This is a genomic window from Actinomadura rupiterrae (genome assembly GCF_024172125.1).
GTDB lineage: Bacteria > Actinomycetota > Actinomycetes > Streptosporangiales > Streptosporangiaceae > Spirillospora > Spirillospora rupiterrae.
This window is the reverse complement of sequence record NZ_JAMZEA010000006.1, coordinates 1-57,671: the sequence shown is the minus strand read 5'-3', so window position 1 is coordinate 57,671 and position 57,671 is coordinate 1. Positions and strand designations below refer to the sequence as shown.

Genomic DNA, 57,671 nt, shown 5'->3' with positions numbered 1-57,671 from the left:
CGACGATCCGATCGCGGAGCTCCTGGGACGTACGCGGGCGGCGGTCCTGGCCCTGGCCACCCAGCCCCGGACGACCGGCGACCTGGCACGGGAGCTGAAGATCAGCCCGGCGTCGGTGTCCGCGCACACCAAAACGCTGCGGGCGGCCGGGCTGCTCACCACCGAGCGGGCCGGAAAAGCGGTCCTGCACTCGGTCACCCCGCTGGGCTACCGGCTCCTGGCACGCCGCCGCACCTGAAGGAGCGAACGTTTCAGTCCTGGCTGAAAACATCGCAGTCCAGGAAACGGAGCGGCAATCTTCGGTGGCAACCACCAGCGAGGAGGTATGAAGCGTGAGATTCCGTTCCATCGCCGCTGTCACCATCGTGACCCTGGGTGCGGCCGTCGGGGTCGCGGGCACCGCCGACGCTCACCCGATCCCCTTCAAGCCCTTTCACACCAACGCGACGACGAGCGGGCACACGGTGAAGCGCGCGGCGACCGGCGGGGGTTTCAACGGCCCGGTCATCTCGCGCCCGGACTATCCGCCCGAGGACTACGCGGCCGGAGAGGTGTGCCCGTTCCCCGTCCATGTCGACGACCCGGTCAACAAGGTGACGATCGAGGAGTGGACGAACGACGCGGGCCAGCCGGTTTACGACGTCGGCTACGGGCCGCTGAACATCCGGGTGCGCAACAATTGGACGGGCAAGACCGTCGTCCGCTGGATCAGCGGTAACGCCAACTTCAGCTACCCGGACCCGACCTCGCCCATCCTGACCGGCAACGAGATCGCGGTGACCCTGCACAAGGGCGACAACCCGCCCAACCATCTCTACATCATCGGCAAACGCGACTACGCGGCCATCCGGGCGGTACACGCCGACGGGCACACCACCAAGACGCTCCTGTACCTCAGCGGGCATCCCGAGGATCTCTGCAAGACCCTCGCCCCTCGCTGAGTTCACCGTTTCCGGGACGAGGGGGCGGGGCGGCCTGGTGGCCGCCCCGCGGTGCGGCTACCGGTCGGTATTGGGGATCCAGGAGCCGTGGATGCCGCCGGTGACGCGGCGGGGCAGGTGGACCGCGGCGATCCGGTCGAGGCCGGTGGCGTCCAGGACGAGGAGCCGGGAGGCGTCCTGCTTGAGGTCGGAGATCACGGTGAGCAGGTATCCGTCGTCCTCGTAGGCGTTGGCGGCGTGCAGCATGTTGCCGGGTTCGATGACGTGCGTGCCGGCGGTGCTGGCGGTGAGGTCGACGCCGCGCTCGGTCATGTACGGGGCGCCGTCTAGGGCCGGGGTGCAGACCCACCGGTTGCGGCACCAGTCGGCGCGGCCGTCGCGCAGCCGGATGCCGTGGACCATGCCGCTGCCCTTGAACCAGTGGCTGGGGGTGACGCCCGGCTTGGGGGTGTGGGAACCCGAGCCCGGAACTCGCCGGGCGAATTGGCGAGATCTGCCTGAGCGGGCCGAGGATATTGGGCCAAACGCCACCTTGGTCAGGCGCGGATTCGGTGTTAACGCGCCAACGGGGTTTCCTTGCGAATCGGCTGCACCGGCATATGCGGGCGAAGGTTAACGTCCCGCCCCCGGAATTCAGGCGACGCGAGCCTGGCGCGCTCTATTTCGGCAGGTATGGAGCCCGCGTAACGGAGAGTCGCCGGCCTCGCGCGTTTACCTTCGGAAATTAAGGACACCCCCTTTAACCATCCCGCAATTTGCCGGGTTAATGATGTATTGCCCGGCCTGACATTGCTGGTTATGTTCCCTGATCAGCACCACGGATCGCGGTGCTGATCTCTGCCGAGAGGGAGCACGATGACCCCCCACCCTCGCCTGGCCGCGCTCACACGGAGAGCGGGCCTCACGGTAATGGCGGCGCTGGCACTCGCCGCCGGTTCACTCGCCTCGGCGGCCCCCGGCCAGGCCGCCGCCCCTGCCGCCGTCCACGCCTCCGCCGCGGGCACCGCTCGGGCACCCAGGTCCGTCGATTCGCACCTGGGAGCCGCCGTCCGGCGAGCCTGCGCGGTACCGACCCGCGCCGGCCGGATGGCCTGCCTGAGCCTGGTCCGCACGGACATTGCCTCCTACAAGGGCATCCGCGCGAACCTCGCACCCTCCGGGTACGGCCCGACCGACCTGCAGAGCGCCTACGCCCTCCCCTCGTCCCAGGGGTCGGGCCAGACGGTGGCGATCGTGGACGCCTACGACGACCCGAACGCCGAGTCCGACCTGGCCACCTACCGCAGCCAGTACGGCCTGCCTGCCTGCACCACCGCCAACGGCTGCTTCAAGAAGGTCAACCAGACCGGCGGCAGCACGCCCCCGTCCGCCGACTCGGGCTGGGCCGAGGAGATCTCCCTCGACCTCGACATGGTCTCGGCGGTCTGCCCCAACTGCCACATCCTGCTCGTCGAGGCGAGCCAGCCCAGCACCAGCGACCTCGGCACCGCGGTCAACACCGCCGTCAGCCTCGGCGCCAAGTACGTGTCCAACAGCTACGGCGGCAGCGAGGACTCCTCGGACCCGAGCAGCGACAGCTCCTACTTCAACCACCCCGGCGTGGCGATCACCGTGTCGTCCGGTGACAGCGGGTACGGCGTGGAGTACCCCGCCGCCTCCCAGTACGTCACGGCGGTGGGCGGCACCTCGCTGTCACGCAACAGCAGCACCCGCGGCTGGGGCGAGACCGTCTGGAACGGCGCGGGATCAGGCTGCTCGGCCTATGACAGCAAGCCCTCCTGGCAGAAAGACACCGGATGCTCCCGGCGCACCGTCGCCGACGTGTCCGCCGTCGCCGACCCCAACACGGGCGTCGCCGTCTACGACACCTACCAGGTCAGCGGCTGGCAGGTGTTCGGCGGCACCAGCGTCTCCGCCCCGGTCATCGCCGGCGTCTACGCCCTCGCCGGAGCACCGGCGTCCGGGACCTACCCCGCCTCCTACCCCTACGCCCACACCGGCTCGCTCAACGACGTCACCTCCGGCAGCAACGGCTCCTGCGGCGGGTCCTACCTGTGCACCGGCACGTCCGGCTATGACGGCCCGACCGGCCTGGGCACCCCCAACGGCACGACCGCCTTCGCCTCCGGCGGCAGCACGGGCAACACCGTCACCGTCACCAATCCCGGCAACCAGACCTCGACCGTCGGAACAGCGGTCAGCCTCCAGGTCCACGCGACCGACTCCGCTCCCGGCCAGACCCTGACCTACTCGGCCACCGGGCTGCCGGCCGGGCTGAGCATCAACTCCGGCACCGGCCTCATCTCCGGAACCCCCACCACGGCCGGAACCAGCAACGTGACCGTGACCGCCAAGGACACCACCAACGCCACCGGCTCGGCCACCTTCACCTGGACGGTCAACCCCGTCGGCGGCGGCTGCAGCTCACCCGGCAACAAGGTCGGCAACGGCGGCTTCGAGAGCGGCACCGCACCCTGGAGCGCCACCGCGGGTGTCATCTCCGCCAACGGATCGGGTGAAAGCGCCCACTCCGGCACCCATTTCGCCTGGCTCGACGGCTACGGCACAACGCACACCGACACCCTCACCCAGTCCGTGACCATCCCCGCCGGGTGCTCGGCCTCGCTCACCTTCTACCTGCACATCGACACCAACGAGACCACCACCGGCACCGCCTACGACAAGCTCACCGTCAAGGCCGGCGGCACCACCCTGGCCACCTACTCCAACCTCAATGCCAACTCCGGCTACGTCCTCAAGACCTTCAACGTCTCCTCGCTCGCCGGGCAGACCATCACCCTGTCCTTCTCCGGCACCGAGGACTCCAGCCTGCAGACCAGCTTCGTCGTCGACGACGTCGCCCTCAACGCCTCCTGACCGCCACACCCGACCTCCCCGGCCGGTGCCACCGGCCGGGGAGACCGGCTTCACCGATACATCTTCGGCACGCAGGGCGTCGGGTCGTCCCGGAGGACGGCGTCCTCCCGTACGACGAGGGCGTCTTCATCGGCCACCGCGCCCGGCAACGCCACGCCACAGCCCCCGCCTATCCGTTCGGTCGGGAGGGGGTTACCAGCCGCGTTGCCACCAGGTGGGGATGCTGGGGCGTTCCTTGCCTAGGGTGGTGTCGTTGCCGTGGCCTGGGTAGACCCAGGTTTCGTCGGGGAGGCGGTCGAAGACGCGCTCGGTGACGTCGGTCATGAGCTGCTTGAACCTGCCGGGGTCTCCCCAGGTGTTTCCGACTCCGCCTGGGAATACTGGGGGAATCTAGCGTACACTCTGAGGGTAAAAGCCCAGGTCAGCGGGCTATGGGACGCCCGCCTCGGCTGCGGGAGCCGACGATGCGTGCTGCGGTCTACGCCAGGATCAGCGAGGACGATCTCAAGCTGGAGAGGGGCGTCGCCCGCCAGTTGCGTGACGGACAGCAACTGGCTGCGCGTCTTGGTTGGAAGGTCGTACTCGAGCGCTCCGACAACGACGTCTCAGCATTGAAGGGCAAGCCTCGGCCGGGGTATGCCGACGTGCTGGCGGCGGTCGAGCACGACGAGGTCGACCAGATCATCTGCTACCACATGTCGCGGCTCTGGAGGAATCGCAAGGAGCGCGCGGAGGCGATCGAGGTGCTGCAGCGGCACCACGTGTCGGTCACGCCGGTGAAGGGGCCGGCGCTCGACATGTCGACCGCCTACGGGCGTGCCATGGCCGGGGTGCTGGGGGAGTTCGACACCCTGGAATCGGAGGTCAAGAGCGAACGTATCCAGCGTGCGGCCCTGGACCGGGCACAGGAGGGACGCGCCAACGGCGTTGTCGCCTATGGCTGGCGCAGGGTGTATCAGACGGGGCCGGACGGTGCCGTCCTCGGTTTCCGGGACGTTGAGTTCCCCGAGCAGGCCGCGGTGGTCCGCGAAATCGTGGATCGCTTGCTGGATGACGAATCATTGCGGTCGATTGCCAAGGACCTGACAGCGCGCGGGGTGCCCAGACCCAACGGAGCCGACCGCTGGCGACCCACCACTGTTCGCAAACTGGCCCTGCGCCCGGGGAATGTCGGCCTGCGGATTTACCACCGAGGACGTCCCGACGAGACCTATTATCCCGCCGCGTGGCCGGCCATCGTCGAACAGAGCAAGCACGAGCGAGTAGTCAAGATGCTGGGTGGGCCGGAACGACGTGTTGCCCGCACCAGTTCTCAGCGGCGGCACCTGTTGACCTTCGGTGTCGGTTGTTGCGGGGTGTGTGGCGGGATTCTTCGGGTGCAGAGCCGACGATCGTCCAAGATGTCGTTGTACGTCTGCCTTGATGGGGAGCACGTCGGCCGCAGTGTGAAGTACGTCGATGCCAAGGTGGAGGACGAGGCAGTTCGGTTGCTGGCCATGCCTGACCTTCTGGGCCTGGTGGCGAGAGCGGGTGCCGAGACCGCCGAGGCAGCCGAACAGGTCGCTGTGCTTCGGGCGCGGAAGGCTGACGCGGCAGATGCCTTTGCCTGCGGAGAGATCGATCGCGAGCAGCTGTGCCGCATCAACGACCGGATCGATTCTCGCCTGGTCAAGGCTGAACGGGAAGCGGCGACCATGCTCACCGAACCCGACCTGGCCGACCTTCGAGCCGTTGCCGGGCCTGCGGCGGCGGCCGTCTGGCGTGGGCTTTCGGTCGAGCGCCGGCACCGGCTCCTGGTGCTTCTACGGTTCAAGGTCACGATCCTGCGAACGGCCCGTGGCCCGGGTTTTCGCCCGGAGTCGGTATCTGTCGAACATGTCGGCACCCTTGCCAAGCTGTCGGACCGTGAGGGGCTGTCACAGCCCGGATGATGGAGGGACCTGCTCGGCTTCCTGGAGTTCAACTGATGGCCGTGCTCGAAGCTGGGCGACGAGGTCGGCCCAAGGCGGGATGTCTCCTGCCTCGATCGCCTCGCGAAAGAGTATGAGCAGTTGCGCACGTTCCCAGGGGGTCAGCGGGAGCTGCCGGAAGCCGTCTCGTTCTTCGCTGGGCATCAAGCTTCTCCTCGCCGGCTCGCAGTGGCCCGTCGCCGTCATGGCGCCGGGCCTTTGACGAGAAGTGCAGCAGCCGGTCCCAACTGTCACCCGACGCCGCTGTGCGCGGACTCTGCATTCCGCTCGTGGCCGGTGCGCTGGTTGGCCTCGCGGACGGCGTGATCGTAAATGCGCTGAAGTGCCCTGCGGTGACGGACGGCCTGTGGCCTGGTCGGTCAGGTGTGGTGGGGGGAGTGGGGCACCTGTTGGCTGGCTCCCGACCTGACGCTGGTATTCGACACGAAGATCCGGCCCACCGTTCCCGCGGCGGGCACAGTTCGAGTTCCGCTCACCCACCTGGACTTTCCACGCTCATGGGAACAGCATGGGGACTCCAGGTTTTCCGGGAGCCCTGGGGAGCGGCAAGCCACGACCGGGAAGGCAAGCTCGTGGCGAGCATCGAATGTCGCGCCAACCCCTCGGGCCAAGTCCTCTGGCGTATCGGCGGCCTCCGCATCGACAGCGAGACCCGCGAATCCGAGAAGTCCGCAGGAGATTTCGCCGCACTGGTGCAACTGGCCGACGAACGGCATCGGGTGGGCTACCTCAAGGGCTGCCGCGGCCCCTTGCTGCTACATTTTGCGCGCTCCCTCGCCCCGGAGCCGGAGCCGGAGCCGGGGCAGTTCAGCTGCGTCGCACGGATCAGCAGCGCCCGTCGGCAGACCGCCGATCCATCGATCTGCTGGGCCCGTCACCGGCCGGCGGTATCTCGCGCAACGCCACCTTCCATGAGTCGGTGTCCAAGCGGTTCGGCCGCACCGTCGCCGCCATCACCAGCGCCATCCGTTCTCGCCCCACCCCTGCCAGCGACTTCGGCTTGGCCACGTCCCTGCAGGGCCAGCTGCACTGGCCTGTGTGGCGCGCGTGCTGTGACCGATGCTCAGGACGAGCAGGATGCCTGGGCTGCATTCCATGAGATCAGGAGCGCCTCGTGAACCGCCCCGCCGAACTCACCGACGCGTGTCTGAAAGAAGAGGCGGTTACCCGCCGCGTGGTGACCGTCATCCTGGTGCTGATCGCCGGGCTCAGCTTCACCTTCAGCTTCGGCAACATCTGGGCGCTCGGCCGCAGGCTGGCCGTGCCGACCTGGATCGCCCCACTCGTCGGCCCCGCCGCCGACCTCTCGGTCGTCGGCCTGCTGGTCGGCATCCGCTACCTGATCATGCGAGGCGTGCGTCCGCGGCAGCTGAGGCCGGCACGTGGCCTCCTGGTCTTCTCCGGCGCGGCGACGCTCGGACTCAACATCTCCGGCCCGATCTCCCAGTCCGCCTACGGCCGCGCCGCCTTCGACGCGGTCGGACCGCTCCTGCTGATCGGCTGGTCCGAGGTCGGCCCCGGCCTCATGCACCTGATCCACGAAGTCAGACCAGAGGCTGCCCCCGAGCGCGCCGCAGTGGCACGTCCCGAGATCACCCAACCGAACGTGGCAAACCGGTGCGATGCCAGCGACGGCCCACCCGCGGCCAACGGCAACGAGCCATCGTCCACCAGTGCAGAAGCCGACTCAGGTCTGCTGGACCGTGCGTGGGCCATCGACCAGGACCACCGGATCCGGACCGGTCGACCCGTCTCGGCCGAGTCATTGCGCAGGGAACTGGGGATCAGTACCGCCCGTGCGCGAGATCTAGTCGTCAGGGTTCGCGGAGCCCAGGTTTCGCTCCTGGACGGGCGGGGCCCGCCCTGGCGCTGAGTCAAGGCTTACTCCGATGGCGAGGTCGCCCCCCGGGGGGATACGTGAGGCCGTACGCCGCCTCAGGAACCGCATGGGCGGGCTCCGCGAGGAGTCTGGGCGCAGTCCTAACAGACCTCACCCTCGGAGTGAACCGTCCGATGGGCCGCCTTATCGCTGATGTGAGGCGACGAGCGATGTTGTTGGAGGCCGAGGGCCGCACGAGCGGCCGCTGACTCCGGATTAGCGATCGCGCGGCTGCTGGCCCAGGGTGGGGCCCACAGGCCGGTCGAAGGGGTTCGTGGCTGTCAGGGGCTGGACGCGGGCCGGGGGCCTCCCTGGGAGTGGCGGAGCGCGGAAGGCCCCCGGCTCGGGGAGCAGCCGCAGTCGGTGCGTCCGGCCGTTGCCCAACGGCCGGATGAGACCGCGACCGGCCTCCGCCTCAATGACGCCATAGCGACCCAACACCCGCCCAACATGACCATGATCAAACTTCTAGGACGGATCGGGGGCCTGCGATGCACGTGCGTCGATCCTGAAGCACTCCGCGCAGCGCTCGGATGTTCGGTGACCGGGATCCAGCCGGGCGCGGAGATGGCCGCACTCGCTCGCTGGCGGCTCGCCCCTTCGGCAATGTCACCGTCGAGACCTCAAGGTTCGAGGAGTGGGACGACCGCCGTGTGCGCTTCGAAGTCCTGGTGGCCGCGTCGGTGTGGCACTGGGTGGATCCATCGATCGGCTGGCGGCGAGCGCACGAGGTGCTCCGTCCCGGAGGTTGGATGGCGCTGCTCGGCTACGTCGTTGTCCGCTGCCAGGAGGACATCGCCGTACCCAAGGCTCGACCGCGACGTTCGTGAGCTCCTGCTCGACGCTGTTGCCGAGCGCATTCGCATGCGGATGGGAGACCGAGCAGCGCGCCACTACCCGGGCGCCCTGCGTATCGAACAACGCGGCGGGCGGTGGTGACCGGTCGATGGGTTCATGGACGCGGTCGAGCGCTACCTGGACTGAGCTTGGGGGAGCGCGCTGCGTGGTCATCGGAGGGAGTGTCAGCCGCGCGAGCTTCGTTTGCCCAAGATCGCTTCCATCATCTGAAGCGTCCAGGTGAGCACGAGTCGGAGTGTCGCTCGCGCGGCTTCGCGCCGCTCACCGTCGGACGACCACACTGCCGGGAGCGCGATGCCCCACATGAGAGTGATGGCCACGACTGTGACGAGGATGAGTGCCCATGTTGGGCTTACTGAGGTGAGGTAGATAAGGCTGGCCGCGATTCCGCTGGCCAGCGTCGGCCTCACCGGTCGAACGAGGCTGCCACTTGCCCGTTTCCCTTTCGGTGCAGGACAACTCGGCGTGTCCGTTACCCCCTGGTCCACAGTCCAGGGCGTCATCCCGCCTGCGGGGATGGCTGGTTGACCCGCTTCATTGCTGGGCCCATGAAGCGCTTCGGTGCCCCGGAGTGGCTTCCGCAGCGACGATGCGCTGGGGTCGATCTGCACTTGCCGACGATGGCAGCGGTCGACCTTGAGGCCAGTGTCGGTCCGGGATCGAACAGGAGCAAGAGGACCTGCCTGATCGGGCATGAGTGATGGCCACATGCCGCCTGCGTTGACGAAGCATGCGCTGGCGATTCGCGGGTCAGGAGGATCTGAACGGATCGCCCCGAACTGCTGCGATGCCATGGAACTTTCTTCTGGCCGAACGTGTCGTAGAAGGACTTCAACGTCACGGAACCGAGACCGCGACATGTGGAATCTGGGTCGCCAGGACCTTTGCCCTTTGGGGGTGCTGGATGCGCCTGGAGGTGGATGGAGCACCCGGGGCGACGGTTCCTAGGGACTGGGAGAGCGGGGTTCGTTGCGAGACCCTTCAGCGAGCCACCGCCGCGGGGTGTGGTTGGCCACGGGGCGGCGGCCGGCCCGGCACTGTCGGGCGGAGATGCCGGAGCCCCGGCCCTTGCCGCTTCTGTTGCGAGATCCAGGCTGCGTGGAAGTGCGGTCCGGGTCAGGTGGAGTGTCCGTTTGGCCGATGGGGGATGCGGGTTGATCTGCGGACGTGGGGGCCGAGGGGGGCGGTGCGGATGGTGTTGAGGAGGGTGTGGGTGGTGTTGTCGGGTTCGGTGTCGAGGTCCAGGAGGTGGGTTTCGAGGGTGCGGTAGGTGTGGAGGGCGGCGTCGGGATGGCCGAGGTCGGCTTGCAGTTGCATGGTGCGGCGGTAGAGCTCTTCGGCGTAGGGGTCGTGGCGGAGGGCTTGCTGGAGCAGGGTGAGGGCGTGTTCGGGGTCGTCGGGCCGGTGGAGGTCGGCGAGGCGGGCGAGGGTGTCGGTGATGTCGCGGCGCAGGGTTTCGCGCCAGCGCTCGAGCCATTCGGCGGCGGGCCAGGTGTCGGTGGTGCCGCGGATTTCGGTGATGGCGCGGTGGTAGGCGGCGCGTTGGTCGCGGGGGTCGGCGGTGGTGTGGGCGGTGTGCAGGGCGGCGCGGAAGCGGCGGTAGTCGGTGTCGATGAGGGTGAAGTCCAGGATGTAGCGGTTGCCGTCGCGTTCGAGGAAGCGGGCTTCGGGGCGGCTGGTGGCGGTGCGCAGGGTGGTGCGGAGGTTGGCGGTGACGGTGTAGAGGCTTTTGGCGGCGTTGTCGGCCGGCGCGTCGGGCCAGAGGGCGTCGGTGAGGGTGTCGGTGGTGGCGCCGTCGGGATGCAGTGCGAGGTAGGTGAGCAGTTCCAGGCTTTTGCGGCGCAGGCCTTTGGTGACGGGGTGGCCGCCTGCGGTGAGGGTGAGCGGGCCGAGCAGTGACAGTTGGACCGGTGCCGGGGGTGAGGGTTCTGGCGGCTGGTGGGGGGTGTGTCCGTTGGGTGTGGGGTCGGGGTGGTCTGCGGCCGGTGCGGGCTGGTCGGGTGCTACTTCGGTGGGGTGGGCGTGTGGTTCGGGGTGGCCGTGGGCGGCGGCGAGGGTGGTGAGCATGTCGCGGGCGTCGGTGGTGGTGAGTTGGTAGGCGTGGGCGCCGATGAGGTGGTGGACGGCGGGGCCGTCGGCGGCGATGACCGGGCCGGTGGGGTCGATGGTGCAGGTGCCGCCGTGGGGCCAGCGGCCGAGCAAGACGGCGGTGATGGCCAGGGGGCGGCCGGCGGCCAGGATCGAGGCGGCGCGTTCGGCCTGGCCGGGGTCAGGTGTGGTGGTGACCAGCAGGACGGTGCCGAGCGGCTCGTCGGGGTGGTCGTGCCGGTAGGCGGCCAGGGGCGGGGTGTTGTCGGATTCGGCGGTGTCCAGGAGGCGGGTGCGGTGGAGGAGTTCGGCTTCGAGGTGGTCGAGCGCGGCTGCAGCGTGGTCGGTGATGGTGAGGCCGGGGACATCGAGGGTGTCGAGGCCGGGGCCGAACAGGTGGTCGGCGTCGGGGCGCGGCAGCACGAGCTGGGGCTGGTGGTGGGTGCGGTCGGCCAGCAGGCTGACGATGAGCGCGCGGGCGGTGGCCGCGGCGCCGTCGCCGACCAGGCCGACGCCGTCGGCGGCACCTAGCAGGACGGGGAGTTCGCGGTCACCGTCGGCGGCAATGTTGATCGCTTCGGGGCGGGGTTCGGACTCGGACTCTCCGGGTGGTGTGTCGCTTGCCGGTAGGGCGCGGAAGCGGGGGGCTACGCGCACGTCTGGGGCGCTGTCCGGTTCGTCGGCGTTCGGTTGGTCGGCGGTGGGGTCAGCGTGCCGCAGGTAGGTGTGGCGGACGCGGCGCAGCGGGGGCGGGAGGTCAGGCTCGGGCGATTGGGTGCCGGGGCGCGGCGCGGGGCGGCGGTGCCGGCGGCGGTGCAGCCGCATGAGGGCGATCGCGAGGGCGAGCGCGGTGACCAGCCCGATCCCGATCAGGGTGCCGGACGGCAGGAAGATCGCGACCGGCGAGCGCCGTGCGGGCGAGGACTCGTCGGCAGGCGGTGCGGTGGCGTCGGGCGGCCGAGTTGTCTCGGACGGTTCGGAGGCGCCGGGCAGATCGGGGGAGGCCTGGTCGGTGCTGCTGTGGTGGGGCGGGTGCGGCGGCGCCTGGGTGTCGGGGTGGCTCGGAGCCGACGAGGGCGGCGTGACGGGCGGGGTGGCCGGACTCGATGCGGGTGGGCCCGACGGACGTGGTGACGTTGCCGGTGGGGGAGACGGCGGCGGTTTTGCTGGAGGAGGCGGCGCAGGCTGGTCTGGGACCGTGGCGGGGGTGGGCAGCAGCAGGACCCAGCCGGGCCGGATCAGGTCGGGGTCGGTGAGGGCGCGGCCGTCGGGTTGGGGGCGTCCGTGGTTGAGATGGAAGATGTCGCGCCAGCGTTCGCCATCGTCCAGGTGATGGTCGGCGATGCTCCACAGGGTGTCGCCGTGCCGCACCCGGTGGGTCTGGCACCCGGGCGCCGGGACCGGCGCTGCCGTGCCGGGTCGTGGGGACGGTGTGGCGGGTGCGGTGGATGCATGGGCGGTCAGGGCGCGGTAGCCGTCGGCGGCGACCGCGACCGTCGGGGGCGCGGGAAGGGGCCGGGACGCAGCGGGAAGGAGCGCGACCGCGGAGGCGCCCAGCAAGGTGGCGGCCAGGGCTTGCAGGGGGCCCAAGCCCGGTAGGCGGGGCGCTGTCCGGCCGCGCAGCAGCGCGAGCAGTTCGGTGAGCAGCGCCAGCGCGAACAGCGCCCACAGGCCCCAAGCCAGGCAGGCGACGGTGTTGAGGAGGAACCGGTCGCTCAGCGGTGCGGTCAGCGCGGACCGCGCGGCGGCCGCGGTCGGCATCTTGTGCGGCAGCGGCCAGCCGACGAACGCGGCGAGCGCGGCCGGAGGGGCTGCCAGCGCCGCCAGCGCCGTGAGGAGGGCGGCGGCAGCGCGGGCGAGGCGTCCCAGGGCGTTCACCGAAGTTCCCGGGTGATGCCGTGGGCGGGCCGTGCGGTGCCGGTGGCGTGCACGGTGATGGAGGTCAGGCCGACCAGCGGCAGGATCTGCAGGTGTTGGACGCGGGTGATGGTGACGGTGACGTGCTGTCCGGTGGCGGTGACGGTGCCGGTCGCGCCCGCGCCGGTGAGGTAGGCGCGGGCGGCGGCCTCGGCGCGTCCCGGATCCAGCACGACCTGGCCGCGCTGCCGGTAGGCGGCCAGGTCGATGGCCTGGGCGCCGGCGCGGGCGGCCTCTTGGGCTTGGCCCAGGGCCCGGGCGCGGGCGGCCAGCACCAGTCCGCCGTCCAGCACCAGCCCCGCCACCAGGACCAGCGCCGCGCTCATCACCACCACGAACGCCGAGATGCGTCCGGCGTCGCGGTCGCTGTTGCGGTCGTGGTGGTGAGGTGCGGTCATGGTTGGCTCCGCCACTGGTCGATGGGGGCGGTGAAGGTTCCGCTGACCTGCCGGGAGCCGGGGAGTTGGAGCAGGGTCAGTTGCGCGAGGCTGACCTGGCAGGTGACCGTCACGGTGACCTGCCCGCCGGGGTGGAACTGTCCGGTGTGGGTGGCGATGGCGAGTTGCCGGCAGCTCACGGCTTCGCGGTCGAGGGCGGCGCGGGCCTCGCTGGTGGCGGCGTGCTCGGCGTTGGCGGGGGTGGGTTGGGTGGAGGCGGCGCGGGCGGCCTGGTGGGCGGCGTCGGTGACCTTCTGCTGGGCCGACACCAGCCGTCCGGCGGCGACGATCAGCAGCACGAGGCAGATCAGCAGCGGGGTGAGCAGGGTGAGTTCGGCCGCCACCGAGCCCCGGTCGCGCAGGTCCGGGACGGCGCGTCGGCGGGGGAGCATCGGAGGCGCTCCTTGCAGGTCAGGGGGTGGTGGGGACGGTGTTGGGGCGGAAGCGTTCGACCGGTCCGGCGGCGTGCGCGCGGACCGGCAGGTGCAGGAACGGCAGCGGCACCACGCGCGGTGCGGTGCCGGTGACCTGGACGGTGACGGTGTCGGGGCCGCGGGTGATCTGGATGTGGGCGTCGGCCAGAGTGTGCGGGCCGAGCTGCTGGCGGACGGCCTGGGCGCGGGCCTGGCCGTCGGCGGCGGTCGCGCCGTCCAGGCGCGCGGCCGATAGGGCCTCGGCCGCGGTGGCCTGGGCGACGTGCACGGTGTGGGCCCAGATCCCGAACTGCACCGCCAACAGGATCAGCAGCAGGAGCAGCGGCATCGCCACCGCTGTTTCGGCGGCCACCGACCCGCGTTCACCGCGCCTTGGACCGCATCCCGGGCCGCATCGCCGGCCAGGTCGGCGGGCACGCGCGCGGAACCGGGGTCGGGGAGGGCGGTTCATCCCAGGTCCAGTCCGCCGGCCTTGGCGCGGACCTTGCCGGCGATGAGGGCGACCGCGGCGATGGCCAGGGCGACCAGCAGCGCGGTGACCACGACGGTCTCGGTGGTGTAGCCGCCGTCGCGCGGGCCGGTGCGCAGCCTTCTCCAGCGTTCGCGCAGCAGGTGGGCCGCGGCGGTCAGGATCGTCCATTCGGGCATGCGAGGCACCTTTCTCCTAGAAGGCGGTCAGGACGTGGACGACGGCGGGGTAGCCCAGCAGCAGCAGGAATCCGCCGAACAGCAGCACCAGCGGTAGGGACAGGCGTTCGGTGGCGGCTTGCGCGTCGGCTTCGGCGTCGGCGAGTTGGTGGGCGCGGACGGCGGCGGCTTTGGCGGTGAGCGAGGTGCGGATCTTGGCGCCTTCGGTGCCGGCGAGGGTGACGGTGGCGGCCAGCTCGACCAGTTCGGGGATCTGCAGGCGGCGGCCGAGGTCGGCCAGGCTGGTCCAGGGCGGTCGGCGGGTGAGTTGCGCGGTGTCCAGGGCGCGGCGGAGCTGCTCGAACGACCAGCCGGTGCCGGCGGTGGCGGCGTGGGTGAGGGCCGCTTCTACTCCTGCGCCGCCGGCCAGGCCGATCACCACCAGGTCCAGGAAGGCCGCCAGCGCTTGCCGGAAGGCGGCCCGGCGCTGGTTGGCCTGGTTGCGCAGCGCCAGGTCCGGGACGATGAACCCGGCGGCGGCCAGGGCCAGTGAGGCCCACAGCGGCATCGTCCAGGCCACCGCCAGGCCGCCGGCGGTCAGCAGGAACCACAGTGCGGGCGGCAGCAGCGCCCCGATCAGCGGCGTCGCGGCCTTTTCGGCCAGCAGCCGCTCGGGCGCCCGCCCCAGCACCGCCAGGTCGGCGCGCATCGAGCGGGTCGGCAGGCCCAGCTCCGCCAGGACTGGCGCCAGCGGTCGCCCCAGCCGCGCCGTCCAGCTCCCGTCGGCGTCGGCGGGTGGGGGTGCGGGAAGGGGCGGCGCGGTTGGGGTGAGGCGGGCGAGTTGGGCCGCCAGTGCCGTACGGGGTGGGCGTAGCCCGCGCCAGAGCGCCAGCAGGCCGAGACCGCAGCCCAGCCCGAGCAGCAGCGCGGTCGTCATGTGCGTGCCCTCGGGGTGAGCAGCCGCGGCGGGGCGGGCATGTGGCTCATGCGGTGCAGCCAGGCGAAGGCGGTGGCGAAGCAGGCGCCGATGGCCAGCAGCGCGATCTGTCCCAGCGGGGTGGTGTAGGGGGCCAGGAAGCTGCGGCTCCACACCAGCAGCCCGGCCGTCATCGCGAGGGTGGCGCCGATGATGATCCGCACCGAGGAGCGGGTGCGGGCGCGTCCGGCCGCTATCCGCAGCCGCATCTGCGCCTGGTCGCGGGTGGCGACCGCCAGCCGCCCCAACAGCGGCCCGAGCTCGCCGGTCTCGGCCCGCACCGCCAGGGTCAGCGCGGTCACCACCAGGTCGGCGGTGGCATCGCCGAGAGTGTCGGCGAAGTCGGCCAGGGCGTCGGGCAGCCGCGCCCCGCCCTCCAGGCAGGCGGCCAGCTCGGCGACCGGGACGGCGATCGGCACGGGCGCGACCTGTGCGGTGGCGATGATGGTCTGTTCCAGCCCGGCGGCCGAGGCCAGGGTGTCGCGCAGCGACTCGGTCCAGGACGCGATCGCCTCGATCCGCGCGACGGCAGCTGCATACGCGCGGTCGGGACCCAGCAGCTCGGGCAGCCACCAGCCGGCCGCGGCCGCCAGCAGCGCCGCGACCGGCCAGCGCGTGAACGCCGCCGCCACCACCCCGGCGCCGACCACCGCGACCAGGCGCAGCGGGGAGCGGCGCGGCAGCAGCCCGCGCCCAGGTCGCAGGCGCAGCGTCCGCGGGCGCCGTCGCAGCCCGCCCCAGATGGCCAGCAGGCCGAGCCCGGCGCCGACACCCAGCAGCGCGGCCAGCGCGGTCACGGCGTCCACCAGCCGCGGGTGTCCAGCTCGACCGCCTCCAGCTCCTGCAGGGTCTCGGCGCGGACCGGCACGCCCGGCACGGCGCGGCGGCCGGGGCCGGGGCGGAACACCTCGTTGGCGGTGACGTGCCGGCCGTCGGCGCCGGTGACCTCCAGCACCGACGACACCACCCGCGCGCCATCGGGGGCGGTGTCCAGGTGCACCACGAAATGCACCGCGCCGCCGACCAGCATCGCGGTCGCCTCGATCGGCAGGCGTTCGGCGGCCTGGGCGGCGTAGGTGGCCAGCCGCGCGAACGCGCCGCGGGAGCTGGAGGCGTGCACGGTGGCCATCGACCCGTCGTTGCCCTGCGACATCGCGTTCAGCATCGGCACGACCTCGGCGCCGCGCGCTTCCCCGACGATGACCCGGTCGGGGGACATCCGCAGCGCCCACCGCACCAGCTCGGCCATGCCGATCTCGCCCTCGCCCTCCACGTTGGCCTCGCGGGCCTGCAACGCGACCACATCGGGGTGGGCGTCGATGTCGCGGTCCAGCGCCAGCTCGTAGGCGTCCTCGATGGTGACCAGCCGCTCGGCCGGGCCGATCTCGGCGGCCAGCGCGCGCAACAGCGTCGTCTTGCCGATGGAGGTCCCGCCGCAGATCAGCACGTTCTTGCGGGATCTGACCAGCGCGGCCAAAAACGCCGCCAGGCGCCGGTCCAGGCTGCCCTGCAACTGCAGGTCCCGCAGCGTGACCGTCAGGTAGCGGTGCCGGCGGATCGCCACCGCCGGACGCGCCGACACCGCCATCACCGCAAACAACCGCGACCCGTCGGGCAACTGCACCGACAACCGCGGCACCCCGCGGTCGAAGCGGCGTTCCTCGATGCCGGTGCGGGCAGCGATGGTGCGCAACAACTCGACCAGGTCGGCGTCGGATCGCGCCACCGGTGGGACCTGCGCGCGGGTGCCGTCGGCGTAGCGGACCCACACGTTGTCACAGCCGTTGGCGTTGATGTTCTCGATCGCCTCGTCCTCCAGCAGCGGCTGGAACCCGCCGAGCGCGAACAGGCTGTTGAACACCGCCGTGGCGACCCGCTGCTCGCTGGCCTCATCCAGCGGCGCCTGCCCGCTGCGCAACGCGTGCGCGGCATACCCGTCCAGCACCTCGGTGATCGACCGCTGGCACAGCTCCATCTGCCCCCGCGCATCGGCGCCCGTGCTGCCGGCGGCGGCCAGTCTGGCAGCGACCTGCGAGCGGACCCAGTCCACCAGCGCCGCCTCGGTCCCGTTCACCACCGCCATCAGCCCACCCGCCTCACCACGGCGGCGCGCTGCGGCGCCATCGGCCGCGACGCCAGCCACGCCTTGGGCGGGCTGGCCGCCTCCCGCGCCGCCGCCACCTCACCGCCCGCCCCTGCCGGCGGGTGCGCCGTTGCCTCATCGCCGGTTGGGCCCGCCTCATGCGCGCGGCCGGTGGATGCGGGGCTCGGCTCGTCGGGGTCGAGGAAACCGTCGGAGATCGCCACGCGTTCGGCCAGTGTCCGCGCGGCGCGGCCAGCCGCACCCGCCCAGCCCGCCGCAGCACCGACGGCCCGGAGGCCAGCACTGCGGCGCCGCGCCGATCCTCGGGCAGCTGCGCGATCACCGGAACGTGCAGCGCCGCCTCGACCTCCCGCACCGGGAACGCCCCGGCGCCCACCAGCACCACCCCCGCCTGCCGCGCTGTCCGGGTGACCGCGGTGAACTGCTTGCTCAGGTGCGCCAGCCCCGGCATCTGCGCCCGCGCCATCACCAGCATCGCCGTCGACTGCGCCACCAAACCCAGTGCCGCCGACTCCGGCGTCACCCGCCCGACATCCACCAGCACCACCGGTCGCGGATCACCGGCCAGCGCCGCGATCAGCCCGGAGGCGGCCAGCGCCGCCACCGCCGCGCTCGCCTGCCCCGCACCCACCGGCGCCGGCACCACCGTGACCTCGCCGACCCGCTGCCCGTGCGACCAGAACAGATCCGGGCGCGGCGCCCGACGTGCCGCCGCCGCCAAACCCACCAGGCCCGGTTCGGTGCCCAACTCCCACTGCGCGGCCAGATCACCGCCCGCTGGATCGGCCTCGACCAGCACCACCGGCCGCGTCGGCCAGGTGGCCGCCAACGCCGTCAGCAACGTCGTCACGCCCGGCGAGCCCTTGACCGACCCGATCGTCAACACCGCCACGCCCATCCCACCTCGCCCGCTCAGCCGCCCGCCACCAACACCAAACTCACCGCGCCGGTCGCCGCCACCGCCGCCACCTGCGGGATGTCATCGGCCGGAACCTGCAGCTCCACCACCGCCCCGTCGCCGTCGCGCTGCGGCTCCACCCGCACCACCGTCCCCGTCGTGACCGGCAACGCGGCGGTATCAGCCGGTTTGGCCCCCGGCTGGTCGCCGGCCGGGACCCGAAACGCCCGCACCCGCGCCCCCGCCACCAGATCCGGCGGGAACCGCCCCGCCTTCAACGCCACCCCCAACACGCTCTGCCCGACCGGCGGAAACACCGACCCGGCCACCGCCTCGGGCGACAGCAAGCTCCGCGCCACCAGCGGCACCGCCACCGGCCGACCCACCACCGCCGCAAGCTGCGACCCCGGCACCACCCGCACCCCCGCCGGAACATTCGCCTGCACCACCACAACATCACCCGCGCGCAGCACCGCCCCGGCCGGCAGGGCCCGCACCACCATCACCACCGGCCGCCGATGCCCGGCATCGGCCACCACCACCGCAAACGCCAACCCGCACCCCACCACCAGCAACAACCCCAACAGCACCAGCGACCCATTGCGCCGCGACCGCGCCTTCACCGCCGTATCGCTGCCGCGGCCATCCAGGCCGCGTGTCAGCGATGACGATGTGGTGGACGAGGTGGCCATCGCTCTCACGCTCCCGGTGGGATGTCGAGTCCTTGCGCTTCAGCGACCCGGAACCCGGCAGCCGCCGAAGTGGTCAACGGCGGCAGCGTCCCGGCCTGCCCACCGCCCGCCCACGTGATCGCCCAGGTGATCGTCGCGGTCACCCGGTAGGCCTCACCCGGCTGCCCCGCCGAGGACACCTGGAAGGTGTGCCCGCAGTCCGGCGAGGCCGCTTGCGGATTCCCGCTTTGGCCGTAGGGGGTGCCGGGACCGTGGCACGTCACCGACCCGCCGTCCCCGGTCACCCACGCCACCTGCGCCGGCGTCGCGGTCGCGGTCACACTTTCGCCCGGCACCGAAGCCGTCGCCGTGTAGGGATGCCACACCGACCGATCGATCCACAGCCACGTCGGCAAGTGCACCAACTGCAGCAGGTCCTGCCGCGGCGACGACCGGATCACCGGACTCGGCAACACAAACCGCCCCCGCGCCACCTGCGCCAACACCCCCGGCGCCGGGGGAGCAGCCACCCCGCCGCCCCCGCCCCCAGTCCCGACTTGCTGATTACACGCCCCGTTCCCCGCGATAGACGCCGGATCCGGACACCCACCACCCCCGCCAGTGCCGCCCCCGGTTGGACCGGAGCCGCCCTCGCCTCCGCCGGGATTACGCGGGTCGCCCGCAGGAGAAGGGTGATTGCCTACGGACACGTCGCAACCGGGAGTTCCTCCGTTCCGGCATTGAACGTCGTCTCCTGGTCCGTCAGGAGGCGGAGGGTCCGCTGATGCCGCAGTGGTCAGAACGAGCCCGCTCATCACGCCACCGGCGAGGAGCGTCATGGACTGCTTCAACATGTGCCCCCCTTGTTCACTACGAGGAGGGTGGTCTTCCAGGAGCCGTCGTAGGACGCCAACTCCGCGCGGACGAGCCGCGGACGGGGCGGGGTGGTGTCGATCAGCTTCCCGTTGCGGTCGTAGCGGCGCCACTGGGAACTGTCCATGCAGTCGCGAACCGTCGCCTGCGGAGGCTTCTCAGTGGTCGCCAGCCGCGCGACCGTGGGATGGTTCACCGGTGCCCCTCGGGTGACCACCCCTTCCTTCTTGTAGTTGTAGAGCGCCCGAACAAGCAGATCGCGAGCCCCGGCGGTGGCATACCGAGAAAGATCGGGACTCAGATAGTTCGCGGATCCAGTCGCCTTGGCATAGGTGCTCCACATCTTCTGGTAGGCATCCAGGACTGCCGCTTCAGGCGAAGAACTCCCTGCCGTTGAAAAGGACGTCACCGGCACTGGACTACTCGACACCGCCGACCTAGAAGGCTTTGAGCAAGCGGTAGCAGAAAGAGCGAGTCCGCACGCGGTCAGCGCCAAAGTGCAGAGCAATCGCTGCTGTATCGCCACTCCGCCCTCCTGGTTCTCGTGCTCGTGAGCGGGACGCTGTGCCGTGCGTGGATGCGACCGCGGTGGAGGCCACGACCGACAATCCAGGCGACCACAACGACCCAACGGTGACCTAACAAGCCTGTTCAGCGACCATTCGCTGGTTGCTTCGCCTCCCCGGAGGCCTGCCGGGCGAGCGCTCAGGCGGCGAGCAGCGTCGGTGCGCGTGACATGTGCGGTCACCTTGCTCCTCGGTGCTCTAGATGAGCTGGACTGGTATCGACGTCAGAGGTGCGTCCGATGGTAGAGATAGGCGGTCATCAACTGGTCACGTCTCCCGGCGCGAAGGACCGCTGACAACGACGCCCAATGCGTTGACCGGACCTGGCCACTAGTTCAGCTGCCTGTTCCTCGCGCTGACTGATTGGTTGTCCTATTGCATCAGTGGATGTCAGTAAGGATGGAGGACGGCGGTGGAGTACCGAATCCTTGGCAACTCGCTCGACATCCGCACGGACGCAGGCGAGGCCATCGCGGTCTCGCGGAGGCAGACTCGGCAGCTCCTCTCCGTCCTGGCCCTGCACCCGGATGGACTGGTGAAGACGGACAGGTTGGCGGAGCTGATGTGGGAGCCGGAGGAGGTCAGGAATCCGACCAAGGCGTTACATCAGGCCGTCCTGACCGCCCGCAAGGTCATGCCGAACCGGTGTCTGTCTACCGAGGCCGGCGGCTACAGGCTCCACCTCGCGAAGGACGACTACCTGGACCTTCGCGACTTCGAACAACTGACTGAACAAGCTGGACGGAAGCGCCGCCACGACCTGCGCGGGATCGTCGTCAGCCTCGAACGGGCCTTGGCCCTTTGGGGCAGCCTGCCTTTGGGCGACCTCCCGATGACGTCCGCCATGGAGACTCTCGAACAGGGGCTGCTGGAGCGCCGCCGTCAAACCCGAGTACTCCTCGCCGAGGCTCTACTAGAGCTGGGGGAGCACCATCGGCTTATCCCCAAGCTGCGTTTGTGGTTGGCTGAGGACGGTTACGACGAGCAGTTGCGCGGCATGCTCATGCTCACGCTCTACCGCGCTGACCACAAGGCCGAAGCGCTTCAGGTCCATGGAGAGGCCGTCGAGCTGATGGGCGACCAGAGTCTCCTTGGACCTGCCCTCCGCCGACTCGCCGGCCAGATCGCATGCAACGATCCTTCGCTGGCTTGGGCGCCGACCGTTCATTGCCTGGGCGCCGACGTGCGGCACGACCGCCCGAGCCCGACGTGGACAGCAACCCTCACGACAAGGCATGAGGAGCTCACGACGATGCCCGCACTGCCCGAGGAACACATCAAATCGCCGAATATCGCGCGGATGTACGACTACGTGCTCGGCGGTAAGAACTACTACGAGGTCGACCGGGCGCACGCCGAGGCGGTGTTGGAGGCCATGCCGGGCGTCGGCGAGAGCATGCGGCAGAACCGCAGGTTCTTGATCGACGCGGTCCGGCACATGAGCCGCAGCGGCGTCCGCCAGTTCCTCGACATCGGATGCGGGCTGCCGACGATGAACAACACCCACACCGTCGCCCAAGCCGAGCATCCGGACGCCCGCGTCGCGTACATCGACCACGACCCGGTCGTGATCGCCCACGGTCGTGCCCTGCTCGCCGCCGGGGAGCAGACCGCGATGGTGCAAGGGGACCTGAACGACCCGGCCGCGATCCTGGACGACCCGGACGTCCGACGCCTGCTCGACTTCAGCGAACCGATCGGCATCCTGCTGGTCGCGATCGTGCACTTCATCCCGGACGCCGCCGAACCACTCGGCCTCGTCCAGACGCTCCGTGATGCTGTTGCCCCAGGCTCGTACCTGGCACTGTCGCACGCCTCGCGGAACAACTCCTACATCGACGCCGGGCTGCGGGAGTACAACTCGGCGAGCACGACCCAGATCTACCCACGAGATCTGCCGGAGATCAGGGCGTTCTTCGGAGATTGGGAGCTGATCGTCCCTGGGCTCGTGGCCGTTGAGAACTGGACACCGGACGCGACGCCTCTCCGTGAGCAGGCAGAGGTGTTCATGGCGGCCGGTCTGGGGCGGAACCGATGAGGCGCTCAGCGCCGGGCGCGGCAGCGGAGAAATAATGGACTTTCGAATCCTCGGTCGCCGATTCGAAGCTCGTACCGACGACGGCGACATGCTCCAACTGTCACGCCCTCAAGTGCGCCAACTGCTCAGCCTTCTCGCGCTGGAGGAGGGACAGGCCGTCACGGCGACAACACTCATCCTCCACATGTGGGACGAGGACGGCGCCAACCTCGTTGGCTCCCTCAAACAGATCGTCTACATGGCCCGCCAGGACTTACCCCCAGGACGGCTCCTGACCGAGCTGAACGGATACCGCCTCCGTCTGGACGCCGACGACCGGCTCGACCTCACCGAGTTCCGCAGACTCGTCGAGCACGGCCGGGCAACCCGCGACTCCGCGCCGGCCGAGGCCATCGTCGCCTACCAGCGGGCGATCGATCTGGGGGGCGACGAGCCGCCGGGCGACCTCCCGGAGTCGACGTCCTTCAAGGTGGTTCGAAGAACGTTGATGTCCGAGCTGCGGTCAGCTCGTGAAGAACTCGCGGAAGTGCACCTGGCGAGAGGGCACCATCGGCAGATGATTGCGCGATTGCGGCGCTGGCTGGCCGAAGACCCGCTCAATGAGCACCTTCGCGGGCTTCTGATGCTGGCACTGTATCGCGCGGGGCGCGCCGATGAGGCCCTTCAAGAGTATGAAGCGGCAGTAGCCGCCTGGGGAGATGGTCTCCAGCCCGGCCCATGGCTGCAGCAACTGAGAGACCAGATCTGTCGCAACGATCCGGCACTGACCCGTCCGAAGCCGTGGGAACTTCCGGAGTCCGAGAGGCTTCCAGGCAATGTGGTCGACACCAAGACGCCTTCGTCGGCCCGGATCTACGACTACTTCCTAGGCGGGAAGGACAACTACGCCGCCGACCGCGCAGCGGCAGAAGAGATCCTGAGAAGCATCCCCGAGTCTTCCGCCGCAGCCCGCGCGAACCGTGGCTTCTTGACTCGCGCGGTGCGGTTCCTGGTCCGCGAGGCCGGGATCAGTCAGTTCCTCGATATCGGCGCCGGCCTGCCCACGCAGGGGAACGTGCACGAGATCGCACAAGGGGAGGCCGCCGAGGCGCGGGTCGTGTACGTGGACAACGACCCGGTCGTCCTCGCTCACGGACGTGCCCTTCTGGAGACCAACCCGCGCGTGGCGGTGCTGCACGGAGACCTCCGCTGCCCGGAGGAGATCCTCGCCGATGCCCGACTGCGCGAGCTGATCGATTTCAGCGAGCCGCTCGGACTGCTGCTGGTGGGCGTCCTGCATTTCGTCGGCGACGGCGACCAGCCTTATGAGCACGTGAGGCACCTCATCGACGTGCTGGCTCCGGGAAGCCATGCGGTGATCTCCCACGGCTACAAGGGAGGCCTGAAACCCGAGGTCAACGAGGCGGCGCAACGCGTCTACCGCCGCTCGACCCTGGCGATCCATTCCCGCGATCCTGGGGAGGTCGCGGAGTTCTTCCGCGGCCTGGACGTCCTGCCTCCGGGCATCGTCTGGGTGACCGAGTGGCGTCCGAACCCCGCCGACCACCTTCCTGACCCCACTCACGCACGCTTCATCGGGGGCGTGGCACGCCGTCCCTGACGCCCGTCAGCAGCGAGTTACGGCGACCGGGAGCGCGGCGAACCCGCTGACGTTGGGGGAGTGGATGCGCCGTGCGGAGTCTTGGTGGATATCGAGATCGCTGATGCGTGTGGTGAGCTCCTCCAAGGCCACCCGTGCCTCCAGCCGGGCCAGGTTGGCTCCGATGCAGTAGTGTCGCCCGACTCCGAAGCTGATCTTGGAGCTGGTGTCGCGGTCGAGGTCGAAGCGGTCTGGGTGGGGGAAGACATCGGGGTCGCGGTTGGCCGAGCCGATCAGCAACAGCAGCCGTGCGCCGGCGGGGATGGTGACGCCGTGCACAGCGACGTCTTCCCGCACGGTGCGGGCGTTCCCCAGCGACGGAGAGTTGAACCGGAGCGTCTCCTCGATCCAGTCCGGAATGCGCGCAAAGGCATCGGCGGGCTTGTCCAGATGGCGCCAAGCGCAGTGGCAGGCGTTGCCGATGAGATTGGTGGTGGTCTCGTTTCCGGCGGCGACCAGGATGAACAGGATCCCGACGATCTCGGCATCGGAGAGACGATCATCGCCGTCGGCGACCTCCAGCAGTGCCGAGGCCAGGTCGTCACGGCGCTTCCGCCTCCGCTCGGCCACCAATTCCCCGAAGTAGCGTCGCAGCGCGGCGAGCGCCTCCACTCCCGCGGCCGGGACGTCCTTGATGCCTTCCTCCCGATGAACGATGAGGTCGGCCAGCCGTCGCAACTCAGCCCGGTCGCTGGCGGGCACTCCGGCCAGCTCGCTGATCACATCCATCGGGACCAGGACGGCGTAGTCGGCGATCAGGTCGAACCGTCCTCCATCGGCCAGCGCGTGCTCCAAGTGGCCGCGGGCGATCGCGCGCACCTGCTCTTCGAGTTGGGTCACACGGCGTGGGGTGAAGCCCTGCGCCACCAACCCTCGAATGCGGGTGTGGTGCGGTGGGTCCATCGCCAGAAACGAGGCGAACCGGTGCGCCTGCGGACCCCACATCGCGGCTTCGAGCAGGATGCCGTTGGCGTTGGAGAATCGCGTGTGATCCCGGAACGCGGAGGCGACGTCGGCGTGCCGGGACAGCGCCCAGAAGTCCTCGTCCTCGTTCCGGAAGACCGGTGCATGCGTGCGGAGCTGCGCGTAGGTCGGATAGGGGTCGGCGTGGATCCGGTAGTCGTAAAGACTGAAGCTCACCACCACTGGGCCTCCAGAGCGATCACGGCATCGCCCTGAGCATCGCCCTCTCGGCCGCCCCTGACCAGACCTGGCGGACCAGACTCCCAACCCGCCTGCGCACCGGGCAATGACTGAGTTCGCCGGAGTGGATCTGCGAACGGGAGTCACCCTGGGACTAGCGCAATGAAGCCAGGAACTGTCCGAGCTCGGCCGGTGTAAGAACGAGCCTCGGGCCGTCGGCGTTCTTGGAGTCCCGGATGCCAAGGTTGCGTGCCAGTTTCGCAACCTCGACGCAATCGCTCTGGCTGCCACCGGTCCCGCTGTAGGTGGACTTGCGCCACACGAGAGTCATGCAAGGTCCTCCAAGAGCTGCCTGATCAGGGCGATCGATGCGCGCACGGGGAGTGCAACGTCTCCGATGCGGTCGAACCGTGCTCGGTATGAGCGTACATCTGTTGCGTCCTGGACAAGGCGCCCTTCTCCGGCGGCTTCGATGTAGGCGGAGTCGGCTCCGTCCACTGTCATGATCTTGAAGGATCCATCCCGTCCCATGTGCTCGCCCGCACTCTGCGGAGCGACCCTGACGGAGATGTTGGGCTGTTCTGCCAGCTCCAGCAGCCGGACGAGCTGGGCGCGCATGACTTCGGAGGATCCGATCTTCGCCGTGATGACGTTCTCATCCAGAATGACCCACATGCTTGGGGCGCCCGGTCATGCCAGGCGTTCCTGGCGCTTCATCCGGGAGGCGACCTCCGCGTCGATGTTCTCCAGGCCCGCTGACCGGACGAGCGCACGCGCGTACTCCTCGGTCTGGAAGAGTCCTGGAATCCAGGCGTACTCCCAGATGCGCAGCTCGGAGGCCTTGGACTCCAGGATGAGGTGCGTGGCGAACCACTCGCGGTCGTGGCCCTCTTTGGCGAAGCGCACGAGATTCGTGAACAGCCAGTTGGTGTGCCACGCAATATCGATCTTGATGGCGTGGTCTTCCTGGAGCTTCAGGCTGCCCGACTCGTATCGCGAAACAGTCGAACGGTTGACCCCGATCAAGCGGCCGAGCGCCTCCCCGCTCAGTCCCCGCTCCTTGCGGTGTCTTCGCAGTTGAACGGCGATCAGGTCCCACAGTGAACCTGTGATCTGCGGTGATTCGTCCGGCGGCGGAGCCATCACGGCGGCCCTCCAATTTGTTGCGTCTGTTGCGCGAACGTAGCGAGAGTAACTCCAGAAGGCGCATCGTGGAGGACACATTCACCCATCCAAGTCCGAGGGCGTCGTGATCTCCAAACGGCCAGAGAAGGGCCGTCAGACCTCGGAACCGACTCTCGGCAATCTGATGCCTGCCGAGTCACCTGACCTTCCGGAGACACGATGCCAGCGGTCCGGATATCGAAAGAAAGATCATGAATGCTCTGGAGGAGCTCACGGCTCAGTACCCGAATTGGGAGATCTTCAGCTCGCGGAACGGGACCCTGAACGTCGCCAGTCGGTGTGGGCAGTTGACCGATCGCGAACTGTTTCGCGGACTGCACATGTCGATCATTCGGGAGTCGGTCGACGGCCTGCGGGAGGCGCTTGCCGAGGAAGCGTTGGCCGAGGCGCGGATCCGGCGGCCGATGTGAACGGCGACGATGACCGGCTGGTGGAGGACCTCTACAACCGTGCGGTGGTGCGGGTCTACAGCGGCTGGGCGAGCAGCAGCGCGACCTGGATGCCGGCGCGGGAGCGCTCCTTGGCGGGGGAGCGGGTACGGCAGGCCCGCGCCAAGCTCGACGTGCTCGCTGCCACCGCCCCAAGGGCCCCGGAGCCCGAGCCGCCGACCCGCCCCGACGGCCCCGTGCGCTGGAACGCCGACGACTGACCCAACCCTTCGTATCGAGGACGGCCTGTAGGAGGGCATGTGCATCGCAGGAAGGCACGGCGCCGAGCTCAGCCTCAGCATCGGCGCAAGGACGTGCGGCGACTGCCGCCGGAGGCTGAGGCCGAGGCGCCGGCTGGTCTGCACCACGCTGAACCGCAGACCGGCGATCGAACCGATTCGGAGCAGGCGCGCCGCGCGGCCAACGTCGCGTCCGTCCTGTTGAGCAGCCATCCGCACCCCTGTCTGCAGGAGGGATGCGCCCGCGCCGGGGTCTTGTGGATCACGCTGCTGGATGCGCGGACGCGTGCGTCGTCGTCGGCGGGGTGCTGTCTGCGGCATTGGGCGTTGGTGAGGCTGCTGCTGGAGCGCGGCGGGTTCACCCTCCACCTTGACCAGCGGGTGCGGGCGCTGCTGGCGTCGGTGAACTAGGAGGGGCCGGGCGTGGATCTCATCGACACCCAGCTGGACGCCCTGACCGAGCACCTGGCGGCGATGAGCGAGGCCGTCTACACCCATGGGGAGGAGTTGCGGACCGATCCGCGACGGATGGGTGAGCTGGTCGGCAAACTGGAGGAGACGTCCAAGGCCATGCACGAGCTGGTGCAGGCGTTCGGCGGGATCTCCCTGACGATGGGTGATGAGCAGGCCCGCCGCCATGTCCAGGAACACCTGGAGACCGCCGGGCAGGCGCTGCAGATGGCCCGCCACGCCACCCACATCGCCATCCACTTCCTGGCAACCGCCGCCCACGAGTTCGCCCGAGCCGCCGACCACCCATGACGGTTTCGGGCGTCACGCGGCCTGCCCCGGTCGGCCGCATCCTCGACCGGGCAGTGCGTATCTAGCTGAGGAATGCCGACATCCTCACCGGGCCAACCCGTGTCCGGACGCCGCGGCCGCACCGCCAACACCCGCGACGCCCTGCCGGACCGCCGCAACGGCCAGGACAGCAGAAGACAACGGTCCCCGGCGCCCACGGCCCGCGCAGCCCGGCCCAACAGCCGATTTCACAGGGAGCCCGAACATGCCCCGACTCGGCGATATCCCGCTCGCTACTGGACAGCGCTGATGAGCCCGCCCACAGCCGCCGGAGGCGACCGGGCGACCGAGGCATGTCCTCTGCCGGCATGCCGCCGTGGACCGGAACTGGGCCAACTGTTCGGCCACCACAGGCAGGGGCACGTCCTGGTCTCCCAGCTCAGTACCGACCGGCCCGGACAACCCGGGATCACCACCCTGCAGAGCCTGGCGGCCAAAACCGATCTGCAACTGCTGCGCCGCTCCGGTATCGGGCCCCATGCACTGGCGGCCATCCGCCGGTACCTGCCCGCCCCCGCCCCCGGCCCAGGTGGCGAGCCGTGGACTCCCGAACATGCCGTCGACCTGTATCGGCGCGGCGCCAGCGTCGGGCAGATCGCCCGCGGCTGCGGACTGTCGACCGGCACCATCGGCACGATCTTGAGCATCGCCGGGATCCGCCGCGCCGCGCCTCCGCAGCACCGCGGGATCGACACTCGGCAGGTGGTGGAGCTGTACCGGCAGCTGCACAGCACCCGCGCCGTCGCGGGACGGCTGGGCTGCACCCAGCACACCGTCTTGTACCACCTGAAGAAGGCCAACGTCGCGCGTCCGTCGGTCACCAACGCCCCGCCGGTGGACTCCTTCGACCGGGTCGTCGCCGCCTGCCGCGCCCACCCCGACCTGCCCTACTGGCAGATCGGCCAGCTCCTGAACCTGTCGGAATCCAGCATCGCCGGCCACACCCAACAAGCCATCGCCAAGGGCGTCCTACCCAGCCGCCAACCAGGCCGCAAACCCGACCAGTCCGCCACCACCACCTCCCCACCCCAGCAGCTGCCGATCCAGCCGCCCCATCCCTGACGCAAAAGATCCCCTCACTGCGGGGGGCTGACCACGGCGCTGCCGCGAAACAGATGCCCGCGCGGGCTCTGCCCTCCGAACGCGTTTCCTGTCCTCATCCCCGATCGCGAAGTGAGTGCCGTGCCATGACCAGAGCCGACGACGCCCGGAACCGTGTGCCGCACCTGGCCAGCGGGGTCTCGGTGCCGGGTCCTGCCGACGGGAGAGAGGCGAAGGCGGCCCGTGCTCGGCCATGCCCGGCGTGCCGGGAAGCCGATCCGACCGTGCTTGACTCCCCGGTGCAGCAGCTGCTCGGCGCCGAGCACAGCCGGATCATCGCCGCGTCGCGACGGTGCGTGGCCGTGCCCGCCTTCGACGGCCTGACTCCCGGGCACCTGGTGGTCCTGCCTCGCCGACACGTGCCGTCGCTGTGCCGGCTGTCGGCGGGGGAGCTGGCCGAGCTGCAGGACCTGGCCGAACGTGTCCGGGGCCGGCTGCGGAGAACCTACGAGATGCCGGTCATCGCATTGGCCAAGGCCGACCCTGGCGTCACCCACGCCCGGGTCCACCTGGTCCCCACCCTGGCCGGCCTCGTCGACTGGCTGGCGTCACGGCAGCCCCGGTGCTGGCAGATCACCTCACTGACCGGACTGCCCTACCGCCTGCCCGCCTTCGTGCTGGTCGGCACCGACGCCGGACCATGGTGGCTGCATCACGGCGGCACCGATCACCAGGCCGGCCGGACGCTGCAGATCCGGCAGCTACTCACCGAACTGGACAACTGCCTCACCCAACCTGCTCCCGACGCCGACCCCCAGACCTGGCAGCACCACCGCCAACGCACCGCTCAGGAAACCGTCGCCGACCTCGACCGCGACGCCCGCTACACCGCCGGGGACGACCGCCCCCTCGAACCAGCCGACAGCAAGGCAGGCCACCAGTGATCGACATTTTGACTCAGCTGCCTTCTTGGCGGCGAGATGCACCGGCTTATGGGCTCCAACAACGCCGCAGCCAGTGCCCCGAGTGACCTTCATTGCTGGACACGGCAGCAACATCACACGTACCGCTCCCGAATGATGGTCAACCCGGCCCCGTGACGCAGACTGGATATGGAGCCAACACACAAGCCCTGAACAGGACTTGCGGAGCGCCCAGCGCGCTCAAGTTGTGGACATCCGGCGACAGGGCGAGGGTCAACTTCTAGTCGGCGTTTTTGGACCGGCTGCGGGTGTCCGACTCGGCAGCGGGCACTCTGGCAGCTGGCGCAGCTCGAACTTGACGTCGGCACCGAATGGCTCGTGTCCAACGAAGCGAAAGCAAGAAATTGCTCCCCCGCCAACACCGGCCTTGGCATTCTTAGATATATACTCAGCCTCAATCGTGATACCGGTCGGAAGCGGCCGGTAGTTCAACAGCATGCCTCGCCCTGCGCGAACGGCATAGTCTGCCTCTTGCTCACTAAGACCGCCGTCAGCGGCTGCGTCGGCGAGTTGCCGCCGTGTCTGCTCCGCATGATTCAGATTGTCTTTGACGGCCTCTTCGCGCCCCTGGTCAAGTTGATGAGGCAGGACGAAAGCGAAGTAGGCGAACACTCCTATGATCAGTGCGATCACGAGAAGGAGAATGCCGAGCATCCATCCCCCGCAGCCTTCGTGAGATGGATGCTCGACACTTCTCATGCGATCAGGACCCTTGATAGTTGATGCTCTTGAGGAATGCGGTGATCAGTTCCGCATAGCCGGTGGTTCCAGCATCCTTGGGATGGAAGGACTCCCGGCTGAAGCAGAAAGTGCTATTGGAAATACAGAACTGAGTGCTGCGGTCGCCGCTATGGAAGTCACCGTCTCCATTGGGGCCATTGACGAACTTGTTGATCCACTCCGGATCGTCGCAACCGGAATGCCCAGTGAACTTGTCCACGACATTCCCAACGTAGGCGATCTTCATGGAACCCGAAAGCTCCTTGACGAGTTCACCCTGCTTGCCGTCGCCGTACCTGACGAGATCGCCGAGGGCTTGGGTCTCAGTGAGGTCGAAGTACAGCGAGCCGGAGCATTTCACCGTGCGGCTCAGTAGCTCAGGATAGCCCACGAGCACGATCTGCGCGTTCGGTGCATTCTTGTGGATCTTCGTCAATGTGGTCCGTAGTGCGCCAACCGCTGTGTCCACCTTGGGCTTGTACTTATCCAGAAGCCCGTCTGCGCAGTTCCCGAGGCCTCCGCAGTCGTTCATCGCGTCGATAAAGATGTTGTCGTCGTTGCCGCTGATGGTGAGTGTCACGAGCGTTGTGTCGTCGTTGAGCACTCCCGAGTCAGACTGGGACACTTCTCGGAACTGTCCTTCCCCCTTCTCGTAGACGCTGGGATTATCCCACGATTCAGGACGCCAATCGCTGACGTCGACGTTCCAGGCTCCCGAGCAGGCGACAAAGCCCAGTTCGGCATTAGGGTCCCAGTTATCTACCAGCGCGCCAAGCGTGTTGCTGGTGCCGGGCAGTGTCATCTTCCGGCTCCAGGCGTTGGTGCTGCGTCGGCATGCATTCCACTGGGGAGTGCCATGGTTGGTATCGGTTTCGTGATAATACGATCCCGCTCCTTCTCCGGAGGAGAAGGAGTCGCCGAGCGCGGCGACGATGTGCTTCGGCTTTGCAGGGAGCTTCTGGAACGCAATCGCATCGTAGGCGATGTCGTCCTCACCGTACCCGTCAAGCGTCTCATTGCTCAGGCGGACTTGAGGTGTTCCCGCGAACTTGTAGACGCCGATGGACACCCAGGAATTCTGCCCGCGCGCTTGGTTGATATACCGGAAGTGCTTGCTGTCCCAGCCCGTCCCGAGGTTGACCTCGTACTTGGCCTGCTGCGTCTGCGCGCCGTGGTCGGGAAGGTGGACCAGCACGCGGCTCCAGCCATTGATGGACTGGCCGAGGGTCCAGGTGCCGGAGAAGTTGAGTTTGTTGCCGAGTGTGCGGGTATGGCCGAACCAGAAGTGCCCGCTGTAGCCTCCGCCGAGCTGATGGAGGTCGATCTTCCCAGGGTAGGTGCCAGGCATCGCTGGGTCTTCAGCGAAATTGAAGTTGAAACTGCCGGCGCTGCTGCTTGTACCGCATTGGTAGATCGGAGTTCCATTGGGGATGTCATCGACTACGAGCGCGCCGGAAGGAAGCCCCTTGGCCTTGTCGCACTGAGGAGGGAAGTGCGTACCGTCCGGCTGCTCGGGATACTTGTCCTCGAACCGGTTGAGTTCGTGACCGCAGGTGTTGCTGCAGTCGGATTTCCAGGTGGTTGACTGGTGGATGTAGCAGTGCAGGTCGTAGAGTCCGTTCGCCGGGTTTTTGTGCGCGCACGGTCCTGCTGGCTGACCGATCACATCAGGGTCGTTGGGGACGTAGGCGGCGCCGGGCTCGCAGTCGTTGGAGCTGTTGCAGAAGGTGTCCGGCTTGGGAGTTGCGGCGTCACGGTTGGAGTCGGTAGTCCACCACGCCGGGCGGAATCCTGGCCCGTCAGGGGTGGATATCGAGTAGGAGGCGAATCCGATGATCTTCTCTGGGTAGGGCCAGTTCTGCGGCTTGGCTGCATCGGCCCAACTGTTGTGGTAGAGGAATGGCAGCCGCTCCGGGTAGCGAGGATTTGCCGGGTTGTTGAACCATCCGAGGCCCCAGGCCCCGTTGTTCTTGGCGGTGTCGGCCTGCGGATAAAAGCCGCTGTTGTATGCCCAGGTGGCGAAGAACCAGTTCTCGATCCGGTTCGGATCGCCATCGTTCAACTTCAGCCCGAGGCTGTCGATCTGGAGCCATTTGTCCTGCACTAGCTGTAGTCCTGCGGCGATACTCGTCGCATAATCCAAAGCAACGGCCTTCTGGGCATTTTCGGTGAGGACTGCTTTCCCGTCGCTGTGCTCGGGTTTCCGCATGCCGTCGGTGAGCTGCGAGATGCCGTAGCCGCAGTCGGCCTTGTCCCAGTGGATGACCCAGTCTTTGAACGCGCCCGTCTTGTCGTCGCGCTGCAACCCGTAGATGCTACCGGTCAACGGGTTGGCGTATTCACCAGACAATGCGTGCCCTGATGCCTGCCAAAGGTTGGATTCTTGGGAAAGGATGCCCAAAAGGATTTGCGCGGGCACGTGCACGTCCGTGCGGGCAGGGAACATCCCTTGGGGCGAGAAGGCTGGCAGCCCGAAGCCCCGGTAATTGTCGGGTCGGGAGGGCGTCAGCTTGCCCAGGACTGCCATGTCCACGGCCCACTCAACTTGCCGCGGCGTCGGCTGATAGGCCATCGCACGCACGTCGTTGCGGGAGACCGAGCACCAACCGTCGGTGTCGCGGGGATCGGTGGGCGAACCGGCCGCAGAGGCGCGGATGCGGCTGCCGCTGGTGCCACCGCTCTGGGCTCCGTACACGCGGACCGGCGCCTGCCCCTGGGAGTACTTGGGAGCCAGCCGGGCCTGGGGATCCACACCGAACGAGACGCTCTTGCCGGTGCCGGTAGCCACCGCGGAGATGTCGACTCGCTGCGGCGTGCGCGGATCGGAGGCAGGCGCGGCATTCTTAGCGAAGGGGTTGCCCTTTGTCGCCACGGACGTGAGCGCCAGGCCGCCCTCGGTTGAGAGTTCAGCGGAGGCCGGGGAGTTCACCCGGGTGATCCCCGCAGGGAGGCGGCCGACCTTGCTGGGTGCCCCAGTGATGAAGACCCGGCCCCCGCTTCCCTGATCGAGGCCGAGTTGCCCGGCTGTACCCTCGGCCAGCACGTTGGTCTTGCTTCCGAGGGTGCGCAGTACTCGCGCGCCGCCACCTTGGCGGACCAGGTACGAAACCCCGCCCTCGCGGTCGACTCGCAGCAGGGCCGGAACGCTTGTGGCCGCGGCTACACGCCGCATGTGCCCCTTGGCAGTGATCTTGACCAGGCGGTACCCCTCGGCGGCCGCGATCCCGTCCGGCGTGGGAACCGCAGAGGTGATCTGACCGCCCAACTGGAGGCCTGCGCCGATCTCGCCGGTGTCAGTATCGACCTTGACGAGGCGCGTCTTGCCGAGGTCCTCATCGCCTTCCTGCGTGAGGACCGCTTGTTCTCCGGTGCCGCAGCCGGGGTTGAAGTAGGCCAGGCTGGCGGTGATCGGAAGTTTGCGGACCGCGCCGTTTCGCAGGTCGACGATCGCGGTGAAGCCGCCGCGTCGGGCGAACTCGGCGGTGTTGGTGAAAGAGCGAGGGGCGTAAACCACCATCGCGTGCTTCCCCGATGCGGTCAGGCAGGCGTTGCCGATCCACTGATCGGTCTGCAGCCCGGGGACCTTCAGGGTCGCGGCGGTTCGCCAGGTGTACCCGGTCTTGGCCTCTGCGAGTAGGAGGTGGAAGCCCGTCGCGTCGCCGATCGTGGTCCAGGCTCGGTCAGTCGACTGCTGCCAGGTTGACCCAAGCAGCGCCGTGCGCTGACTCGGCTGGACCGCGGGTGATTCAGGTACCGCGGGCTTGCCGTCTGCGGTTTGCGGGCGAGTTGGCGGGGGGGAGGGATTGGGGCTGGCCCCTGCGGGCATCGCGCTGCTCGCTACCAGTGCGAGCGCCGAAACCAACATCAGGGACCGCATTGCTCTTCGGTGCTGATAGATCCTCAACCGACACTCCTGAGGCTCGGGGGGCGGTGCGGGTCATCGTGATCATTGGGGGCGCGCACTTGCCCAGCAAGGTGAACTAGGTCACAGCAGAAGGGGACGGCATGCATGCAGGTTCGCCGGTAAGACCTGCTGGAGCGGCTGGTGCCCGGTTTCGGGAGCTCTACCTCAACAGTCAGAATGACCGGTACCGGACACAAGGGTTATGGAGCGCCCGATGCCGCATGTTTTCAGTCGTCATTCGGCCACCCGCAGGGTGATTTGAACGCGCCTCTTGCGGCGAGCCCGGGCGGTGAGCACGAAGAGGCAGCGAACAGAGGAAGTGGGCAGCGAGCCGATCGTGCGCCCGGTCTTTCGCCGAGCCGGACTGGGCCATGAGGTGTCTCGACATCCGCAGCGGGGCGGCGGTGGCGTGATGCCGCGCTCCTCCCAGTCAGCCGCTGCCGGTCGCTCGGGCTGCAGCGCTGGCCGGCTCAGGACTTGGCAGGGGCGGAAGCCCGGAGCACCCGGGCGGGAACGGCGTGTGGGCACAGCACACGGTGGCCTGAACGCTTCGACTGTCCGGATCGCGACCCGCCACTTGCGTGCCCTACGGACGTCGGACATCGCCGAAGCCGACTGTCCCTGGTCGCCGGCTGACCTGACCTGGGCAGGTCAGACCGGCTTCGTTCCGGCCGGGGCGGCGACCGCCTGTCCCCTTCCGGCGCGGTGAGGACGCGGACGCCCTGCCCGCCCGGCGGCCGCGATGCTCCGCTTGAGCGTCCGACATTCGCAGGGACGCACCGAGGCTTCAACGCGTCCTCCTGCACGCGCACGGAGCCACCTCAAGGTGATGCCCACCTGCCTTGACGGAACCGATGGCGGGACAGCTCCTCGAAGCGGCAAGCCCCGGTTCCCTCCTCCACCCCTTGACGTGAGCACAGTCGGCGACCGGGGGCCCCGTAATCGGCCGGATGTGGACACTGCACTTTATTGACCCAGCATCCTTACCGATGATCACCTAACGCTGATCTTCAGCTCCCTCCTCCGGTCGGCTTGTCTGCCCTCTCCCGCTGAAACAGACAGGCCACCGGCACGCCGCGAACGTCGCCAAACTTACGGAGTGTCATGCGCAGAACCGTCCTGAGGGCTGTAGTCGTCGCCTTCATCGGCACAGGAGTCGCAGCCACCGCTGCTACCGCCGCCTCGGCCGAGACCTACCTGAACAAGTCGAGCGATACCAACTCGCACTGGGGCTACATCGGCGTTTATGCCGACCCGGTCTACAATGGTGCCTCAGTGCAGACCGGTTTCGACCCTCAGGGGGGCTACAACACACACGCTAATTGGGGCAAGGCGCAAGGATCGTACGGCCTCTACATCTACCCGTGGTCCAACACCAATTATACGATGGAGGACCACGGCTGGGGCGGCTCGGGTGCCAAGGTCGACGCCTGGCAGAGAGTCGACCAGGCCAATGTGCAATGGCGGACCTACTCCCTTGGCGGCAGTTATTTCGCCTTCAAATCCGCCCGCACCGATGTAAGCTTGTGCATCGACAACCCCGGTCAAGCCGCCACGGATAAGCAGCAGCAGATGTATACCTGCAATGGTTCAGCCGCACAAGCCTTCTCGTGACCGTTCCGCAAAGTTGTGACCAGTGTGGCCCTTTTCGATCGCGATAAGGGCCGCACTGAGACTGTGGTAGTTGACAAGAAAGAACAAATGGTTAGCAAGCTTCGGACCGCTCCCGCTGCAGCGGTGATAGTCGCAGTGACCGTACTGGTGCCGTCGTGCAGCCTGCTGCCAGGCGCCAGCAAGGGCGATGATGCGCGGGAGCCCGACCTAGGTGCGGTACAAAAGCTCGACGGACGCCAAATCCACTTCCCACTCGACGCATACACCCTGTCGGATGACGACCTGATCACGGTACAGCGCGGCCGCCTTGCTGCCGCGCAGGCCTGCATCCGGAAGTTTCTAGGGAATGTGTACCTGTCGGATCTCGGACCGCAGGTGCCCGCGCGTACCAGCAATCGCTACATCAAATACCTGGACCCGGCGCTGGTGTCCACTCTTGGATACCACGATCTGATTGACGTGCAAGAGACGCGCAAAGGCAAATCCAGGCCAGTGCCTGAATCTTATCGGCAGAAGGCGATCGACGCCTTGTTCGGCAATGCCCGCAGCATAAACGGCATCCCGGTTCCCAAGGGCGGCTGCGATGCCGAGTCCGAACAGCAGATCACCAAGGGCGTCACAAAGAAATTGGACACCCGCCTTCTCGCGTTTCAGGCGACCCAACGGACCGAGACTGACTCCCGGTTCGTTGCAGTGCTCGGCAAATGGAGCAACTGCATGAAGAAGGAAGGGTTCAACTACAAGGGCCCCAGGGAAGCGATGGTCGACCCCCGCTGGGTACAGATCGGCGCCGACGGCATCAACCGCCGACCGGCCACGCGAGCGGAGATCGCCGTTGCGAAGGCCGACGCCGGATGCCGGGCGGAAGTCAACCTGTACGGGGTATGGGTAGCGGTGGAGTCGGCCTATCAGAAGCGGATAATTGCCAAGATGGAGCCGCAGCTGGTGGAGGCCAAAAAGAACGATCAGACATTGCTCAGCAACGCCCGCGCCGCTGGAGCGTGATCGTCCCCGCTCTTTTCTCGCAATCCTATGTTAGGCTGCACCCAACTTATGTCCCTTTCTGACACCGGTGAAACCGGTACCGGCAGTCCCACCTTCAGTCCAGATACTGCGCCCCCCTCTTTGGACATCGACCAAAGGCGGCAACCGCCAGCGAATGGCCTGTCGTCGGTATCACGCACCAGGCGGGTCCTGCTGGTCGGTGTCGGGGCTGCTATCGCTGTTTGTGTCGTCGGCATCGCCGCGTCATCGGTGATCAAGTCGCCGCAGCAGATCGCCGCCGACGCAGGCCCTCCGAAGGCTTCGGCGATCACGGCGGCAGTGGAGCGGCGGGTACTGACCGACACTGTGGTGTTGCGCGGCACCGTTTCGCCAGGAAAAACCATCGAGGTGACCCCAGCAGCAGGAGGGGAGGGCAAGGCGGTCATCACTCGGCGCACGGTGAAGTCCGGGCAGCGCATCAAAGCTGGGACCGTGGTGGCGGAGGTGTCAGGACGACCCGTCATCGCGTTGCATGGCGCGATCCCCGCTTATCGCGACATCCGTCCCGGCGCCAACGGACCAGACGTAAGGCAGATTCAAAAGGCACTGCGGGAGCTCGGCTATTCGGTTGACGAGGCCGAAGCGATATATGGTCCCTCCACTCAGGACGCGGTTCGCAGGCTGTTCGCCGACAGAGGCTATTCCCCGACTCTTACTCTTCCCGAGCCCGACCCTGCCGACCTTGCCGGCGGCAGAAAGGGGAAAACGCCGAAGCCATCGACGCCACGGAAGGCGCCGATGGTGAAAGCAGGGGAGGTAGTGTTTGTGCCGGAGTTTCCGGCTCGGGTGACCGAGGTGAAAGCTGGACTTGGCGACGAGGTGAAGGGCAGCGTGGTGACGCTGGCTGCTGGCAACCTGGCGGTGCGGGCCACCCTATCCGCAGCCGACCGCAAGCTGGTCTCAAGCGGCAAGCTGGTGAAGATCCTCTCGGAGGAGTCGGGGCTGACACTGCCTGGCCGGATCGCGTCCATCGGCGCCTTCCAAGACGGCGGTGCCGAGGGCCAGGGGGCCACCCTCCCGGGGTACCCGGTTGTTGTGGAGGGCGGACGGAACCTACCCGAAAGGCTCGCAGGGCAGGATGTGCGGCTCACTATCGAAACGGCGTCCACCAACGGAAAGGTCCTGGTGGTGCCGTCCTCGGCGGTGTACGCCACCGCTGACGGTTCCACGCAGGTGATGAAGATGGGGCCGGGGGACAGGCAGCAGCGCGTCGCTGTGACGACCGGAGCTACCGGCGGCGGGTTCGTCGAAGTAGAAGGTGACGGACTCAGCGAAGGTGACCGGGTCGTCGTTGGGGAAAAATGAATACCCTGGCTACTGAAGGGCCCGCTGTCCTGGCAGGAAGCCACACGTTGCTGCCTCTTCCCGCTGATTCTTGCAGAATCCTGTTTCTATTTGGACGCCTTCGTGCTACCTTCCCGCGCACTGCCCGCGAATGTCCCCCCGGTAATTGAGTTCGCTCAGGTCACCAAGACCTACCCAGGCCCCCCGCCAGTTACAGCGTTGCAGCCTGCGCAGCTTTCCATCATGCCCGGAGAGTACGTCACAGTCGTCGGCCCCTCCGGCTCGGGCAAGTCGACCTTCCTGAACGTGGCCGGACTACTGGACCGCCCCAGCGGCGGCACCTACTGGTTGGACGGCATCGACACGGGCGCGCTCTCCGAACGCGACCGCACTTCGCTCCGGGGGCGCCGCATCGGATTTGTGTTCCAGTCCTTCCATCTGCTGGCCCGCCGCACCGCAATCGAAAACGTGATGCTGGCGATGCTGTACACGGGGATTTCGCGTCGCCGCCGGGCCGAACTCGCCGCCCGAACTCTGAGCCTGGTCGGCCTGCAGCACCGTGTTCACGCCCAGGCCGGACAGCTGTCTGGGGGGGAGCGGCAGCGCGTCGCGATCGCGCGGGCTCTGGTGAACCGGCCCAGTCTCCTGCTATGCGACGAACCCACCGGGAACCTGGACACGACCACCGCAGCGCAAGTGCTCGAGCTGATCGACGAGCTTCACGCCGACGGGTTCACCATCCTGGTCGTCACCCATGACCCGAGCGTGGCCGCGCGCGGACAACGGTGCGTGGTCATTCGCGACGGCAACCTCACTGAGTCCGACCCGCTGTCGACGGCCGTCAGCGCCGTACAGACCATTACCGAGGCTGCGGAGTGATCGATCGAGCGAAAGGCGATAACGGCGCCAGGCAAAGAAGGCGTCGCCGCGCGCAGGCTAAGCGGGAATTCACCTCAACTCGCCTCACTCCGCGTGACCTGATCGACGAAGCCCTGGCTGGCATGCTGACCCGCCCTGGCCGCGCCGGCCTCACCATCCTCGGCACAGTGCTGGGCATCGCGGCGTTCGTCTCCGTTCTCGGCCTCACCGCTACCGCCTCGGGGCAGATCTCCAAACGCTTCACCGCCCTGGCGGCAACCGAAGTACTGGTAGAGGATGCCTCGCCGGACCCCGATATCGCCGGGCCGGGCTTCCCGCCCGACACCGAGAAGCGCCTCACCCGTCTCAACGGCGTTGTCAACGCAGGGCTCTACTGGAGAGCACCGGCCAAGAACGCCAATGGAGCAATGCTAGTCTCGGCAAGGCCGCCATCAATTACTCGGGGCACAGGAGAGGCCCTCGCGGTAATGGCCGCCTCACCCGGATATATGAGGGCCGTTCACGCTACCACCAGCGCCGGAAGACTATTCGATGACTTCCACCAACGCACTGGGCAGAAAGTCGCTGTCATCGGCAAAGCGGCCGCGCAGCGGCTCGGTATCACTCGGCTCGACGCTCAGCCGGCGATTTTCATCGGCGACCAGCCCGTCACCGTTATCGGTATCATCGATAACGTCGATCGGCAACCCGAAGTGCTGCTGTCGGTTCTGATCCCGTCCACGACTGCCACTAGCCTGTGGGGCACCCCCTCCGGCCGAGCCGACTCCCAACCCAAGGCCCTCATAGAGACGCGACTGGGATCCGCGCAGCTCATCGCCAAACAGGCGCCCCTCGCCATTCGCCCCGAACAGCCCGACCGATTCAAAGTGACCGCACCGCCCGATCCGCGGCAACTAAAGGATCAAGTGAACACTGACTTGTCCGCGCTGTTCCTGGCTTTGGCCGCAATATGCCTGCTTGCCGGGGCGGTCGGCATCGCCAACACGACCCTCGTCGCAGTGCTGGAACGTACGCCCGAGATCGGGCTACGCCGCGCCCTAGGAGCGCATCGCCGCCACATTGTGGCCCAGTTCCTGTCCGAATCGGCCGTCCTGGGCCTGCTCGGCGGCTTAGCAGGAACCGCCGCTGGAGTTGCCATCGTGGTGTTTGCAGCGGTTTTCAAGCAATGGACACCTGTGCTAGACCCATCGACGGTTTTCCCCGCGCCGCTGGTCGGCGCGGGGACCGGCCTGTTCGCTGGCCTCTATCCCGCGTGGCGTGCCAGCTGCGTGGAACCGATCGAGGCCCTGCGGCGGTGAACGGTGGTGACTCTGCTGCATCCCGCGGCTCAAGTCGCCTACCGGCCGCAGTTAAGAGCACTTTGCAGCAATTCCGCCCTGCAATGGGGCCCTTCCGCTCTGCTGATCCCGCCCCCCAGCGCCGCGGAACGGTGAGGCCCGGTCCTGGCTGCTGCGCTGGCTGGAGGGCACCACGGTGGGGACGCTCTGGAACCGGCACACCGGGGCGACGACAGCGCCGCCAGCCGCGACACCGCCTGCTCCCCACGTCCGCCGACGCCTCCGGGCTCGCCGAGCTGCGCACCGCAGGTTGCACGTACGGCGGTCTCCGGCCCGACCCCGTCCTGATCGAACCAGGCGTCACGCACCTGATCGACCTGGCTGCGCCCAAGCTCCCCGCCGCGGTCTCCGCAGGAGTTCCACTCCACTTCCGCTGCGGCGGCCGGGCCCAATCCATCGTTCCGGCATCACCGAGGCGATCCCGACCTTTGACGAGCATGTCGCGGTCACTACACGGGCGACGTGTGGTCGCCGGGGGCGTCCCTATGGTGGTCCTGGACCCGCAACCCCGCCGATCACCTATGCCGCCCCGGCCGCCACACGCCCTGGGCAGCTCCCCCGACACCACGCGCCTTCCACCGCGCACCAGCCACCGCTGGGCCCTGCGGTTCCCCGCCTTCGAGGACATCGGCTGGGCCTGCCGATCCTGTCGGCCGGCCCGCCGCTAAACAACTCACCGCCTACCTGCTCGGACAACTCAGCCCGAACCGGCCCGGACTCGCCAGGCCCTGACCTCATCTTCATCGTCGCCGCCGGCATCGGGGTCATTTAGCTCAGCCGAAAGGACCCTGACGCAGGGCCCAGGCGCACGGGACGCGCGGGTGCATCGGCTCGTAGTATGCCTGGAACTGCTGCGCGGCCTGGGAGTGGTCGGCGTGGACGTGTGTCGCCGGCACAAGCTGGCCGTCCCGGCGCCGCGGCGGGTCCGCTATCCGAGCAGCCGGGGTTCGGGCCGGGCAACCCGCAGACGGTGGTGCTGTTGTCAGGCGACAAGAGCACGCTGCGCACCTGGATCCAACCAGACGATCTGGTAGGTGCGACGCGGCGTACGGTGCCGACCCACCCCCGGCAAGACACGATCTGGCCTGAGCGAGAGGGCTGGCGCCAGACAGACGTCGTGCGGTGCTTGGCTCGAACTACCACCGCCTCATCACCGAAGGGAAGTCATACCCGAGGAGGTCATCAGGACAGGACGCTGGTCTACGTCGTGAATGACGCGGAGTTTCTGGTCTTCTGTCGGCGTTGGCTGCTCCTGTGAGGAGACCGGGGACCAGAAGCTGGCAGGCAGCATCCTGGGCCGGACGAGCCAGCCCAGGATGCTGCGCTGTGCGAGCCCTCGAGGAGACCGGGCGGACCTCAAGGGCGTGCTGGAAGGGCGTGACAATCCATGGCATCCACCCCCTTCCAGCAGGACCCCCAGACCCAGGACGTATTCCATTAGAACTGGCGAGGACCCCGGACTGGTAGACCACTCAAGAGTACGTTGGCGAGCAGGGGCCAACGTGTTTCTAACGCGTCTGGACCCCGGCGGAAGCGGCGCACGGCCTCCCGCCCGGCCAGGGCGCGCTTCCGGACCGTCCCATGGAGTAGCGGGCCGGGTAGTGGTCGATGAGCTGCTAGACCCTCATCGACCCCGCTGCCGTGCTTAGTGCTCCTCAAGCTCCGAAGCGCCGCAACGGATGGTTCTTCTCCTGGAGCGCGCAGAGATCAGCCGAACCAGCCGATTCTAATCGTAGATCAAGAAAGCGGCCGTCGCCTTGTTGTCGTTTGCTGCGCCTACGTAAGCGGAATTCGTCGGACCACTCGTGCTCCATAGGAAGTTACTTCCACCGTAGACGTTCGCCTGACCAGTATCATCAGTGAATTCCCACGAGGACGTCTTGTATGCAAACCCCCACTTGGAGAATTCAACGCGCCCTGCGTTAGCCCAGACGGCGAGATCCAATTTGAGGATGGTCCCTGAGAAGTTGCTTCCGTCGTAGAAGCATGCCCACCCCGCGTAGTGGGTGGCGGTGGGAAGGGGGCACCCGTGGCTTGTCGAGCCCGTGGCGAGAGACTTCTGGCCCGCTGCCGGGAATTCCAGCACCACAGACCCCCCATCGTAGGCAATCTGGTTCCCGCTCACCCGCGTGCCGCCGGGAAACGAGCGCAGCTGCCGCGCGATCTGGTGGTCGACAGCACTCGCGCCGCTGTGCGTCGCGGCCGAGGCGGATCCAGCCGAGCCAGCCACGGTTGCTGCGAGGATGGTGATCCCCGACGCCAGACTAAGAACCGACCGGGACTTGAAAGTGCGCATCTGTACTTTCCTTTCCACTAGCCACGCCGCATCAAGCAGAGTAGGCGTGAGCGATTCTTCTCGAATGGTATGGACCGATCCAGCGTAAAGAGGCTGCCTCGCTCTTAGTGGGAAATGGCTCCTTGTTCTCGCGGCCAGGGCATGGCGAGTCTTCCCCGCCCAGGGCATTCGAAAGGCAGGATCGGCTGTGGCATGCCAATGGCGGACCCGGAAAACTTGATCAGGATACGTCAGGGTGCCGGCCAGTCCGCGGTCTCACCAGAGGCATAAGATAATTCCCTGCGCGTTTGTCATTTTCTGAGTAGCCTGTCTGTGTCTCCGTCAGGCGCAGGGCTAACTACATCGTTTTCGTGATCACTTGACAAGTGTCAGCTCGCCTTGGGCGCTGGCCTGATGTGGCCAGCGGGCAGAGTGGCGGATCGCCGACTCAGGGCCAGGAAGTTATGCCTGGCCTGCAGATTCCTTGGTTCCACGAAATAGGTGCCCGTGGCGCTGGTTCCAACAACCCATCAGCCACGGTCCAAGCCGCATGTGTGGCAGGCCGGACGGAACCCAACATCAGGATGGTCTGAAACCCGGACCTCCTGGAGGCCCGCCTGGACCCCACAGCCAGCATTTGGCCCGAGACCCCCGCCGAGGCCGCCGGCCTCATCGACCTGGACACCGGCGCGAGAGCCGCCGTCACCGCATGGCGCGTCAACCAGGCCGCCGCGTCCGGGCCCGGCCGAACCACCGACCACCTTGACGCCACCCGTATCCGCGCCAACCTCACCGCCCGGTGGGGCCTGACCGGCGGTACCCCGGCGGAGAGTTGACCGCTGCGGCACGCGACCGCGGCATCCTCAGCGCCGAAGCGGCCGTCGCCCAGGCCCGGCCGTTCTACCTCGCCGCCCGCCACTGATCATCAGGTGACGGCGCCCGCACCGGCCGCAGCTCGCGCTGCGACCGGCGCGGCGCGCTCCGGCGCGGGCAGCCCCATCGCCCGAACCCCCCGGCTGAGCAGCGGCATCCACGCGACCGCCACGATCACGGTCGCGCACCCGACCAGCGACCCAACCAAGCCGAACGCGCGCTCCATCGGCCCGGCCAGCAGATTTCCCAGCGGAATCGGCAACTGCTGGGCCAGCAGCGAGTACGACGCCGTCCGCGCCTGGAGGCCGGTCGGCACCTGGCGCTGCTGGTAGGTCCCGAACCTGTTGATGCTGACATCCAGGCCGACACCGGTGACGAACGCCGCCACCAGGACCGGCAGCGGGGCCTGCAACGCCAAAGCGGCCAACGGCAGCGCGGTCGGCCCATCGCGGTGCACGCGACCAGCGCGACGTGCTGCGGCCGAAGCGCCAGCACGACGACCGACCCGGTGATCAACCCGGCGGCGAACCCGCCTGCGACCAGCCCGCAACTCGCCGCGCCGCCCAGGAAGTCCCGCGCGTACAGGGGCCCCAGCACCATGTAGCCGATCAACCAGGGCGTGCAGCACACCGCGGACTGCCCCACCATGATCCACAGCCAGCGGCGCGACCAGAAATCCGCCCACCCCTCCCTCAAGGAGCTGACCATGTTCTTGCTCTTGATCGGCGTCAACGGAACCCGCAAGCGGGACAGCATCACCGCCGCGACGAAGAACGTCGCGGCGTCATATCCCACCGCCGCCTGCGCCCCCGCCCACCCGATCAGCACCCCTGCCACCGCCGGCGACAAGACCTTCACGACATTCTGCGCCAGCCGCAGCAGCGCGTTGGCCTCCCGCAGCGCGTCCTTGCCAACGAGCTGCCTCACCATCCCCTGAGCCGCAGGGCCGAAGAACGCCCCGACCCCGCCAGACACCACCGCCGTAGCGACCAGATGCCACATCTGCGCACGCCCGGTCACCAGCAACACCACGACCACGACCTGGTTGACCCCGGAGATCACATGACTCGCAACCAGGATCCGGCCCTGCGGGTTCCGGTCAGCGACCGCACCACCGATCAACATCAACGCCATCTGCGGGACTATGCTCGCTGCCAGCACCACACCCAGCGCACCCGCACCGCCGTGGATCTGAAGGACCGCGAACGCCAACGCCACCGGAGCCATCGAGGTACCCGTCTGCGACACCAGCCGCGCCGCCAGATACCGCCGGAAGTCCCGTACCGGCTCCCACGCCCGCGCCAGCCGCCGCGCCAGTTCCCGCAGCCGCATGAAGCCCCCTCGATCACCTTGATCGCTTACCGACCAGGCATAGAAGGGTGCATCAAGATCCCCCGCCAGACTCGGCAACAACACCTGAACGGCATCGCCCGAACCCGGCCCGCCCCCACACGGCCCGCCCCCACACGGCCCGCCCCCACACGGCCTCGCGCGGACACCGCTCGGGGGCAAGCACACTTCTCGGCAACGGGCCATGGGGGGCCTTTGGTGCCGGGCCCTGCCGACGGGAGAGAGGCGAAGGCGGCCCGTGCTCGGCCATGCCCGGCGTGCCGGGAAGCCGATCCGACCGTGCTTGACTCCCCGGTGCAGCAGCTGCTCGGCGCCGAGCACAGCCGGATCATCGCCGCGTCGCGACGGTGCGTGGCCGTGCCCGCCTTCGACGGCCTGACTCCCGGGCACCTGGTGGTCCTGCCTCGCCGACACGTGCCGTCGCTGTGCCGGCTGTCGGCGGGGGAGCTGGCCGAGCTGCAGGACCTGGCCGAACGTGTCCGGGGCCGGCTGCGACGGACCTATGAGATGCCGATTCTCGCCCTGGCCAAGGCCGACCCCGGCGTCACCCACGCCCGGCTCCACCTGGTCCCCACCCTGGCCGACTTCGACGACTGGCTGGCGTCGCGGCAGGCCCGGTGCTGGCGGATCACCTCACTGACCGGGCTGCCCTACCGGCTGCCCGCTTTCCTGCTGGTCGGCACCGACGCCGGGACATGGTGGCTGCATCACGGCGGCACCGATCACCAGGCCGGTCAGACGCTGCAGATCCGGCGACTACTCACCGACCTGGACAACTGCCTCACCCAACCTGCCCCCGACGCCGACCCCCAGACCTGGCAGCACCACCGCCAACGCACCGCTCAGGAAACCGTCGCCGACCTCGACCGCGACGCCCGCTACACCGCCGGGCACGAGCGCCCTCTCGCCACCAGGCTCGTGGGCGGCGCGGGCCACCAGTGATCGACGCTTGGCGCTGAGTTGGATCGGCACGACCCCGACCGGCTCGTTGCCGACATGACAGAGGGTCGCCCTCCCTAGGGTCACGCGTCGCGGACGGGGGAAGTCCAGCGTGCGGCGAAGCGGCCACATGTGAGGAAGATCGGCGGTGGAGATGCGGAGGGCAGTCCGGTCGAGGTGGCGGCGATGGCCGATGACGCTCCTCGTGCGCGAGCATAGCCTTCGCATGCGCGTTCCCAAGGACGGCCAGGAGCCCAGTACAGATGATCACTCGGGCGGGTTGCCGTGGACCGCGAACGCCTCGGTGCTGGAAGCAGTCCACGACGACATACCGCTGGCGGCCACCCAGCTGCCGGATCATTCGGGATGCCTCCCGAAGCTTTCGTGCTTCCTGCCCGGAGGTCGTCGCGGTCGTGGTCAGTTGCGCAGTAAGCAGCAGGAGGGCCGGCGAGGACATCAGCGGGCCCAGTGTTTGAGCGTGGCGGGCGCCTGCCGACTCCGACCACCGAAGGTGTCCGTGCGACCTGATGAGGCCCGTCTGTACGGCTACTCCCGCGACATACGTGAAGATTATGTGCATCTGGGTCTTTCCTAACGCTTACCTTTGCCTTATAACTGTTCCTGCGCTTGACGGGGATCATGCGCAGTGACGTCCGCGAGCACTGTGGCGCGGCTGAAGTAGAGGTTCACCTAGTGGCGGAGCGTGCTATCTCGCAGCTGATTGCTGCACGTACGGGCGGGTCTTGCGTGACGCCGACCCGTTGGTCGAGCGGTCGGGATGTTCTCCTCGTCCGGCGGGGCGCCGGGTACCCGTCTCCCTGACCTCGATGGCCGGCGCGAGGCCGCACGCCGGGCGGAGCGATCTGAAATGGACAGCGCTCCACGGCCACACATCATCACCCTCGGGATAGGCGCGCACAGGTAAACGCACGCGTGATCGTGCCCCCAGGTGGTCCGGCGGGCCACGTCCGTAGCCCAGCGCTCCGCTCAGGCGGCGCCATCGTGGTGCGCCAAAGCAGCCAACAACACCGAGATCGCAGCGGTCCCCTCTCAAGCCTGGCGTCTGTCATTCGACAAACAGCCAGTCGATGCATTGCTCCATGCGGCCCGACCTGACACCCAGTGTCACTAGCGACACTTCATGTCGGGCCGCGGGGCTTCCGAAGATTGGACAGTAAAGAATTGCGGGTACTTTTTCGATCGAGGTTCCGGCGCGCGGTCGCGATGGCCGTTGCGCTCACCTCGCTGATCGGCCTTGTCACGGGCTTGCTGGCCACGCCGGCCCCTGCCCGGGCTGAGACCGGCCCGGCCAGCCAGTACGTTCCACTCGACCATCTGTCGGTGTTGAACACTCGAACCTCGACTGGGCCGACACAAGGGGCCAAGCTGGCTCCACACGCCTCGCTGACGTTCGACGTCGCCGGGGTCGGGTCCATCCCGGCTAAAGGCATCACAGCGGTCGCGCTGAATATCAACGTTCACGAGGCCGACCAGTCCGGATGGGTGACCATCTATCCGTCGGACGCGCCCACCAAGATTTCGACGTTGACGTTCGCGGCCAGTCAATCCACCACCGGCTTCGATCTCACCCGGATGTCCGGCACTGGGAAGATCAGTATCGTCAACAACTCGGACGGCGCCGCTCATTTCACAGTAAGCGCGCGCGGATACTATCTGGACGCGGGGGCGAATACCGGGCAGGAGTATCACGCCGTGAACCCCGCCTACCTGGTCGACACCCGCTTCGGGATCGGCTCCGCCGTGGCCCCGCTCCAGCCAGGAGCCACCGTGACCGTCCCGATCACCGGCCAGAACGACGTCCCCTCCAACGCTGTCGGGGCGGTGGCGCTCAACATCCTGGCCGGCGGCAAAGCCGCAGGCGGATACCTGAGCGTCTACCCGTCCGACACGGCCGACCCGTCGATCTCGTCACTGAACTATGAGCCAGACGAACTGAACACCAACTTCGCCATCCCCAAGCTCTCCGCTTCCGGAACGCTGAAGATCACCAACCACGGAACCTTCTCAGTCGATGTGTCGGTGACCCTTCGCGGATATTTCTCCACGGCAGATGGATCCGGCAGCACCTTGACCCCCACCGATCCAGTGGTCGCTCTCTCCACGCTCAATGGCACCGGGACTCCCGGCAACAGCACCGCCGCCGTCAAGCCCAACCAATCGATCACCTTCAAAGCGGTCCAGGGCGCACCAGCCGGACTCGAAGTGAACGCCGTCGCCGTGAACATCAACGCCAGGCGGCCCACCAGCAGCGGCTACCTCTCGGTCTACCCCAAGGGGCTCCCCGACCCGAACCTTCCCAGCGTGAGCTATGCATTGGCACAGACCACCAACGGGTTCGACACTCCTGACGTCGGGCAGGACAGCGAAGTCATGGTGACCAATCACAGCGACGGCGAAGTTCACATTGACGTGACCATCCGCGGGTACCTGGCCACTGCGGCAGCGAAAGATGTCACCCAGGTCTACGACGCGGGCACCGACGATGATTCCGAGGAAGTGAACTACTGGACCCCGGAGCGGATGCAGGAGGCCGACGACCAGATGGACGCCGATGTGGCGGCCAGCGGTCTCGTACCCGGGGGGATGGAGAGCGAGGCGGTCACTGAGGACACCATCCATGACGAGCCGACCGACGGCCCTCCGGACATAACCGCCCAGAGCACCTTCTCGTTCACAGCACACCACAAGCAGATCGGGAAATTCTACTTCCCCTATGGAAGTGGCACCAAACTCGGCTGCTCGGGAATAGTGGTGGGCTGGAACCTCGTGCTTTCCGCAGCGCACTGCTTCGACACGCACGGCTACTTCGGGTCTAAGTTCGTATTCGCCCCTATGTGGGACAACAAGAAATCACCTTACGGTGTCTGGGGGATCAAGAAAGTCTATCTGGACAACTGTCGAAAAGGTGGAAACCCTCAATGTGACTGGGCGATCGTCGTCCTGAAGCGCAAAAACGGAAGTACTCTCTACAGCAAGTACGGGATCAACGGATACAATATCTCCGGGAACCCGATCCCCCGGGACCAGTGGGTGAGCATCGTCGGCTATCCTGGCGGCGACAGGCATCCGCGACGCTGCAATGGCAGGTCGAACCCGGCCCTGCTCGGCGACGGACATTACTACTGGGACGTCAATTGTGGCGACAGCGGCATGAAGGCCGGAGTCAGCGGTTCGCCCTGGGTCTACTATGATAAATACAATTTCCATTCCTGGGTAGTAGCAGCGACTTTCGGCGGCTACCATGAAGGCGGCTACGGTCAATGGTCCTTCGCGGCCATCTGGGGTAACCATATCTACGCACTCTGGAGCATCGCCAACAGTCACATGTAATCTAAGACCCGTCAAGCGAGAGCAGACTAGCGTGAATTCTAGAGGCGTGCGCGCCTGGGCCCCCTGGCTACTCCTACAGATATGCATACTTCCTCTACTGGGATTGGAGTACCGCATCTGTGGGACACTGACTAACCGCTCCAGAGCCGGGATCGGCGCCGAACTCTGGGTCATCCTGGGGTATGTCACGGGGTCGGTCTTCTGGATCCTGGCCGCCGCCGCCCCATACTCCCGAAACTGGATGCGGTGGCGCACCATTAATCTGGTACTGGCGCTCGCATGCCCGCTGCTCTTTGCCAGTGCGGTGCATTTCTCCATACTCCGTTGACCTAGTAGCCTGCATCTTGTGGTCCGGCTGCACTTAGCAGCCGGACCACAAGCTCAGTCGGCAGAAGTCTTCGTCGAACTCGATCAACCGCTCTCGACTCGGCCCCGACCAGATCCGCACCATCCTGTTCGCCGCCGAAACCGGCGTCGACCAGTCCAAAGCCGCCAGCCGCCAGCCGCCAGCCTCCACCTGCCAGCCTGCTCTACCTGCCCACCGCCTGCCGCGTGGTCGAGCTCAAACAGGCCAGCTACTCGGCCACCGCGGCCCGGCGGGCGTCGAAGGCGGCTCCGAGCGCGTCGGCGAATCTGGCGATCAGGTAGTCATCGGGGGTGATGCCGTGAAGCTTCAGGGGGCGGCGGGGACGGCCCGGCCTGTCCGTCCGGTCATGTCGGCGAGCTGTTCCAGCGGCCGGCCGGTGACGTCCTCGAAGACCTCGGCGTAGATCTCTGCGCTCAAGCTTCCGATGCTGAGTAGCCTGTGGTCGATGTCCCAGAGCGCCAGGGTTCGCACTCCCGCGATCCTGCGTGAGCGGAGTAGCCTCGGGAGGCGCGTGCCTAGCCTCGGGAGGTGCGTGCCCCACACGCTGACACCCCGCCGGCTGGCCCTGCGGGGTGTTTCCCATCTACCGGGTGAACGCCTTCCGCGTGCGCTGAGGAGAACGCCGTGCTGTACGAAGTTGTGTGCACCAGTTCAGGCCACGTCGGTGTCTCGTTCGATGTTCATGAGGCGGTTCTTCAGTCGGTAGCTTGGGCCGTTGATCGAAATCACGTCGCAGTGATGGAGAAGACGGTCGAGGATGGCGGTGGCCAGGACCTCGTCGGCGAAGACCTGGCCCCATTCGCTGAAGCTCTTGTTCGAGGTCAGGTGTGCCGGGGCAAGGCGAGCCAGTCCTGCCAGGAGATGTCACGGCCCAGGTAGCGAGGCCGCTGGAACGGCCAGTCGGCGGCGATCCACTGTGGCACTAGCGCGTCCAACGCGTGCTCCACCTCGCTGCCGACCAGTTCGTCCACCACCCACCAGGAGATCTCGGCGTCGGCGCCGACCCGCTCGGGCGGGTCGATGTAGACGCAGCCGACGAGGGCGGTCTCCATCGCGTCGAACAGCGCATAGTTGAAAGACTGGTGCGCAGCGATCTCTTTCTCGTGCCGGAGGAGGTCCACGCGGTCCTCCTCGTAGGTCATCGTCTCCTTGGGCCAGCCCCAGGCCGGACCGAAGATGTCCCACAGCCGCTCGCGGGAGCCCATCACGGCCGGGTAGTCGAGCTCGGTATCGGCCTCCCTGATCGGCCGCAGGTGATGTGCGCCGCCGGGCAGCGGGACGTGGACGGGGTGGACGAAATCGTCGGGCAGCCAGCTCATGGCACCGAGGCTACCGATAAGGCACTTCTCGCGCGGATGTGGTGGAGCTCTCAGGTCACTAGGCCGTTGCGGTAGGCGTAGACCACCGCCTGCACGCGGTCACGCAGGTCACCTCGGCGCCCGCGAATACGACCCCACCCTCGGTCGCTTCATCAGCGTCGACCCCGTCTTCATCAGCGTCGACCCCGTCTTCGACAACTAAGCATGAAGGGTCCCAAGCGAGAACGTCACGGTCGCCGAACGGCCCGCAGCCCTGCCGGCTCTCTGGCGCCTGCGCGTCCCAGCGCAGCGCAAGGCCAACTGGTGCACGAAACCGTATCGACATGCCGGTGCCTCGCGCTGATCGTTCAGGTCGGCCCGAGCCACACGATGTTGTAGGTCCAGATCGTTCCGCGGGCTCGTCGAGACGGAAGGAGGCCAGCCCATTTCCGGTACCGAAGGTGGTCTCGCGATCGAGCGGATCGTCGCCGGGCGCGGTCAGAGTGGCATCCCAGGGCGCGTCGACCGGTCACAGGACGCGTTCGAGGAACGGGTCCCAGCCGGGGCTGGCGGTGAAGCCATGCAGCTGGCGCAGGGCACTGCCTTCGAACTTGACCTGGAAGCTCACTGGCGGCGATCACGCAGCCGGTCGTCCCAGTCGGTGACCAGGTCGTCCAGGGAGATCGCGGTTTCGGACCCGCCGTCGCGGGCCGCGCGGGCGGCGGCGTCTCGTCCAGACTGATAGCCGGGATCGGAGTAGGCCAGTGCACGCAGGCGCCATAGCCGCAACAGGGTGTGGAGTTTGCGGTACCCCTCGACCTGCCGGGCACCCTGGGCAGCGGCTTCGTACTCGGCCCGGAACTGCGCGTGGTGCTCTCGCGGCAGGATCCGCAGGATCTCCACTGGATCATCCGGGTCGTAGTCGTCCACTGGCTGCGCCGTCACACCTCCAAACTACCGAGCGGATGCGAGGTGGAGGCGCGGTGCGCCACACCCCATAGAGTTTTGTAGGCCACGTTCGGCAGTTCTTCATCGTTGGCTGCCCGGCCCGCACTGCCGCCCCTGGTCTCCGCGTCAGCACCCATCAGTACCTGTGCGGGCTGGCCGATTGCCGCTGAGCATTAAGGGGTGCCCCGGGGCGGGAAGGCGGCTCGCGAACTCCAGGTTGGCAGTTCTTCGTCGACATTCGGGACCAGCATTCGCCCTTGGTCGGCGGGGGTGGTGGCGGTGGTGGTCTCAATCAGGTGGTCCACCGAATGTGCGGTGAGCGCATCGGCCAGGAAGGCGCCGGCAATCAGGGTGAGGGGCAGCGCTATATGGAACGGACGCCGCGCGGGGGAGGGGGCCAGCAGAGCTCGGACGCGCCGAGGGACGACACCCTCGCGCTCTGCGCCCTTCAACGCCAAGCCCAATCCGGGCGGGTTGAGGCTGGGTTCGCTCGGCGCGGCCAGCGCGGAGGTGGCGATGGCGCGGGCCATGATGCGCCGCGAACCGACCGCTTGTGCGGCGTCCTCGTCGGCCCAGCGTTCGAGCAGGAAGTCCAGTGTGCGGCGAAGTGGCCACAGCAGGGGGAGGGCGGCGGTGGAGACCCGGAGGGTGGCGCGGTAGCGATGGTGGCGGTGGGTCAGGTGACTCTCCTCGTGGGCGAGCATGGCCTGGCATTCGCGTTCACCCAGGACAGTCAGGAGCCCGGTCGAGATGATCACTCGGGCGGGTCTGCCGGGGATCGCGAACGCCTCGGCGCTGGGGGAGTCCACGACGACATAGCGCTGACGGGTGCCCAGGTGTCGGATCATTCGGGACGCCTCCCGGAGTTTCCGTGCTTCCTGCCAGGCGGCCGTGGTGGTCATGGCGAGTTGCGCGGAGAGCAGCAGCAGCGCCAATGAGGTCATTAGCGGGCCCGCCGTCTGAGCGTGGCGAGCGCTGGCGGGCAGCAGATGCGTCAGGTTGTCGAAGTGCTGGGTGCCGAGCAGGCCGTCCAAGGCCAGCAGGGACAGCCCGACCGCACCTGCGACGGCCAGCGTCATGCTGAGCGCGACCACCAGCCTGCTGGCGGCTGCGGGTGGTAGCCGGAGCGCCAGTCGCCCATGGGTGAGGCAGGCGACGATCGCCAGCGCCCAGGGGAGTACGGAGATCAACTCAAATTTGATCACTGCGGTTCGAGGAGGTCACGCAGGATATCCCCGTCCTTGTCCGAGAGCGCTCCGATGAACCGTGACAGCACCTCACGCCGGTCCGGTTCCTGGTCCAGGACCTCTCGCATCCGCAGGGCCGCCAGCCCCGACGGGTCGGCGACCGGGGCGTAGACGTGGCCGCGGCCGCTCGGCAGCCGGATCAGGACACCCTTGGTCAGCATCCGGGCCAGGATCGTCTGGACCGTGGTGTAGGCCAGGTCGCCACCGAGCTTGGCTTGGACCTCGCTCACCCCCAGGGCGTCCTCGGCCTCCTGGAGTATGGTCATGATCTGGGCTTCCAGTTCGCCGGGAGCTCGACGCTGCTGGCGCGACACGGGGATGCCTCCGGGTGCTCGGCTGCTGCTGAGTGCGCAGCATACTCGGCACCCTCGCTACCCAGCGCGAAGAGCGCTGGGCGGCGCGAGGTTGCCGTCACGAGATGCTCACATCCCGGTAGGAGACCTCGGGCCCTCCGTCGCGGCCGAGATACAGGTTCGGGCCGCGGTAGGTGCTGTCGGCGACCAGCAGTTTGGCGGTGCCGCGCTGGACGGCGATGGCCTTGGGCGTGACATGGATCGTCAGGTCCGCGGGATGTCCGGCCTGCACGGGGGCGGTGCGGGTCGACTTCAGCAGGGTCCGCTTGCCCGAAGCATCCACCCGATACAGATCCAGACGCCCGTTCTCGTGCAGCAGGGCGTCATAGCCGGGAACCGAGGCGGTGTAGGCGCCGTCGACCGGCGCGGCGAAGTCGATGCCGGCGTCGTCGGCGTGGTCGGGACTGAGGGTGTCGAAGCGCACCTGGGCGTGCAGGGTGTAGCTCTTGCCGAGCGGGACGTTCCAGCCTTGGCGGGCATAGAAGGTGCGATTGCCTGGGATCGTCCACCAGTCGGGCCCGCTCAGGCGGCCGCGCTGCCACTGCGTCATGGCGGCCGAGGTCTGGGTCTGGCCGAGCAATCCGGGCCAGTAGGTGCCGCGGGCGAACGGGTCGCGGCGGCTTTGGAAGCGGGCATCGCCCGACATGTAGGCCGGATCGTCGGAGTCGATGCCGCGCACGCCGATCCGGTACAGCTGGTCGCGGCGGGTGTGGGAGGCGACGTCGAAGCAGGCCACTATCAGGCCGGCCTTGGCATAGGAGGCGATGAGGCTGTCGGGCAGGGACGATTCGAGCGAGACACGGGAGACACCAGCGGCCTTGACCGCGGCAGGCGAGGCGGCGGCCGCCTCCTCGGGGGTACCGATCACCATCTGGGTGGTGACGCCGGCCTTCTTGGCCTTCTCGGCGATCGACAGCTTGTTGGTCTGCATCTGCACGGTCCGGGTGAGACCGCGCTTGATCAGCGCCTTGACCACCGCGTCGGCGGCGGCGGCGTCCTTGGGGTGGGCCAGCAGCGTCTTGCGGCGGGCGTAGCGGTCCAGCACCTGGTCCAGCATGAGCGGGTGCATGTCGGGGACGCCGCCGCCGAACCAGGTGTGGGAGTCGATCCGCAGCTTCTTGAACTGCTTGGTGGTGCGGTCGGCGACCGGCCCGGTCTCGGGGGTGATCCGGTTGACGGCCAGGTCGTGCCAGATCCCGGCGCCGCCGTCCTTGAGGATCTGGATGTCGAATTCCAGCAGGTTGGCGTCAGGGTCGGCGATGCCCGCCTCGAACGCGGCGGCGGTGTTCTCCGGCGCCAGGTAGGACCCGGCCGCGCGGTGCGCGATGAAGAAGTGGTACGGCAGCGGCGGGGCCGGCTCGGCGGCATGCGCGTGGGAGCCGCCGGTCAGGACCTGCTCGGCGCCGACGGCCAGCGCGGCCACCACCCCGACGACACCGACAGCGATCAATGGTTTGCGCATAGGAACCTCAAATAGCTAACAGGTGCACACAAACCCAGGGGGCGGGGGCCCGGGGTGACAGCCGGTCAGAGCGTACCGGCAAAAGGAGCGTGCTTGAACAGGGGCATTTAGGTGCTCAAAGTAACCGCATGTTGACACGTCGTGCACACGCCGTTGCGCACGCCTGTCTGAATGGCTCCTGCGAGGCGGAAAGGTTAAGGACGGTTTACCTTGACGAACTTCCAGCTGCGCGTGCGGTGCTGTTCCTCGCCGCCGTGCCGGGACCCGGTGAACCGCAGGAAGATCGCCAGATCGATCTGTCGGCCGGGCGCCGACTCGTCGCCGGGGGAGGCCGAGCCGACGGCGGTATCCCCCGCAGGGCGCACCGCGCCGGCTGCCGGTAGCAGCGCGGCACCGCTGCCTCGACGCCGTCGCCGCGGCCAGGCGGCAAGCGCCACCACCCCCGCCAACAGCACCGCCATCCACACGCTCGCACCGCCCACCAGGCCCGCCGACGCCACCGGACGCCGACCCCGCAGCCGGGACTTGGCAAGAACCGGCGGTGTGGCGGCGTTCGCCGAAGGGGAGGGAGCAGGCGCGATGGTCGGCAGCGCAACGCCGGGCGTACTTGACGGGGAAGGCGCCTCGGGCACAGGTGATGCGGAAGAGCTCGGCACACCCGCGCCCGACGGCGGCGTGGTACCGGAGGACGACGCAGAAGGCGACGAGGGCGCCGGGGGTGGGGAGGCCGGAGGGTGCGAGGACGTGCCGCGCGGCGTGCTGGGGGTCGGCCGCGGCGCGGGCGCCAGGACCAGCAGTCCGCTCGTTTGGACGGGGGCGACCCCGTCGGCGGTGGCGCGGGCCGACAGCCGCAGGCGCGTGATCGCGGTGCGCGCAGGCACCGTGACCGACAGAGGGATGGAGACCCCGCGGGAGTCCAGGTCGCCCAGCGCGCACCGGCCGGCGCTGCGGGTGCAGGTGGCGGCGAGGGAGGCGCCGGGCACGGCCGAGAGGGCGACCTTGGCATTGTGCGCGATCGCGCCCGTGGCGGCGACCCAGACCGTCACCGGAACCGTCGTCCCGCTGCGGGTCCCGGAGGGAAAGGCGTCAAAATGCACCACGAGGGTCGCTGCGGCCGCTGGCGCGGCGGGCAAGCCGGCCGGAATGCTGTGCACGACCGCCGCCGACACGGGCTGGGCGGAGGCGACCGGCGCCAGAACAAGCCCAGCGGCCAGAGGACCGGCCACGATTCCGCTCCAGCCGAGCAGCGCCCGTCCAGCACGCTTGGCAACAGCCACAACGCTCCTTTCTCAGCAGGGCCGGGATAAAGGCCCGGGCGGACGGCGCGGCGCCCGCCCGGGCCATTGGGGGCACCGGTTACGGGATGATCCAGTACTGGGCCTTGGACTCATTGCAGGTGTAGATCTGCAATTGCGTTCCGCTGGTCGTGCTCTGACCCGGGTCATCCAGGCACATCTGGGCCTGCGGGTTCCAGATCTGACCGCTGGAGTCCAGGTGCCACAGCTGGGCCCCGGTGGGCAGCGGGGTACCGCATTCCCACAAGATGGCCTTGGCGCCGCTGGTGGTCGCGCCCCCGGCCACGGCCAGGCACTTGGTGGTGCCGTTGATGCGGACCGAGCCGTCGGGGTTGATCGACCAGTTCTGCGCTGCGGAGTTGTTGCAGGTGTAGATCTGCACGGCGTCGCCGTCGGCCTTCTTCCCGCCCGCATCATCCAGGCACAGGCCCGCGTTGACCGCCGAGGTGATCGGACCGACCATGGGGCTCGGCTGCCAGTACGGAGTGAGCTGGTCGTTGCTCAGGTACTTGTTGTAGTAGACGACATTGGCGATGTCCCCGCTGAAGTAACTGGGCTGGCTCGCGGTGACCCCATCGGTCTTGACCGGCGGATTGATCCACACCTTGGTGCTGGTGTTGGGCGGGAACACGCCGCCGCCGACGAAGTTGAGCGCGTCGCCGTTGCTGATCTGGTCGCTTCCCGCCATCCCGATCCGGATGTCGTTGTCCAGATAGAAGCTCTGGATGCTCCCCTGGCCGCTGAGGGTGATGGTGTGCCATTCGCCGTCGTCCACCCGCTGCGGCGAGATCATCGGACGGACGTAGCCGTTCCAGAACTGGCCGTACAGCCGCCCGTCGCTGCCGATGTACAGCACCGGCATCGAACCGGCCGGCAGCTTGTCCGGCGTGGCGGTGGCGGTGGAGAACAAGATGCCGTGCTTGCCCGGGTCGGCGCGAAAAGCCATGCTCAGGGTGAGCGTGGTCGAGCTGTGCAGCAGGTTCTGCGGCAGCGTCAGGTAGCCGTTGCCGCCGAAGTCGGCCACCTTCCCCAGCACTTCGTCATCGTCCACGGTCACCCCGCCGGTGACCGGGGCATCGGTGCCTCCCCGGGTGTCGGGGGTGCAGACGGTGGCGGTGCAGCTGGCGCTCGGTCCGGTGAGCGACGACAGCGGCCACTCGTGCCCCGGCGTCAACAGGTTGACCGCTGCGCCCGCCTTCAGGGTGGTCCCCGACAGCAGGTAGGGCGTGACGGTCGTGCCGTTTTGGGCCCACAGCTCCACCTGGCCTGCGGCGTTGACGTCACCGTAGATCAGTTTGGGCGGGGTGGATCCCCACGGCGCGCTCAGCGGGCTCGTCGACCAGGTGCCCGGCATGCCGATGGTCTTGGAGCCGTCGGAAGGGCGTTGGGACTCCCAGATCTGGCCGGTGGACTTCTTCACCGCAAACAGCACGGTCTCGCCGGCCGGTTGGGCGGCGACCAGGGTGAAGTCGTTCCAGCTGCTGCCCTGAACCTGGTCGGGGGTGTCGGCCACTCCCG

The 57,671-nt window shown here is 68.0% G+C and carries 46 protein-coding genes and 3 pseudogenes (1 of these 49 running past the window's edge); 20 read left to right on the top strand and 29 right to left on the bottom strand.

Annotated elements, in window-relative coordinates; translation table 11 throughout:
• A protein-coding gene (locus tag FHU30_RS21010) for an ArsR/SmtB family transcription factor (RefSeq protein WP_253878149.1) crosses the window boundary here: on the top strand, positions 1-238 show its final stretch. The gene continues 734 nt to the left of window position 1, outside the view; the window shows 238 of its 972 coding nt (coding positions 735-972); its start codon lies off the left edge, out of view; the stop codon is at positions 236-238.
• Between the two features lie 94 nt (positions 239-332).
• Positions 333-941, top strand: a complete 609-nt coding sequence (locus FHU30_RS21005; RefSeq protein ID WP_253878148.1) for a hypothetical protein — start codon at positions 333-335, stop codon at positions 939-941.
• Positions 942-998: 57 nt separating this feature from the next.
• On the opposite strand, the gene FHU30_RS46195 is transcribed toward FHU30_RS21005, so the two are convergent.
• Positions 999-1,343, bottom strand: coding sequence for a carotenoid oxygenase family protein (locus tag FHU30_RS46195; protein ID WP_308211354.1), 345 nt, complete (start codon positions 1,341-1,343; stop codon positions 999-1,001).
• Positions 1,344-1,796: 453 nt separating this feature from the next.
• On the opposite strand from FHU30_RS46195, the gene FHU30_RS20990 reads away from it, so the two are divergent.
• Positions 1,797-3,818 carry a putative Ig domain-containing protein gene (locus FHU30_RS20990; RefSeq protein ID WP_253878146.1) on the top strand — a complete coding sequence of 674 codons (2,022 nt, stop codon included), beginning with the start codon at positions 1,797-1,799 and terminating at the stop codon, positions 3,816-3,818.
• Positions 3,819-4,010: 192 nt separating this feature from the next.
• On the opposite strand, the pseudogene FHU30_RS20985 reads toward FHU30_RS20990, so the two are convergent.
• Positions 4,011-4,199, bottom strand: a pseudogene (locus FHU30_RS20985) (MBL fold metallo-hydrolase); the annotation flags it as partial.
• Positions 4,200-4,282: 83 nt separating this feature from the next.
• Here FHU30_RS20985 and FHU30_RS20980 point away from each other — a divergent pair.
• Positions 4,283-5,749 carry a recombinase family protein gene (locus FHU30_RS20980; protein WP_253878144.1) on the top strand — a complete coding sequence of 489 codons (1,467 nt, stop codon included), beginning with the start codon at positions 4,283-4,285 and terminating at the stop codon, positions 5,747-5,749.
• Positions 5,750-6,902: 1,153 nt separating this feature from the next.
• Positions 6,903-7,661 carry a hypothetical protein gene (locus tag FHU30_RS20975; RefSeq protein ID WP_253878142.1) on the top strand — a complete coding sequence of 253 codons (759 nt, stop codon included), beginning with the start codon at positions 6,903-6,905 and terminating at the stop codon, positions 7,659-7,661.
• Positions 7,662-9,641: 1,980 nt separating this feature from the next.
• Here the strand turns inward: FHU30_RS20975 and FHU30_RS20970 are convergent.
• From FHU30_RS20970 to FHU30_RS20915, 12 genes are all read right to left on the bottom strand, one after another.
• Positions 9,642-12,491, bottom strand: coding sequence for a BTAD domain-containing putative transcriptional regulator (locus FHU30_RS20970; RefSeq protein WP_253878141.1), 2,850 nt, complete (start codon positions 12,489-12,491; stop codon positions 9,642-9,644).
• Positions 12,488-12,928, bottom strand: a complete 441-nt coding sequence (locus FHU30_RS20965; protein ID WP_253878140.1) for a hypothetical protein — start codon at positions 12,926-12,928, stop codon at positions 12,488-12,490. The genes FHU30_RS20970 and FHU30_RS20965 overlap by 4 nt, the downstream gene beginning before the upstream one ends.
• A complete protein-coding gene (locus tag FHU30_RS20960; RefSeq protein WP_253878139.1) occupies positions 12,925-13,359 on the bottom strand; it encodes a TadE/TadG family type IV pilus assembly protein in 435 nt (144 codons plus the stop codon). Before FHU30_RS20960 ends, FHU30_RS20965 begins: the two co-directional genes overlap by 4 nt.
• A 19-nt stretch (positions 13,360-13,378) precedes the next feature.
• Positions 13,379-13,753 (bottom strand): TadE/TadG family type IV pilus assembly protein, encoded by a 375-nt coding sequence (locus tag FHU30_RS20955; protein ID WP_253878138.1) that lies wholly within the window; start codon positions 13,751-13,753, stop codon positions 13,379-13,381.
• A 95-nt stretch (positions 13,754-13,848) separates the two neighbouring features.
• Positions 13,849-14,049 (bottom strand): hypothetical protein, encoded by a 201-nt coding sequence (locus FHU30_RS20950; RefSeq protein ID WP_253878137.1) that lies wholly within the window; start codon positions 14,047-14,049, stop codon positions 13,849-13,851.
• Positions 14,050-14,065: 16 nt separating this feature from the next.
• Complete coding sequence (locus FHU30_RS20945) at positions 14,066-14,965, bottom strand: type II secretion system F family protein (RefSeq protein WP_253878136.1); 900 nt, start codon at positions 14,963-14,965, stop codon at positions 14,066-14,068.
• The gene (locus tag FHU30_RS20940; protein WP_253878135.1) at positions 14,962-15,810 is read right to left on the bottom strand and encodes a type II secretion system F family protein; all 849 of its coding nucleotides are present in this window, start codon (positions 15,808-15,810) and stop codon (positions 14,962-14,964) included. Before FHU30_RS20940 ends, FHU30_RS20945 begins: the two co-directional genes overlap by 4 nt.
• Positions 15,798-17,087 carry a TadA family conjugal transfer-associated ATPase gene (locus FHU30_RS20935; RefSeq protein WP_253878133.1) on the bottom strand — a complete coding sequence of 430 codons (1,290 nt, stop codon included), beginning with the start codon at positions 17,085-17,087 and terminating at the stop codon, positions 15,798-15,800. Before FHU30_RS20935 ends, FHU30_RS20940 begins: the two co-directional genes overlap by 13 nt.
• Positions 17,088-17,100: 13 nt before the next feature.
• Positions 17,101-18,000: a hypothetical protein gene (locus FHU30_RS20930; RefSeq protein WP_253878906.1), complete on the bottom strand. Its 900-nt coding sequence runs from the start codon at positions 17,998-18,000 to the stop codon at positions 17,101-17,103.
• A gap of 20 nt (positions 18,001-18,020) precedes the next feature.
• Positions 18,021-18,698, bottom strand: a complete 678-nt coding sequence (locus FHU30_RS46190) for a hypothetical protein (RefSeq protein ID WP_301323464.1) — start codon at positions 18,696-18,698, stop codon at positions 18,021-18,023.
• A gap of 5 nt (positions 18,699-18,703) precedes the next feature.
• Positions 18,704-19,171: a hypothetical protein gene (locus tag FHU30_RS20920; protein ID WP_253878869.1), complete on the bottom strand. Its 468-nt coding sequence runs from the start codon at positions 19,169-19,171 to the stop codon at positions 18,704-18,706.
• A 353-nt stretch (positions 19,172-19,524) separates the two neighbouring features.
• Positions 19,525-19,965, bottom strand: coding sequence for a hypothetical protein (locus FHU30_RS20915; protein ID WP_253878131.1), 441 nt, complete (start codon positions 19,963-19,965; stop codon positions 19,525-19,527).
• Positions 19,966-20,528: 563 nt separating this feature from the next.
• Here FHU30_RS20915 and FHU30_RS20910 point away from each other — a divergent pair.
• Together FHU30_RS20910 and FHU30_RS20905 are read left to right on the top strand one after the other, a co-directional pair.
• Positions 20,529-22,154, top strand: coding sequence for an SAM-dependent methyltransferase (locus FHU30_RS20910; protein WP_253878129.1), 1,626 nt, complete (start codon positions 20,529-20,531; stop codon positions 22,152-22,154).
• A 34-nt stretch (positions 22,155-22,188) separates the two neighbouring features.
• Positions 22,189-23,754, top strand: coding sequence for an SAM-dependent methyltransferase (locus FHU30_RS20905; RefSeq protein WP_253878128.1), 1,566 nt, complete (start codon positions 22,189-22,191; stop codon positions 23,752-23,754).
• A gap of 6 nt (positions 23,755-23,760) precedes the next feature.
• Here the strand turns inward: FHU30_RS20905 and FHU30_RS47150 are convergent, their stop codons facing one another.
• The 3 genes and pseudogenes from FHU30_RS47150 to FHU30_RS20890 form a co-directional block, all read right to left on the bottom strand.
• On the bottom strand, positions 23,761-24,939 hold the full coding sequence (locus FHU30_RS47150) for a cytochrome P450 (RefSeq protein ID WP_253878127.1): 1,179 nt from the start codon (positions 24,937-24,939) through the stop codon (positions 23,761-23,763).
• A gap of 151 nt (positions 24,940-25,090) precedes the next feature.
• Positions 25,091-25,267 (bottom strand): DUF397 domain-containing protein, encoded by a 177-nt coding sequence (locus tag FHU30_RS20895; protein WP_253878126.1) that lies wholly within the window; start codon positions 25,265-25,267, stop codon positions 25,091-25,093.
• Positions 25,264-26,079 (bottom strand): annotated as a pseudogene (locus FHU30_RS20890) (helix-turn-helix domain-containing protein). The gene FHU30_RS20895 and the pseudogene FHU30_RS20890 overlap by 4 nt, the downstream one beginning before the upstream one ends.
• A gap of 233 nt (positions 26,080-26,312) precedes the next feature.
• Here FHU30_RS20890 and FHU30_RS20885 point away from each other — a divergent pair.
• The 6 genes from FHU30_RS20885 (at position 26,313) to FHU30_RS20860 (ending at position 29,574) form a co-directional block, all read left to right on the top strand.
• Positions 26,313-26,531, top strand: a complete 219-nt coding sequence (locus tag FHU30_RS20885; RefSeq protein WP_253878125.1) for a hypothetical protein — start codon at positions 26,313-26,315, stop codon at positions 26,529-26,531.
• Positions 26,528-26,770 carry a hypothetical protein gene (locus FHU30_RS20880; protein WP_253878123.1) on the top strand — a complete coding sequence of 81 codons (243 nt, stop codon included), beginning with the start codon at positions 26,528-26,530 and terminating at the stop codon, positions 26,768-26,770. Before FHU30_RS20885 ends, FHU30_RS20880 begins: the two co-directional genes overlap by 4 nt.
• A 93-nt stretch (positions 26,771-26,863) precedes the next feature.
• On the top strand, positions 26,864-27,199 hold the full coding sequence (locus tag FHU30_RS20875) for a hypothetical protein (RefSeq protein ID WP_253878121.1): 336 nt from the start codon (positions 26,864-26,866) through the stop codon (positions 27,197-27,199).
• 12 nt (positions 27,200-27,211) lie between these two features.
• The gene (locus FHU30_RS20870; RefSeq protein ID WP_253878119.1) at positions 27,212-27,550 is read left to right on the top strand and encodes a hypothetical protein; all 339 of its coding nucleotides are present in this window, start codon (positions 27,212-27,214) and stop codon (positions 27,548-27,550) included.
• 288 nt (positions 27,551-27,838) lie between these two features.
• Positions 27,839-28,651, top strand: a complete 813-nt coding sequence (locus FHU30_RS20865) for a hypothetical protein (protein ID WP_253878117.1) — start codon at positions 27,839-27,841, stop codon at positions 28,649-28,651.
• Between the two features lie 263 nt (positions 28,652-28,914).
• Positions 28,915-29,574, top strand: coding sequence for an HIT family protein (locus FHU30_RS20860; protein ID WP_253878115.1), 660 nt, complete (start codon positions 28,915-28,917; stop codon positions 29,572-29,574).
• A gap of 252 nt (positions 29,575-29,826) precedes the next feature.
• Here the strand turns inward: FHU30_RS20860 and FHU30_RS20855 are convergent, their stop codons facing one another.
• Together FHU30_RS20855 and FHU30_RS20850 are read right to left on the bottom strand one after the other, a co-directional pair.
• A complete protein-coding gene (locus FHU30_RS20855; protein WP_253878113.1) occupies positions 29,827-30,246 on the bottom strand; it encodes a hypothetical protein in 420 nt (139 codons plus the stop codon).
• Between the two features lie 70 nt (positions 30,247-30,316).
• Positions 30,317-34,237 (bottom strand): golvesin C-terminal-like domain-containing protein, encoded by a 3,921-nt coding sequence (locus FHU30_RS20850; RefSeq protein WP_253878111.1) that lies wholly within the window; start codon positions 34,235-34,237, stop codon positions 30,317-30,319.
• A gap of 1,104 nt (positions 34,238-35,341) precedes the next feature.
• On the opposite strand from FHU30_RS20850, the gene FHU30_RS20845 reads away from it, so the two are divergent.
• The 5 genes from FHU30_RS20845 to FHU30_RS20825 all read left to right on the top strand — a co-directional run bounded on the left by FHU30_RS20845 (position 35,342) and on the right by FHU30_RS20825 (position 40,356).
• A complete protein-coding gene (locus FHU30_RS20845) occupies positions 35,342-35,851 on the top strand; it encodes an RICIN domain-containing protein (protein WP_253878110.1) in 510 nt (169 codons plus the stop codon).
• Between the two features lie 135 nt (positions 35,852-35,986).
• The gene (locus tag FHU30_RS20840) at positions 35,987-36,856 is read left to right on the top strand and encodes a hypothetical protein (protein WP_253878109.1); all 870 of its coding nucleotides are present in this window, start codon (positions 35,987-35,989) and stop codon (positions 36,854-36,856) included.
• Positions 36,857-36,976: 120 nt separating this feature from the next.
• Entirely contained in the window at positions 36,977-38,200 is a 1,224-nt protein-coding gene (locus FHU30_RS20835; RefSeq protein WP_253878108.1) for an efflux RND transporter periplasmic adaptor subunit, read from the top strand.
• Between the two features lie 102 nt (positions 38,201-38,302).
• Positions 38,303-39,058, top strand: a complete 756-nt coding sequence (locus tag FHU30_RS20830; protein ID WP_308211390.1) for an ABC transporter ATP-binding protein — start codon at positions 38,303-38,305, stop codon at positions 39,056-39,058.
• On the top strand, positions 39,055-40,356 hold the full coding sequence (locus tag FHU30_RS20825) for an ABC transporter permease (protein ID WP_253878106.1): 1,302 nt from the start codon (positions 39,055-39,057) through the stop codon (positions 40,354-40,356). Before FHU30_RS20830 ends, FHU30_RS20825 begins: the two co-directional genes overlap by 4 nt.
• A 1,765-nt stretch (positions 40,357-42,121) precedes the next feature.
• Here the strand turns inward: FHU30_RS20825 and FHU30_RS20820 are convergent.
• Both FHU30_RS20820 and FHU30_RS20815 read right to left on the bottom strand, forming a co-directional pair.
• Positions 42,122-42,691: a hypothetical protein gene (locus FHU30_RS20820; protein WP_253878105.1), complete on the bottom strand. Its 570-nt coding sequence runs from the start codon at positions 42,689-42,691 to the stop codon at positions 42,122-42,124.
• A 1,026-nt stretch (positions 42,692-43,717) separates the two neighbouring features.
• Entirely contained in the window at positions 43,718-44,875 is a 1,158-nt protein-coding gene (locus tag FHU30_RS20815) for an MFS transporter (RefSeq protein WP_253878104.1), read from the bottom strand.
• A 297-nt stretch (positions 44,876-45,172) separates the two neighbouring features.
• Here FHU30_RS20815 and FHU30_RS20810 point away from each other — a divergent pair, with 297 nt between their 5' ends.
• Positions 45,173-45,835 carry an HIT family protein gene (locus FHU30_RS20810; RefSeq protein ID WP_253878095.1) on the top strand — a complete coding sequence of 221 codons (663 nt, stop codon included), beginning with the start codon at positions 45,173-45,175 and terminating at the stop codon, positions 45,833-45,835.
• Between the two features lie 1,164 nt (positions 45,836-46,999).
• Positions 47,000-49,183 (top strand): trypsin-like serine peptidase, encoded by a 2,184-nt coding sequence (locus tag FHU30_RS20805; protein ID WP_253878093.1) that lies wholly within the window; start codon positions 47,000-47,002, stop codon positions 49,181-49,183.
• A gap of 1,054 nt (positions 49,184-50,237) precedes the next feature.
• On the opposite strand, the pseudogene FHU30_RS20800 reads toward FHU30_RS20805, so the two are convergent.
• The 8 genes and pseudogenes from FHU30_RS20800 to FHU30_RS20765 form a co-directional block, all read right to left on the bottom strand.
• Positions 50,238-50,375 (bottom strand): annotated as a pseudogene (locus FHU30_RS20800) (ATP-binding protein); the annotation flags it as partial.
• Positions 50,372-50,869, bottom strand: a complete 498-nt coding sequence (locus FHU30_RS20795; RefSeq protein ID WP_253878091.1) for a GNAT family N-acetyltransferase — start codon at positions 50,867-50,869, stop codon at positions 50,372-50,374. The pseudogene FHU30_RS20800 and the gene FHU30_RS20795, both read right to left, overlap by 4 nt.
• Positions 50,870-51,472: 603 nt before the next feature.
• The gene (locus FHU30_RS20790) at positions 51,473-51,793 is read right to left on the bottom strand and encodes a DUF6247 family protein (protein WP_253878089.1); all 321 of its coding nucleotides are present in this window, start codon (positions 51,791-51,793) and stop codon (positions 51,473-51,475) included.
• Between the two features lie 176 nt (positions 51,794-51,969).
• Positions 51,970-52,986, bottom strand: coding sequence for a M56 family metallopeptidase (locus tag FHU30_RS20785; RefSeq protein WP_253878087.1), 1,017 nt, complete (start codon positions 52,984-52,986; stop codon positions 51,970-51,972).
• Positions 52,987-52,997: 11 nt separating this feature from the next.
• Positions 52,998-53,357, bottom strand: coding sequence for a BlaI/MecI/CopY family transcriptional regulator (locus tag FHU30_RS20780; RefSeq protein WP_308211353.1), 360 nt, complete (start codon positions 53,355-53,357; stop codon positions 52,998-53,000).
• Between the two features lie 97 nt (positions 53,358-53,454).
• On the bottom strand, positions 53,455-54,846 hold the full coding sequence (locus tag FHU30_RS20775; protein ID WP_253878083.1) for a glycerophosphodiester phosphodiesterase: 1,392 nt from the start codon (positions 54,844-54,846) through the stop codon (positions 53,455-53,457).
• A 206-nt stretch (positions 54,847-55,052) separates the two neighbouring features.
• Complete coding sequence (locus tag FHU30_RS20770; RefSeq protein ID WP_253878081.1) at positions 55,053-56,135, bottom strand: hypothetical protein; 1,083 nt, start codon at positions 56,133-56,135, stop codon at positions 55,053-55,055.
• Between the two features lie 79 nt (positions 56,136-56,214).
• A partial coding sequence (locus tag FHU30_RS20765; RefSeq protein ID WP_253878080.1) for a ricin-type beta-trefoil lectin domain protein occupies positions 56,215-57,671 on the bottom strand: 1,457 nt, incomplete at its 5' end.

Coding starts and splice junctions, on each gene's coding strand:
- FHU30_RS46195 (WP_308211354.1), bottom strand. CDS start 1,343: ATGGTCCACGGCATCCGGCTGCGCGACGGCCGCGCCGACTGGTGCCGC.
- FHU30_RS20990 (WP_253878146.1), top strand. CDS start 1,797: ATGACCCCCCACCCTCGCCTGGCCGCGCTCACACGGAGAGCGGGCCTC.
- FHU30_RS20980 (WP_253878144.1), top strand. CDS start 4,283: ATGCGTGCTGCGGTCTACGCCAGGATCAGCGAGGACGATCTCAAGCTG.
- FHU30_RS20965 (WP_253878140.1), bottom strand. CDS start 12,928: ATGACCGCACCTCACCACCACGACCGCAACAGCGACCGCGACGCCGGA.
- FHU30_RS20960 (WP_253878139.1), bottom strand. CDS start 13,359: ATGCTCCCCCGCCGACGCGCCGTCCCGGACCTGCGCGACCGGGGCTCG.
- FHU30_RS20950 (WP_253878137.1), bottom strand. CDS start 14,049: ATGCCCGAATGGACGATCCTGACCGCCGCGGCCCACCTGCTGCGCGAA.
- FHU30_RS20945 (WP_253878136.1), bottom strand. CDS start 14,965: ATGACGACCGCGCTGCTGCTCGGGCTGGGCTGCGGTCTCGGCCTGCTG.
- FHU30_RS20935 (WP_253878133.1), bottom strand. CDS start 17,087: ATGGCGGTGGTGAACGGGACCGAGGCGGCGCTGGTGGACTGGGTCCGC.
- FHU30_RS46190 (WP_301323464.1), bottom strand. CDS start 18,698: ATGGCCACCTCGTCCACCACATCGTCATCGCTGACACGCGGCCTGGAT.
- FHU30_RS20905 (WP_253878128.1), top strand. CDS start 22,189: ATGGACTTTCGAATCCTCGGTCGCCGATTCGAAGCTCGTACCGACGAC.
- FHU30_RS20895 (WP_253878126.1), bottom strand. CDS start 25,267: ATGACTCTCGTGTGGCGCAAGTCCACCTACAGCGGGACCGGTGGCAGC.
- FHU30_RS20885 (WP_253878125.1), top strand. CDS start 26,313: ATGAATGCTCTGGAGGAGCTCACGGCTCAGTACCCGAATTGGGAGATC.
- FHU30_RS20865 (WP_253878117.1), top strand. CDS start 27,839: ATGAGCCCGCCCACAGCCGCCGGAGGCGACCGGGCGACCGAGGCATGT.
- FHU30_RS20845 (WP_253878110.1), top strand. CDS start 35,342: ATGCGCAGAACCGTCCTGAGGGCTGTAGTCGTCGCCTTCATCGGCACA.
- FHU30_RS20820 (WP_253878105.1), bottom strand. CDS start 42,691: ATGCGCACTTTCAAGTCCCGGTCGGTTCTTAGTCTGGCGTCGGGGATC.
- FHU30_RS20815 (WP_253878104.1), bottom strand. CDS start 44,875: ATGCGGCTGCGGGAACTGGCGCGGCGGCTGGCGCGGGCGTGGGAGCCG.
- FHU30_RS20795 (WP_253878091.1), bottom strand. CDS start 50,869: ATGAGCTGGCTGCCCGACGATTTCGTCCACCCCGTCCACGTCCCGCTG.